Below are 57,671 nucleotides of genomic sequence, written 5' to 3'. Positions count from 1 at the left end.
TCTTGCCCGCCTCGGCGGCGGGCATCTTCCGGTCCAACCTGGACCGCGACAGCGCGGCCGCTGACGGCGCCGACGATTCCGGTTACGACGTGCAGTGGCTGGCCGGGGCGATCGGCCGCGATATTTATGACCCGTACGCACTTTACGAAGCGCTTTCCCAGGAGGCACCGCAGTGAACCTGCCCGCGCCGGCGACAATGCAGAGCGACGCGATGAGGAGGAGCGGCGCATGACGACGACGCCGGCGACGATGCAGAGCGACGCGATGAGGAGGAGCGGCGCATGACGAGCACCGACGCGTTGCGTGCTCGGGCACGTCGCGCCCTAGAGGCAATCGGAGCCGACGTCAGCCGCGGCGAGCCGGGCGAGAAGGGGCTGCCCGCCAGCACACCGATCACCGGCGACGTGCTGTTCACCGTCGCGCATACAAGGCCCGAGCAGGCCGATCGGACCATTGCCGACGCCGATCGAGCGTTTTCGGCATGGCGGAGCATGCCGGCACCGGCGCGTGGCGCACTGGCGGCCCGGCTCGGCGAGCTGCTCACCGAACACAAGGACCACCTCGCGACGCTGGTGACGCTCGAGGTGGGCAAGATCACCTCGGAAGCGCTGGGCGAGGTGCAGGAAATGATCGACGTCTGCCAGTTCGCCGTCGGCCTGTCGCGGCAGCTCTACGGCCGAACGATCGCGTCGGAACGCCCGGGGCATCGGCTCCTCGAAACCTGGCATCCACTCGGTGTGGTCGGCGTGATCACCGCGTTCAACTTCCCGGTTGCGGTCTGGGCATGGAACGCCGCGGTGGCGCTGGTGTGCGGGGACACGGTGGTGTGGAAGCCTTCGGAGCTGACGCCGTTGACGGCTCTGGCCTGCCAGGCGCTGATCGGCCGGGCCGCCGCCGACGTCGGTGCCCCGCCCGCGGTGAGCGGTCTGATCCTGGGCGACCGCGACCTTGGTGAGCGGCTGGTTGACAATCCCCGGATCGCGCTAGTGTCCGCGACCGGCTCGGTGCGGATGGGGCAGGCGGTCGGCCCACGGGTGGCCGGGCGCTTCGGGCGGGCGCTGCTGGAATTGGGTGGCAACAACGCGGCCATCGTGACGCGGGCGGCCGACCTGGACCTGGCGGTGCGCGCCATCGTGTTCGCCGCCGCCGGCACGGCCGGTCAGCGCTGCACCAGCCTGCGCCGGCTGATCGTCCACCGCTCGGTCGCCGACGACGTGGCGGCGCGCGTCGTCGCCGCCTTCCGGCAGCTGCCCGTCGGCGACCCGTCGGCCGCGGGCACGCTCGTCGGGCCACTCATTCACGAGAGGGCCTACCGCGACATGGTGGGAGCCTTGGAACAGGCACGCGCCGATGGCGGCGAGGTCGTCGGTGGCGACCGCGTTCACTTCGACGGCTCGGACCATCCGGGCGCGTACTACGTCGCGCCCGCCGTGGTGCGAATGCCCGCACAGACCGCCATCGTGGCGACCGAAACCTTCGCGCCGATCCTCTACGTGCTGACCTACGACGACCTCGATGACGCGATAGCGCTCAATAACGGTGTGCCGCAAGGACTTTCGTCGGCGATCTTCACCACGGACCTGCGGGAGGCCGAATTTTTCCTGGACGGATCCGACTGCGGTATCGCCAACGTCAATATCGGCACCTCCGGCGCCGAGATCGGCGGCGCGTTCGGCGGTGAGAAGCAGACGGGCGGCGGGCGGGAATCTGGTTCGGATTCGTGGAAGGCCTACATGCGGCGCGCCACCAACACCGTCAACTACTCGACCGAGTTGCCGCTGGCCCAGGGCGTGCAGTTCGGCTGAAAGCGGCATGCTTAGATCTCACGTTTGGTGGGTACTATTTGACGCATGCCGACAGCCAGAAGGCGGCTATCCCCTGAGGATCGCCGTGCCGAGCTGCTCGCGCTGGGGGCAGAAGTCTTTGGGAAGCGACCCTATGACGAGGTCCGCATCGACGAGATAGCCGAACGCGCCGGAGTATCTCGCGCGCTGATGTATCACTATTTCCCGGACAAACGGGCGTTTTTCGCCGCGGTGGTCCGGGACGAAGCCGACCGGCTGTATGAGAGCACCAAGCGCCCGCCACCCAACGGAATCACGTTTTTCGAAGAGATCCGGGTCGGCGTGCTGGCCTACATGGCCTACCAAGAGCAGAATCCGGAGTCCGCGTGGGCCGCGTATGTCGGTCTCGGCCGGTCCGACCCGGTTCTGCTCGGCATCGACGAAGAAGCCAAGAACCGCCAGATGGAACACATCATGGGCCGCGTCGGCGAGTTCGTGAGTGCGACCCCGGGACAGACGCTGGCACCGGAGGTGGAGCGGGACCTGCGGGTGATCCTGCACGGCTGGCTGGCATTTACCTTCGAGATTTGCCGCCAGCGGATCATGGACCCCACGACCGACGCCGAGCGGCTCGCCAGCGCCTGTGCGCACACGCTGCTGGACACGATCGCTCGGGTACCGGAAATTCCTTCCGAAATGGCCGAAGCGGCGATGCTCACCGCCAGAATGTGAGAAAACCAGGCAGTTGCTGTCGGTACCGGTTGGCACCATGGTCAGGTGAGCACTAACGCTGGTTCCAGGCCGGCTGAGCCCCGGCCCCCCGACCGCGGGAGCCCCGACCCGTTGGGCCGGTTCAGCGCGATCACCCGCGAGTGGTTCAACACCACTTTCGCCGCGCCGACCACCGCACAGGCCAACGCCTGGGACGCCATCGCCAATGGCGATAACACCCTGGTGATCGCGCCGACCGGATCCGGCAAGACGCTGGCCGCGTTCCTGTGGGCCCTCGACACCCTGGCCAATCCTGCGACTCCTCCCGACCGGCGTGCAGGCACGCGCGTGCTGTACGTGTCACCCCTCAAGGCGCTGGCGGTCGACGTCGAGCGCAACCTGCGCACCCCGCTGGCGGGGCTCACCAGGATCGCCCATCGCCATGGTCTGCCGGCGCCCGACATCAGCGTCGGGGTCCGCTCCGGAGACACCCCGCCAGAGCGCCGCCGCCAGCTCATCGCCCGCCCGCCCGACGTGCTGATCACCACCCCGGAGTCACTGTTTTTGATGCTGACCTCGGCCGCGCGCGAAACCCTGGCCGGCGTGCAGACGGTGATCGTCGACGAGATCCACGCCATCGCCGGCGGTAAACGCGGCGCACACCTGGCCGTTTCCCTGGAGCGACTCCAGGATTTGTCACAAGACCTACGTCAGGGCCGGCCCGCGCAGCGCATCGGGTTGTCGGCGACCGTGCGTCCGCCCGAGGAGCTGGCGAGGTTCCTGTCCGGACAATCCCGCACGACCATCGTGGCTCCGCCGTCGCCCAAAACCCTCGAGCTCACGGTCCAGGTCCCGGTGCCCGACATGGCGAACTTGGCCAACAACACCATCTGGCCCGATGTCGAGGCGCGCCTGGTGGATCTGATCGAATCGCACAATTCGACCATCGTATTCGCCAATTCGCGGCGCCTGGCCGAGCGACTCACCGCACGGCTCAACGAGATTCACGCCGAACGCAGTGGCATCGAGCTCTCGGCCCCGGCTAATCTGAAGGCCAACCCGAAGGTGCCGGGTGGGGCGCCGGCGCACATCTTGGGGAGCGGCCAGACCTTCGGTGCGGCCCCGCTGCTGGCGCGCGCCCACCACGGCTCGGTCAGCAAGGAGCAGCGCGCCCTGGTCGAAGAGGACCTCAAACGCGGACTGCTCAAAGCGGTGGTGGCGACCTCCAGCCTTGAGCTCGGCATCGACATGGGTGCGGTCGACCTGGTGATCCAGGTGGAGGCACCGCCGTCGGTGGCCAGCGGCCTGCAACGCATCGGGCGGGCCGGACATCAGGTCGGCGAGGTCTCCCGGGGTGTGCTGTTCCCCAAGCACCGCACCGACCTGATCGGTTGCGCGGTGAGCGTGCAGCGGATGCTCGCCGGTCAGATCGAGACGATGCGGGTGCCCACCAACCCGCTGGACATCCTGGCTCAGCAGACCGTGGCGGCGGCCGCGCTGGAGCCGCTGGACGCCGACCGGTGGTTCGACACGGTGCGCCGCAGCGCTCCGTTCGCGACCCTGCCGCGCAGCGTGTACGAGGCCACCCTGGATTTGCTGTCCGGGAAGTATCCGTCCACCGAGTTCGCCGAGCTGCGACCGCGATTGGTTTACGACCGGGACACCGGCACGCTGACCGCGCGGCCCGGTGCGCAGCGGCTGGCCGTCACCTCCGGCGGCGCCATCCCCGATCGCGGGCTGTTCACGGTCTACCTTGCTACCGAGTCGGAGAAGCCTTCGCGGGTGGGCGAACTCGACGAGGAAATGGTCTACGAGTCCCGTCCTGGTGATGTCATCTCGCTGGGCGCCACCAGCTGGCGGATCACCGAGATCACCCATGACCGCGTGCTGGTGATCCCCGCGCCCGGCCAGCCGGCCCGGTTGCCGTTCTGGCGCGGCGACGACGTGGGCCGCCCGGCCGAGCTGGGCGCCGCACTCGGCGCGTTCACCGGCGAACTGGCCGGACTGAACCGCGAGCCGTTCGACAAACTTTGTGCGGATTTGGGTTTCGACGCCTACGCGACCGACAACCTGTGGGGGCTGCTGGACGAGCAGCGGACCGCGGCCGGGGTGGTACCCACCGACACCACCCTGCTGGTCGAGCGGTTCCGTGACGAACTGGGCGACTGGCGGGTGATCCTGCACTCGCCGTACGGGCTGCGGGTGCACGGACCGCTCGCGCTGGCCGTGGGCCGGCGGCTGCGCGAACGCTATGGGATCGACGAGAAGCCCACCGCCTCCGACGACGGCATCGTAGTGCGATTGCCCGACAGCATGGAGGAAACCCCGCCGGGTGCAGAGCTTTTCGTCTTCGACGCCGACGAGATCGACCCGATCGTCACTGCCGAAGTGGGTGGCTCGGCGTTGTTCGCGTCACGGTTCCGGGAGTGCGCGGCCCGCGCTCTGCTGCTACCCCGCCGACACCCCGGCCGCCGCTCGCCGCTGTGGCACCAACGTCAGCGGGCGGCCCAGCTGCTCGACGTGGCCCGCAAATACCCCGACTTCCCGATCGTGCTGGAGACCGTGCGCGAATGCCTGCAGGACGTCTACGACGTCCCGGCCCTGGTCGGGCTGATGACTGGCATCGCGCAGCGCCGGGTGCGGGTGCTCGAAGCGGAGACCGCCAAACCCTCGCCGTTCGCGGCGTCGCTCTTGTTCGGTTACGTCGGCGCGTTCGTCTACGAGGGCGATACCCCGCTCGCCGAACGCCGCGCCGCGGCGCTCTCGCTGGATACCACGCTGCTGGCCGAGTTGCTCGGCCGGGTAGAGCTGCGCGAGTTGCTCGATCCCGAGGTCATCGCCGCGACCGGCCGGCAGTTACAACACCTGTCCGCTGACCGTGCCGCCCGCGACGCCGAAGCGGTCGCGGACCTGCTGCGACTGCTGGGTCCGCTCACCGAGGACGAGGTCGCCGCCCGGGCCAGCGTCGCCGACGGCACCGACATCAGGGGCTGGCTGGAGGGTTTGCGCGCCACCAGGCGCGCGCTGACCGTGTCGTTCGCCGGCCGCAGCTGGTGGGTGGCCGTCGAAGACATCGGCCGGCTGCGCGACGGAGTCGGGGTGGCGGTTCCGCCGGGCGTGCCGGCGACGTTCACCGGGGAGGTGGCCGACCCGCTCGGCGAGCTGCTGAGCCGCTACGCGCGCACGCACACCCCGTTCACCACGGCCGAGGCCGCGGCCAGATTCGGCCTGGGACTGCGGGTGACGGCCGACGTGTTGGGCCGGCTGGCTAGCCCGGGGACTCTTGGAGGCCGGCTGGTGCGCGGCGACTTCGTCGCCGCCCCCGAGATGCCCGGGGTATCCGCCGGCGGCGCCGAGCAATGGTGCGACGCCGACGTGTTGCGGATTCTGCGGCGGCGTTCGCTGGCGGCGCTGCGCGCCCAGGTCGAGCCGGTGAGCACCGCCGCCTACGGGCGGTTCCTGCCGGCCTGGCACCGGGTGTCGTCGGGCCAGTCAGGTATCGACGGCCTGGCGTCCGTGATCGATCAGCTGGCCGGTGTTCGGATGCCGGCCTCGGCGATCGAACCACTAGTATTGGCGCCGCGCGTGCGTGACTACTCCCCCGCGATGCTCGACGAACTGCTCGCGACCGGCGAGATCACTTGGTCGGGGGCGGGGTCGATCTCGGGCAGTGACGGCTGGATCGCCCTACACGCAAGCGATTCGGCGCCCATGACGCTCGCCGTGCCCGCCGACATCGACCTCACCGACGCCCACCGCGCGATCCTGGACACGCTGGCCGGGGGTGGCGCGTACTTCTTCCGCCAGCTCGCCCGGGACGAGATCGGCGGAACGACACTGAAAGCCGCTCTCTGGGAACTGATCTGGGCCGGCCGGGTCACCGGCGACACCTTTGCCCCAGTCCGCGCCATGCTCGGTGGCGCGGGAACACGCAAGCGCTCCGCGCCGGCGCACCGGGCACATCGCCCGCCCCGTCTGAGCCGCTACAGCGTCGCGCATGCCCAGTCCCGCACCATCGACCCGGCGGTTTCCGGCCGATGGTCGGCGCTGCCGCCTCCCGAGCCGGATTCCACGCTGCGCGCCCACTACCAGGCCGAGCTGCTGCTGAACCGCCACGGCGTGCTGACCCGAGGCGCGGTGGCGGCCGAGGGCGTACCGGGCGGGTTCGCCACTCTCTACAAGGTGCTGAGCACATTCGAGGAGGCCGGCAGGTGCCAGCGTGGCTATTTCGTCGAGTCGTTGGGCGGCGCCCAGTTCGCCGTCGCATCGACCGTCGACCGGCTGCGCAGCTACACCGACGGCCCCGGCTCTTTCAAAGACCCGGAACGACCGGACTACCGCGCCGTCGCGCTGGCCGCCACCGACCCGGCCAACCCCTACGGTGCCGCCCTGCCCTGGCCGGCCTGCAACGGCGAGGGCCCCGGGGCACGACCGGGCCGCAAGGCGGGCGCACTCGTCGTGCTGGTGGACGGCGAGCTGGCTTGGTTCCTCGAGCGGGGCGGACGATCGTTGCTGGCATTCACCGACGATCCCACGGCCGATCACGCGGCGGCAGCGGCTCTGGCCGACCTGGTCGCCGCCCGGCGCGTCGCGTCGATCCTGGTCGAACGCGTCGATGGAGTTCCGGCCTTACAGCCGCGCGACGGGGGGCCGAATCCGGTCATCGAGGCTTTGTCGGACGCCGGCTTCGCCCGCACCCCACGCGGAATGCGGCTGCGGTAACCAATGCCCGAGGGTGACACCGTCTGGCATACCGCGGCGATGCTGCGACAGCACCTGGCCGGACAGACACTGACGCGCTGCGATGTCCGGGTACCGCGGTTCGCCACCGTCGACCTCACCGGGCAGGTGGTGGACGAAGTGCTGAGTCGAGGGAAACACCTGTTCATCCGAGTCGGGCGGGCCAGCATTCACTCGCATCTAAAGATGGACGGCAGCTGGCGGGTCGGCGACCGGCCGGTGCGGGTGGATCACCGGGCACGAATCATTCTGGAAGCAAACGGCATTCGCGCTGTCGGCGTCGACCTGGGCGTGCTGGAGATCCTGGAGCGCGACCACGACGGCGACGCGGTCGCCCATCTTGGGCCCGATCTGCTGGGCCAAGACTGGGACCCCGCGCGTGCGGCCGCCAACCTGACTGTGCGCCCGGACCGGCCGCTCGCCGAGGCGTTGCTGGACCAGCGAGTGCTGGCCGGGGTGGGCAATGTGTACTGCAACGAACTGTGTTTCGTCAGCGGACATCTGCCCACCGCTCCGGTGAGCGCGGTCGCCGACCCACACCGCTTGGCGTCGCGAGCCCGGGACATGCTGTGGGTTAACCGCTTTCGCTGGAACCGCTGCACCACGGGCGACACCCGGGCGGGCCGGCAACTGTGGGTCTACGGGCGAGCCGGGCAGCCTTGCCGTCGCTGCGGCACCCACATCGAATACGACGACACCGGTGAGCGGGTGGCGTATTGGTGCCCGTCCTGCCAGCGCTGAATCGGCCAGGGCCTCGTCCGCGCCGTGGACTTTCGCCCATCCGATCGTGGCGTGGGATGATCGCAATGTCAGCGGCTTGGCTTGCCGCCAGGACTGATCAGCAGGGAGGTTCCAGCAATGGCGACCAGCCAGGTGCGCTCGCCCCGACCCGTGCGATCCCTGTTGGCCGGCCTTGCTCTCGTGGTCGTGCTGGTCAGCCTGGCGGGAATGACGGGCCCGACCGCGCGTGCCGACGCGGTCGACAACGTGTTCGTGGACGCGGTGAAGGCCAAGGGCATCAACTTCCCGTCGCCGCAAGCCGCGATCGTTGCCGGCCATGAGGTCTGCGATGAACTTGACCTCGGTAGGCAGAAGACCGACGTCGTGACTGCGGTGATGGCAAACAGCAACCTGGACGGCTATCACGCCGCGTTCTTTGTCGGCGCGAGCGTAGCCGCGTACTGCCCGAGGTATCGGGGCGGTTAGCGGTCTTCGGGCCAAACCGCCTCAGCTCATGAGATGGCGTTGACCGCGGTCGACAATCGCGACTTGAACTCGCTCGGAATGGGGACATACCCGTTGTCCGCCAGACCATTCTGGCCGGCGCCGATCGTGCTTTGCAGGAACGCCTTCACGGCCGTTCCGACCTTCGAATCGGGATACTTCGAGCAGACAATCTCATACGTCGCCAGCACGATCGGGTAGGAGTTAGGCTGGTTTGGCCGGTAGAACGAGATCGTGTCGAGGGCGAGGTCGTTGCCATCCTTGATGAACCAGGCAGAAGAAATCGTCTTGCCCACCGAGTCCGCGCTGATCGCCACCGGGTCCGGACCGGCCGACGTGATGATCCCGGCCATGTTCAGGTGCTGCGCCTGGGCAAACGACCATTCGTTGTAGGTGATCGACCCTTCGGTGCTCTTGGCGGCCGCGGCGGCGCCGTCGTTGCCCTTGGCACCCTCGCCGACTCCACCGTTGAACTTCTTTCCGGCGCCCTTTCCCCACGCGCCGTTGGAAGCGGAATCGAGATATCTCTGGAAGTTATCCGTGGTGCCGGACTCGTCGTTGCGGAACACGACACGAATCGGCTCAGCGGGCAAGGTGGCACCTGGGTTGAGGGCCTGGATTGCAGGATCGTTCCAGGCGGTAGTGGCGCCGTTGAAGATCCTGGCCGCAGTCGGACCGTCGAGATTCAGCGAAGTCACGCCGTTGACGTTGTAGGCGATGGCGATGGGGCCGAATACCACCGGCAGGTTCCACGCCGGCGAGCCGCATCGCTGCTCCGCCCTGGTGGACTCGTCCTTGCTCAGCGGCGAGTCCGAGCCACCGAAATCGGTTTGGTCGCCGACGAATTCGCCGATTCCGGCGCCGGAACCGTTGGGCGTGTAGTTCAAGGACTGCCCCGAGCAGGCTTCTTCGAAAGCCTTGACAAAACGGGTCATTGCGTTTGCCTGGGCCGTGGAACCACTGGCCCGCAAAGTCGGCTCGCCGCCGCAGGTCACCTTCACCGACGACGTGCCCGTCGTCGCACTTCCTCCGGTAGCCTTGTTGTCACCGCCACACGCCGACAACATCAGTGCGCCAGTGGCCAGAATACTCAGTGCGGCGCCAAATCGATTGATTTCCAATCGAATTCCTTTGAACGGTACAGACGGGACGGTCGCCGCCGGCTCCTCATCCCCAGTCCGGGCACGCCGAACTGCCGTCTTCCTCGCAGCCATGAGGCATAGTAACAAGATCGCGCTTCAGCCACAGTTTCCGACCGTGTACGCGGTCCCACAGGCCGCGCAAGCTAGCTACGGGCGTGCGCTAGGAAGAACTGTGCGATGACTTCCGAGGCGTCGAGCGCACGCGAGGTACGCCCGATGATCGCCTGGGGCAGATATTGCTTGCCGCCCGGCCAAGTGTGCCCGCCGTTGTCGATCCGGTAGAAAACCACCTCGGTGGACGCCGCGCATGCCGTGGAATCAAAGCGGTGAACGACGGTGGCGTCCCCGACGTCGGGCAACACCTGCGCCGACGGATCGCCTTGGCACCCATCGGCCGAACGCCACTTGTCCACCATGCTATTAACCGAGATGGCGTGGCTGACCCCGCCGCGACCGCGCACGGCCCCACCGTTGAACGGCACCAGCGGATCGGCGGTCCCATGCGCCTCCAGCACCGACACCGGCCGCGACGGATTGCAGGGCAGGCCGGCGCCCAACGTGCCCGCCACCGGCGCGATCGCGGCGAAGACATCGGCGCGGTCACAAGCCAGTTTGTTGGACATGAAGCCCCCATTGGACATTCCGGTGGCGAAGACATGGCCGGGGGCGATGTTGTACTCGTTTTGCAGCTTGCCTGCCAACGCAACCAGGAACCCGACATCGTCGACGTGGCGGCGATCCGCCGGCGAAGCCCCCCGCCCGTCGGCCCAGCTTTTCTCATAACCGTCGGGATAGACCACCAGGAGGTTGTTGGCGTCGGCAACGCTGTCGAAGTCGGTCAGAACCTGCTGTCCGGTTCCGGTACCGCCGCCACCGTGCAGGCTGACCACCAAGCCGACGGGGTCGCCGGGCGGCACATGCAATGTGTAAGTTCGGTCCATGCCGCCGGAACGGAACGTACCGGGCAGATCTCGAGCGCTGGCCGCCGAAACGTGTCGCACGCCGCAACCGACCACGCATGCCGCCAGAAGAGTGAGCGACAACCAGCGCGCGTACGGCATGCCGACAAGTTACCGATGGAACTCGAGGATCGACGAGGGCGGGCGGTCCCGGTTGGTGACCCAGCAGGGGGCAGGGCGGAACCGGACCCAATGTTGCCACGTTCGCAACGTCGGCGATAATTGGATAATGCCATTCGGTAACGTGTTGGCAACCTTCGCGGCCAGACTTAGTGTCATCAACAATCACACCTGTGTTTAAGGGGAGTAACTGAAATGACGAGTAACCGCGCCCGCTATCCTGGCTGGCTGCTGTCGGCTGCAGGCCTGGTACTGGCGGCCGCGCTGCTGGGCCCGCTGGGAGCAGCCCCGACCGCTCACGCCGACGCTACCGATGATGCGTTCATAGCGGCGCTGAGGAACGACGGCATCGAACACGAGTCAAAGCAGTCCGCCATCGCGGCCGGTCATCTGGTTTGCCATCAACTTGATATGGGCAAAACGCAGGAGCAGATCGCAACTGACGTGATGAGCAGCAGCAGCATGGACGGCGAGCATGCCGGGTACTTTGTCGCGATCGCCGAGCGTGCGTACTGCCCGCAATATGCGGACATATCAACACCATGATGGTATGCGTCAAATTCGCGGGCCGGCGGCGCGCAGAATCGCATACCACGAACTGACGACGAACGTATTGGTCAGCATTGCAATCGGGCTCGGCGCCGCAGTTTCGGTTGCAGCGCCGGCGGGCGCCAACCCCAGTTCGTTCGGCGCCCTCAGCTGTAGCTGTCGGCAGACAGCCACCAGCACCAGCCGCGCCGCTACGGACCCGGTAAATCTGGGAATCCAGCAGGCGCTCAGCGATTTGCGTCCCTCTCGAGGCGGCACTCATCTGAGTCCGGTCCCCAGCTAATCACCGCGCTCGTGGAATGCCTTTCCGGCTTCCTGATGAACAATTGGTGGCCGGCGGCGGAAGGGGCTTGCGTGTTGCAATGATCGCAATCCGCGGCCATTGGATCATCCAACGCTGTAATGTGGCTGTAATGTGCAGTTTTCGCGGCTTGACTTGCTGCCAGCAACCAATGGCAATTCCGCTCCGTGGGAGTATATGAAATCGTGGGGATATCCGAAATGACGAGCATCCGAATTCGGCTGCTCAGCCCCTCGCTACTCCTGGCGGCCACCCGGCTGGTCCTGCTGGCCGCGCTTGGCTCGGTCGGACTAGCAGTACCGACCGCTCACGCCGACGCCACCGATGACGCGTTCCTGTCGGCACTGAACGCCAAGGGCATCAACTTCGGGTCACCGGGTAAGGCGCTCATCGCCGCTCACGAGGTCTGCGATGAGCTCGATAACGGCAAGACACCGCCGCAGGTCGCCTCGACCGTACAGAGCAACAGCAACCTGGACGGCTATCACGCCGGATACTTCGTCGGCGCCAGCATAAGGGCGTACTGCCCGAAATATGCTTCTTAACGAAATCGCAACGCCTCGGTGACAGGTATCCGACTTTCCGCGTCGTAGATTTTTGATACCAACTAGCGCGGAGAACACACGTGGTATCGAAAATCTTGGTCAGCGTCGCTCTTGCGGTCGGTGCCGCGGTGGGGGTTGCCGCACCTGCCGGCGCTGACCCCAGCGTGTTCAGCACCCTCAGCTGTAGCTGCGCTGAGACGGTTTCGGACGGCAAAGCTCCTGCCACCGACCAGGTGAAGCAGGGATTGCAGGCCGGGCTTTCTGATCTGCCGACCGGCCAACCCCCACAGTAACGTTCAGCTTCTTCAGCCCGCGGCACCCTGTCCGACGGCTTGGACTGCCGCGTGCCCGTGCGACGCCTTCTCGGCCTCATGATGAACGGGCATGAACGCCTGTCAGACGGATAGCGTCGCCGGTCGCAGAATCTAGGCCTCGGCGGGCTTGCAGGCGATCGTTTACCGCTGATTCACCCTGCGTACCACAACCGGCGCACGGGTGGTGAAAAGCCGTTGATTGCGCCAACATTGGCCCTGGCTCCACCGGAGTCGTCAGTTCCTCAACTTCGCTTCAGTATCGGGCGGTGCGCGAATGACCGTGGTTCACACTTTTCCCGGCCGCGGTGTGGCGGTGGCGGCGCGCCCGACACGTAACTGGGCCGCCGACGTCGCCGTGTTCGTTGGTGCCGCGGTGCTGCTGTGGTTGGTGGTGCGCGTCGGCCGCGGGACGGCCGTGCCGTGGACGGTACCCAGCGCACCCTCATCGGTGTCCACCGACCCCAGCCACCTTCCGTATTACGCTGCCCGGTCGCTGCTGCGCATGTTCATCGCGCTGGGCCTGTCGCTGGTGTTCACGTTCCTCTATGCCACCGCGGCGGCGCGCTCGCGCCGCGCCGAAAAGGTGCTCATCCCGCTGCTGGACTTCTTGCAATCCGTGCCGGTCCTGGGCTTCCTCGCCATCACCATCACCGGCTTCATCGCCTTGTTTCCCGGTTCGATGCTGGGCTTGGAATGCGCGTCGATCTTCGCGATTTTCACGTCGCAGGCGTGGAACATGACATTCGCGTTCTATCAATCGCTGATCACCCAACCCCACGATCTCGACGAGGCCTCCCGCCTGTTGCGGCTGTCACGATGGCAACGGTTCTGGCGGGTCGACCTGCCCAGCGGGGTGATTCCGCTGGTCTGGAACGGCATGATGAGTTTCGGCGGGGGCTGGTTTTTCCTCACCGCGTCGGAAGCCTTGAGCGTCAACAACCATAAGTTCGCCCTGCCCGGGATCGGCGCCTATGTCGCATCCGCCAGCGACCAGGGAAATCTGACGAGGGTGCTGCTGGCCATCGCGACCATGATCGTGGTGATCATCGGGGTGAACGCGCTGTTCTGGCGGCCGCTGACAGCATGGGCCGAACGATTCCGCATCGAGGAATCCGCGGCCATCGAAGCGCCGCGCAGTGTGACGCTGGACGTCCTGCGGCGCTCACGCGTTCCTGGCATCGTCGGCCGTCCGCTCGGGCGGCTGGTCTATCCGGTCGACCGGGTGACGGCGGTGTTCGGGACGACCGGGCCTCCGCTGAAAACGTCAACCGCGCGCCGCCGCACCGGCGACGTCGTATTCGTTCTCAGCGTGATGGTCGCGCTCGGCTACGGCGCGTTCCGGGTGATCGAGTACATCGCCGGCAGCGTTGGCTTCGCCGAAGTCGGCCACGCGGCGCTGCTCGGCCTGGCCACCTTCGCCCGTGTCGTGGTGGTGGTCGTGGTCTCGACGTTGATCTGGGTGCCGATCGGAGTATGGATTGGCATGAATCCCAAGGTGACTCGGCTGGCTCAGCCGGTGGTGCAGGTGCTGGCGTCGTTCCCGGCGAACTTTTTGTTCCCGTTGTTCACCGCCGTGCTGCTTGCCACCGGGATCAGCATCAACTGGGGCGGCATCCTGCTGATGGCCCTCGGTACGCAGTGGTACATCCTGTTCAACGTCATCGCCGGGGCCAGTGAGATCCCCACTGAGCTTCGCGACGCCGCCGCCAGCCTGCGGCTGCCCACGGTGCTGAGGTGGCGCACCCTGATACTGCCCGGAATCTTCGGCAGTTACGTCACCGGCGGCATCACCGCGGCCGGGGGGGCGTGGAACGCTTCCATCGTCGCCGAGGTCGTCCAGTACCACCACACCACGTTGTCCGCTGTCGGGCTGGGCGCATACATCACGCATGCCACCGCGGTCGGCGACGCGCCGCGCCTGCTCATCGGCGTGATCGCGATGAGCTTCTATGTCGTGACGACGAACATCGTGCTGTGGCAGCGCCTCTACCGCCTGTCCGAGCGGCGCTTCTCCCTATCCTGATCCTGAGCTTGACGGAGGTTCCCATGACTGAAGACGACGTGATCATCCATCTCGACCATGTCAGCAAAAGCTTCGGCAAGCCCGACGGTGGCACGTTGCTGGTCCTCGACGACATCAACCTCGACATTCGCGCGGGCGAAGTCGTCGCCGTGCTCGGTCGCTCCGGGTGCGGCAAGTCGACGCTGCTGCGCATCATCGCCGGACTGATCGCCCCCACCAGCGGTGCGGCGCGCAACCACGGCGCCGAACTCGATGCCGCCAACCCTGGTACCGCGATGGTGTTCCAGAACTTCGCCCTGATGCCCTGGCTGACCGTGCAAAAGAACGTCGAACTCGGGCTGGCAGCGCGCAAAATCGCCCCGGCCGAGCGGAGTAACCGTGCGGTGGACGCCATCGATTTGATTGGCCTCGACGGTTTCGAATCCGCCTACCCCAAAGAATTGTCCGGCGGGATGCGCCAGCGCGTCGGGTTCGCCCGGGCCCTGGTGCTGCAACCCGATCTGCTGCTGATGGACGAACCGTTCTCCGCCCTCGACGTCCTCACCGCCGAAAACCTGCGTAGCGAGCTGATGAGTCTGTGGACCGGCCAAGAATTTCCAACCAAGGCCATCTGCCTGGTCACCCACAACATTGAAGAAGCGATCACGCTGGCCGACCGTGTCATCGTGCTGAGCAGCAATCCCGGCCGCGTCCTGGCCGAATTCCCCATCGAACTCGAGCGTCCCCGCGACCGCCGTTCGCCATCCTTTGAGGCGCTGGTCGACAAACTGTATGGACTGCTGACCGGCACCGGACCGGCAACCACGCTGGTCGAACCCGGCGCCGCCACCCCCACCAGCCACCCGCTACCCAGAGCCACCGTCGGCGGGCTGGCCGGGCTGGTCGAAATCGTCTACGGCAAAGGTGGGCGCGCCGACATCCCCGACATCGCCACCGACTTGGGCATCGATGCCGAAGACCTGCTGCCCCTCGTGGACGCCGCAGCGCTGCTCGACTTCGTGCGCGTCAACGGCGCCGATCTCGAATTGTCCCCCACCGGCAAGGATTTCACCGTCGCCGATATCCAGGCCAGCAAGCAGATCTTCGCCCAGCAAGCACGCACGCGCGCGCCGCTGGTGCGCACCATCTGCCACGCTCTGCACGACTGCCCGGACGGCAACCTGCGCGCCGGATTCTTCCTCGACATCCTGCAACAGGGATTCAACCCCCAAGACGCCCAACGACAACTCGACACCGCCATCGGCTGGGGCCGCTACGCCGAACTCTTCGACTACAACACCAGCACCGACCAAATAACAGCGGACCCCAACGCCACGCTGGTGGCGACCACGCCTAGCCAGAAGCCGCCACGCCCTCAGTAGGTGGAGATCTCATCCTCGGCAGGTAGCGCGCCGCTACTCATGAAGATGACACGACGGCCGATCTCCACGGCGTGGTCGGCGAAGCGCTCAAAGAAGCGGCCCAACAACGCCACTTCCACACCGACGGAGACGCTGTGCTCCCATTCCGGATCTAGCAGCACAACGAACAAGTGCCTGTATAGATCGTCCATCGCCTTGTCTTGGTCGCGAAGTTGAGCGGCTTGCTGCGGGTCACGGGACACCAGCACCTGTTTCGCACTGTCGCCCAACGCGATTGCCACCCTTGCCATGTCAGTGAAGCACCCGCGGACGTCCTCGGGAAGTACGTGCTTCGGATGCTCCCGACGGGCGATCTTGGCTATATGCACGGCCAACGCGCCCATTCGTTCCGTGTCGGCGATGATCTGAATCGAGCTGAAGATCGCCCGCAGATCGCCGGCCACCGGTTGCTGTAACGCCAGCAGCGCGAGCGCTTCTTTTTCGACTCGCGCTCGCAGTGCCACGATCCGCTCATGGTCGCGGATCACCTGCTCGGCGGCGCTGAGGTCGGCCTCCAGCAGAGCCTGGGTCGCGCCCTTCATCGCCACCCCGGCCATCCCGCACATCTCTCCTAATTGCGTGGCCAGGTCGTCCAGCTGCTTGTGATAGGCGGTCCGCATGGGTGAAGCCTCCCTGAACCCGAGTTGTCGCGCGGAGCTGCCGCGAGTCCGCACGGCAATCATTGACCATGACGGTGCCGATGCGACAGAGCTTTGAATACCAAAGTGCGCGTCGCAGGCAAACAACAGGGAAATTTTCGCCTTCAAGGACATCTTTCTCGTCGAAGCCAGGCGAGTTCACGCCCCGCCGGCAAGTGACGAAAGGCACGAGAAATTGTGTCTAAATGGCTCCCCGCAGTGACGCCGCTGCCGGTTAGTCTGCGTCCATTACGGCGGCGCCGAGAGCACTCGGGCGATCACAACTGGGAACGGCTGTATGGATCAGGGCGTTACATGGCCACCGAGGCGGAGGTGCGTGAACCAGTGACCGCCCAGGAGGTTGCTGCCGCTTCGGCGGAGCAGGTGCTGCGCCGGTTGGAGAGCTCGGTCGATGGACTGTCCAGTGCCCAGGCCTGCGAACGCCTGGTCCGGTACGGCCCCAATGCAATCCGCACCCATCGCGTCAGCGCTTGGGCGGTGCTCGCCCGCCAGCTGAACAGCGCCGTGCTGATCCTGCTGGCGTTCACCGCCGTGCTGTCGTATTTCCTCGGCGACCACAACCAGGCGCTGATCATCGGCGTGATCCTGACCGCCAGCATCGGATTGGGTTTTTTCAACGAGTACCGCGCCGAGCGGACCGCGGCCGCATTGCACTCCCGAGTCCGCCACACCGCAATCGTGAAACGCGACGGGAGATTCACCGATGTCGGCGTCCGCGAGCTGGTACCCGGTGATGTGATCCGGCTGTCGCTCGGGCAGGCCGTGCCCGCGGACGTGCGATTGATCCAGACCGCGGCGCTGGAATGCGACGAGAGCATCCTGTCCGGAGAATCGGCCGGCTCGGAGAAGTCAGCGACAGCGGTGCCGGCTGGTGTCGCGCTGACTGATATGGCCGACCTGGCGTTCATGGGCACGATCGTGAGCGCGGGTGAGGGCCTGGCCGTCGTCTATGCCACCGGCAACGACGCCGAGTTCGGCCGGATCGCGGCCGGTTTGAGTGAGCGGCAACCCGAGACCGAGTTTCAGGCCGGTCTGCGCCGGTTTTCCTATCTGCTGCTGCGAGTCGCGATCGCGCTCACCGCGATGATTTTGGTCACCAACTTGATGCTGCACCGGCCACTGATCACTTCGGCGCTGTTTGCGCTGGCCATCGCCGTCAGCATCACACCGCAGCTGCTGCCCGCGGTGGTGAGCACCGCCCTGGCGACCGGTTCGCGGCAACTGGCCAAGGCCAAGGTGCTGGTCAAGCGTCTGGTGTGCATCGAAGACTTCGGCGATATCGACATCCTGATCACCGATAAAACCGGAACCTTGACCGAGGGCCGCATCAGCCTGGTCGATACCGTCGACCCGGCCGGAGTGCACACCGACTCGGTGCTGCGTTTGGCATTGCTGGCCTGCGACATCGATTCCGCCGCAGACGGCACGGTGACCAACGGGTTGGACGGCGCGCTCTGGGCGCACCCAGGTGCGCAGCAGCTCGTCGGCGACGACGTTGCGCGGGTGGCCTTTTTGCCGTTCGACCACACCCGCCGGGCGACCTCGGCCCTGGTCGATGACCAGGGGAAGCGGCTCCTCGTGGTCAAGGGCGCACCCGAGCAGGTGCTGACTCGCTGCTCGGGCACACCGCAGCACGCTCAACAAACGCTGACGGCGTTGTTCGAGGCCGGGCGCCGGGTGGTTGCCGTGGCGGTCAGGCCGGCGCCACAACTGGCAGCCATCACCGCCGATGACGAGTCCGAGCTGATGCTGGTTGGGTTCTGCGTTTTCGCCGACGAACCGAAGGCCGCCGCCCGACAATCCCTCGCCGAGCTCGCCGCGATGGGTATCGAAGTGAAAATCGCCACTGGCGACAACCCCCGGGTTGCGGAAACGGTCTGTGCCGCATTGGGTTTGGCCTCCAGGGGAACGATCACCGGCGCGGAGATGGAGCATTTCGGCGATGAGGAGTTCGCGCACGCCGCCCAGAACTACAGCATCTTTGCCCGAATTTCGCCCGAGCAGAAGGCACGGCTTGTCACCGCGGCGCGGCGCACCGGACGATCGGTCGGGTTTCTCGGCGACGGGGTCAACGACGCGCTGGCCCTGCACGCCGCCGACGTCGGCATCTCCGTCGACACCGCCACCGATGTCGCCAAGGACGCCGCCGACGTGGTGCTGCTGGAAAAGGATCTGGGCGTGCTGGCCACCGGCGTGGCCACGGGCAGGCGGATTTTCGCCAACACGATCAAGTACGTGTTCATGGGCACATCGAGCAACTTCGGCAACACGTTCAGCGCCGCGGCGGCCTCGGCGTTTTTGCCATTCCTGCCGATGTTGGCGAGCCAGATCTTGCTGGGCAACTTGCTCTACGACGCCTCCCAGCTGGCGATCCCCACCGACTTGGTCGATGAGGAGCAACGCGATGCGCCGTCGCACTGGAACGTCGCGTTCATCCGCAGGTTCATGCTTACGTTCGGCCCGATCAACTCGCTGTTCGACTTCTTGACCTTCGGGTTCATGCTCGGCGTGCTGCACGCCGGGGAGGTGGCGTTTCACACCGGGTGGTTCCTGGAAAACGTGCTCACGCAAACGTTTATCGTTTTCGCGATCCGTACCCGCAGAGTGCCGTTTCTGCGCAGCAGGCCGGGCACGTTGCTGACCGTGACGCTGATGACGGTGGACGTGGTCGGCATTGTGCTCACCATTACGCCGCTGGGCCGCAAACTGGGTTTCGTTCCGCTGCCGTGGCAGTTCTACGCGGCGCTGGCCGTGTTTATCGTCACCTACCTGGTCCTCGTGGACGCGACCAAGAAAGTGTTCTACAGCGAGCCGATGCGAGTTTTCGGCCAGCCTGTCCGAACTCGCGGCCACGGACATCTGATTCAGCGCCGCGCCGCGCGTTTCATCCATGTCGGCCGGCCCGCCCCGGCGGTGGCCCGCACCGCTCAACGACGCCCGTCCAATCAGCTCTGAGTCGAGCAGAGAATTCGGTGCTGGGTACCGTGAATGGCGTGATCACCCCGCGGGGTCTACCGGGTTTCGGGCTGCTGGCGGCACCATTGCGGGCCGCCGCGGCGGGCACCCGGATGGCGGTTACCGCGAGCGCCGTCGTCACGAGCACCGCCGCAAGCACCGCGCTGCTGGGCGGCGGGGTCGCGGCGAGCATGGGCAGGTCATTGGCCCGTGCCGCGCCGGACGTCCCGGCGTTGACCCGCGCGACGGCGGGCGCGGCGATCGAGGCGATAGGCGGTCCCCCGGCACGGCGTAACAGCACCAATGGTCCGCGGCGCTGGATCGAGGTGCGGGGCCTCGGCGGTAAGCACGCCTCGGCGATTGCCACGGACGTGCTGGCGGCGGTCCGCGCAACGCCCGGCGTGCGCCGGGCCTTCTTGAACCGCACCCTTGCGCGGCTGGTGGTCACCGTGGACACCGAAGCCGCCGACGCGCCCTCGGCGGCGCAGCTCTGCCGGATCGTCGCCGAGGCCGAACGGCGCGACCGAACGCGCGGCTCGCGAGGCCACCCGGCCAGCCTGCCGGGCGACGACGCGCTGCTGATGGGCCGGATGGTGGCGGCTGCGGCGGCCACGGTGGGCCTTGGCCTCTCACTGACCGGCAGCCTGCTGCGGCTGCCGAGGCTGCCCGACTTGGTGGCCGTGCCGCCGACGCTGGCCGACCACCTGCCGCGGCTGCGCCAAGAGCTGGAGCGCCGCATCGGGCCGGAGGGCACGGATGTTTTGTTCGGTTTCGTCAACGCCGCGACGGCCGCGTTGACGCTGTCGCCGACGGCGGCGGTCGCGGAGGCCGCTACGCGCTCGATGCTGGCGGCCGAGGCATGGAACGGTCGGCGGACGTGGTGTCGGCATGAACCCGGGCTGGCCAGCCAGCCGGTGCCCGACGATGCGGCTTGGACGCCCCGCAGCATGCCAAGTCCGCCCGGCGGGCCCGCGGAACGCTACGCCAACCGCATCGGTTTGGCCGGCATCGGCGCCGCCGCCGTGGTCGGGCTGCTGTCACGCAACCCGGACACGGCCGGTGCCGCCGCACTGGCCGCCGTCCCAAAGCCGTTGCGCACCGTCCGGGAGGCCTTCGGCTGCGCGATGGGCCGCGGCCTGACGGACCAGCACGACACGCTGGTGCTGCGTCCCCGCGCCCTTCGGACGCTCGACCGGATCGACGCGATCATGATCGACCCGCGCGTGCTCTACACCGACGAATTGATGGTCAGTCGCATTCGTGGCGCGAAGGATTCGCTGCGCGCCGATGCCTGGGAAGCGGTTCGAGCCGCGCTCGAAGATGACGGGCTGAGCCCGGGCTGGCACAACCTGGCCGATATCCCCGGAGCCGGCGGCTCCGGCGAGGCGCTGATCAGCCCGGTTCGCGATCCGTTGGCCGCCGCGGTGGTTACCGAAGCGCGGCGCTCGCACCCGCGGGTCTTCTCGCTCGACGACGACTCATTGCGTTCCCTGGCGCAAGGATTCGACCAACTGTATCCCTCGGGCGAGTCGACCGACTCGATCGACAACGCGGTCGCAGCGGCTGTCGCCGAACTGAAGGCCGGCGGCGCCACCGTGGCGCTGCTGACCGCTTCGGAGATGCGGGCCGCGCATCGGTCCGACGTCACGATCGGCGTACTCCGAGACGATCGTCCTCCGGCCTGGGACGCCGACGTGTTGGTGTCAGACCTGACCGGCGCCTGGCGTTTGCTGCACGCGCTGCCCGCCGCGCGCGCCGCCACCGACAACGCCGTTCGGCTATCGGCTTCGGCCTCGCTGATCGGCGCGCTGATGCTGATTCCCGGTGTGCCCGGGCGCAGTTCGACATCGATCAACGTCGGCATGGCCGTCAGCCTGTGGTTCGGATTCCGGGCCGGTACAAAGGTTTTCCAGGACCCGCCGCCGGAGCCCGAAACAGCTCACGACTGGCACGGTCTGCCGATCACCGAGGTGCAGCGGCTGCTGCCCTGTCCCTCCCACGAACACCCCGAGGAATCATCGGTCTGGTGGCAGCAGCTGCCACCGGTTCGTGTGCTGCACGGCGCCGCCGCGGCGTCATGGGGACTGGTCCGTGATTTCGCGGACGAGATGCGCGCCAACCTGTCGGACCCGATTACCCCGCTGCTGGCCACCGGTGCGTTGGCCAGCGCGCTGCTCGGCTCGCCGCTGGACGCGGTCCTGGTGGGCAATGTGATGTTGGTCAACGCCGCGTTGTCGGCCGAGCAGCAGCTGCACGCCGAACGCATTCTGAATCGCCTGCTGGCCGTGCAGGAGCCGCCCGCGCGACGGCGGGTGGGCTCGCTGGATAAGCACCGCAACGAGAAGGTGCCCGCCAAACGGCTGCGCCCCGGCGACATCATCGAAGTCCACGCCCACGAGGTAGTCCCCGCCGATGCCCGGCTCCTGCACGCTTCGAACGTCGAAGTCGACGAATCCACCCTGACAGGCGAGTCGCTGCCGGTGTCCAAGCAGACCGAACCCACACCGGGCGCTCCGCTGGCCGAACGGACCTGCATGCTTTATGCGGGCACCACCGTGGTTGCCGGCACGGCGGTGGCCGTGGTGACCACGGTCGGTTCACGCACCGAGATGCGCAGGGCGTTGGCGATGGCCCCGAGAAAGTCTCGGGAGATCGGCCTGCAGCGGCAGCTGAGGCACATCACCCGGCGGGCGCTGCCGTTCAGTGTGGCCAGCGGGGGTCTGGTCGGGTTGCTCAGCGTGTCGCGGGGCACCCCGTTGCATGAGGCGGTGTCGAGCGCGGTCACGCTGGTCGTCGCCGCCATTCCCGAAGGATTGCCGCTCGTTGCGACACTGGCCCAGCAGGCCGCCGCCCGCCGGCTCACCGGCGAATCGGTGCTGATCCGCAACCCCCACTCGGTCGAGGCTCTCGCCCGGTTGAACGTGGTGTGCTTCGACAAGACCGGCACGCTCAGCGAGAACCGGCTGAAGGTCAAAGCGGTGCGCCCGACGACGGGCTTCAGCCCCGGACAGGTGCTGGATGCGGCGCTGACCACGAGCTACACGCGCCACACCCACCGCGTCGACCATGCCACCGACGACGCGATCCACCGCGCCGTCGACGATCCCTCGGTTCGGGGTGACGGTTCGCGGCCGCAGCCGCAGCTCAGACGTGATGCGTTCCTGCCGTTCCAGTCCGGTCGTCCCTTCGCGGCCGCGCTCGTCGGCACCCGGCTGACCATCAAGGGCTCACCCGAGGTGCTCTCGTCGGCGCTCCGCCACCACCCCGGCACCAGAAAAGAGCCCAGCAAAGAACCTTTGGCCCGTCAGGTCGATGAGATGGCGGCCGACGGTTTACGGGTGCTGGCGGTGGCCGAGCGCCAGCTCAGCCCGGAACAGGCCGCGGCGGCCGCGGCCGATCCCGACGTTCTGGAAAACCTGTGCACATCGGGGCTCACCTGGGTCGGTCTGCTCGGATTGGCGGACACCCCCCGACCCATGGCCCGGCCCGTGCTGAAGGCGCTCGCCGACCGTGGTATCGGGGTCCGATTGATCACCGGCGACCATCCCGCCACCGCGGCCGTGATCGCCCGGGAGTTGGGCATCGAAGTGAGCACCGAACAGGTGATCACGGGCGGCGACTGGGAAGCGCTGTCGGCCGACCAGCGGGCTGAGGTGGTCGCATCGCGACTGGTCTTCGCACGGATGACGCCGGAGCACAAGATTGACGTGGTCCAGACCCTGGAACGGGCCGGGCTGGTCACGGCGATGGTCGGCGACGGGGTCAACGACGCCGCGGCGATCCGGGCGGCCAGCGTGGGCATCGGGGTCGCGGCGCGGGGTAGCGACGCGGCCCGCTCGGCCGCGGACGTGGTGCTGCTCGATGAGCGGATCGAGGCGCTGCTCGACGCCCTCGACGAGGGCCAGCAGCTGTGGCGGCGGGTTCAGTCGGCGGTGTCGATGTTGCTGGGCGGCAACCTCGGCGAGGTGTGCTTCGCGCTGATCACGACGATCCTGACCGGCCGATCGGTGCTCAACACCCGCCAAATGCTGTTGGTCAACATGCTGACCGACGCGCTGCCGGCCGCCGCACTGGCGGTCAGCCCGCAGACGAGCAGCGACGAGGTCGAGCGGGACGAGGCGGCGATGTGGCGCGCGATCGGGATTCGCGGCGCGGCCACCACGGTCGGCGCCACGCTGGGGTGGTCGATGGCCGCCGCGACCGGCACCCCAAGCCGTGCGGCGACGGTCGCGCTGATCGCGTTGGTCAGCACGCAACTCGCCCAGACACTGGTCGACTCGCACGGCCCGCTGGTGGTGACGACGACGATCGGCTCCCTCGGGGCGCTCGCGGTGGTGGTGACCACCCCGGGGCTCAGCCACGTGTTTGGCTGTACCCCCGTGGGCCCGCTCGCCTGGGGTCAGGCCTTGCTGGCCGCCGGGGTGGCGAGTTCGGCGTCGGCGCTGGCTCCCGACCTGATGGTCCGAGCGTCCGAGACCCTGCGGCGGCGGATCGTCGGCGACGAGTGGAGCGGCGCGCCAGTGCCGTCCCGGTGATGCCGGCGCTGTCGTTCGTTGGAATTGACCGAAAGTAGTTGCCGCTACCCATTGTTCACATTCGGTACACACTTTGGATACCGGGTGGCGCGCGGTGGCGGCTTTTTCGGCCCGGCTTCGGCACTCGAGTCGCGCGCGGGTCCAGACGCCCGTACCGTTGGATCGGGGGGTTCGGCGGGTTGCAGGCAATCCGCATCCTCAACGGGCAGGTGGTCGAGAATGGAGCGCGAAAACCGGTTGCAGCTCAAGCCTTATCGGTCTGCATCGGAGCATATTGACGGGGCCTGGTGGCCGCGGTCGCCGGAGTTGGTCGACGAGCTACCGGACTTGGTGGCGTCGGTGTCCGACCGGCTGGGGCAGGTCGTGATGGTGGGCTACCGCCGCAATGGCTGGGCCCCGACGCCGCAACTGGCCGAGATCGGCGGCCAAACCATCGAATTGCTGGGCTTCAGCAGTGACGAGCCAACCAGTGTCATCCTGATCGGGGAGGACGGTCGCCACCTCACACTGCATGTCGTCCGGCCGGACGCCAGCGAAGAGGTCGCCCGAAAAGCGCTGGACGAGGCCCGAGCAAACGATGCGGCCGCCGCCGCTCCACCCAGCGGTACGCCGATTGCGAAGTCTGTCGCCGACGTCGCGGAAAAGAAGTCTGTCGCCGACGTCGCGGAAAAGTTGGTTGCCCACGAGGGGCTCGGCGACGCCGAGCGAACCGCGCAGATCAGGCGCTGGTGTGAGGAAGCCGCTCGCCAATTCGTCGACGCACCGATCCAGGCCTTCGTCCCAATCCTGGTCGAACACGTCGTCCGCAACCGCATGATCAAGTCCCGCGCGGCGGCGCAGGCAACCGGTTAGGCGCACACGACCGGTTAGTGGCGGGCGGGGTGCAAGGTTTCGCCCGCCATCACGGTCGTGATCGCGTCGATGTCGGCCGGGCCGGGCAGGCCCAATGCCGGCGGGTAGTCGAGCAACTCGTCGGCCCGAACGCTCTTGAGGTCGACGTCGAGAAGCTCGATCGCGTCGAGGGGCACGAGGGCCGGGTGCACGTAGCCACAGGCGCGGGCCAGGCATAGCAGTTCAAAGCGCAGGGTGGCGAGATAGTTTGCGCAGCGCACCGATTTCAGCGCCGGGTCGAGCCCATGCTGCAGCCATGGTGACTGGGTCGCGACACCGGACGGGCAGCGGCCGGTGTGGCAGCGCTGGGCCTGAATGCAGCCGATGGAGAACATGGCGGTGCGGCCGACGTTGATCATGTCGCAGCCCATGGCCAGCGCCAGCAGGGCGTTCTCGGGGATGCCCAGCTTGCCGGAGCCGATGAACACCACGTCCTGTTGCAGGCTCTGTTCGGCGAAGGCCCGGTAGACACGGGGCAGGGCCCACTTGAAGGGCAGCGCGACATGATCGCTGAAAACCAGTGGGGCGGCGCCGGTGCCCCCCTCGCCACCGTCGACGGTCACGAAGTCGACGCCCCTTCCGGTGCGGGCCATGCGCTCCGCCAACTCGGCCCAGAACGGTGCCTCTCCGACCGCCGACTTGATGCCTACCGGTAAACCCGTCTCGGCGGCAATGGTCTCCACCAGCTCGAGCAGCCCGTCCACGTCCCGGAATGCGGAGTGTCCGGCGGGGCTCTTGCAGTCCACCCCGACCGGGATGCCGCGGATCGCGGCGATTTCGGGGGTGACCTTGGCGCCGGGCAGCATGCCGCCCAGGCCGGGCTTGGCTCCCTGGCTGAGCTTGATCTCGATGGCCCGGATCGACGGGGCCGCCGCCACCTGGTCGATCAGACGGGGAAGGCTGAAGGTGCCGTCGTCGTTGCGGCAGCCGAAGTATCCGGTACCGATCTGCCAGACCAGGTCGCCGCCGTTGAGATGGTACGACGACACCCCGCCCTCACCGGTGGTGTGCAGGGCGCCGGCCATGGCCGCACCCTTGTTGAGCGCGGTGATGGCCGCGCCGGACAGCGACCCGAAGCTCATCGCCGAGACGTTGACCAACGACGGGGGCCGGAATGCCTTGGCCCGGCCCCGCGCGCCGCCGAGCACCTTTGCCGCCGGTAACGGCACGGCGGGGTCGGGATGGGCAGGTTCGTCGGCCGGGGCCGACACGGGGAACGCGGCGTGCTTGATGATCGGGTAGTTGTGGACCCGTTCCAGATCGTTGTCGGTGCCGAACCCGAAGTACCGGTTGGCCAGCTTCGATGATGTGTACACCCAGCGACGCTGGTCGCGGCTGAAGGGCCGTTCGGCGTCATTGTCGGTGACGATGTACTGGCGCAGCTCCGGGCCGACCGCTTCGAGGATGAACCGCAGGTGGCCGACGATCGGGTAGTTGCGCAAGATCGTGTGGCGGCGCTGCAATAGGTCCCAGCCGGCAACGGCGGTCAGGCTTCCGCCGACCAGGGCGGTGATGCGCCCTTTCACGCCGAATCGAGATCCGGGTCGGCGCCATAGGCGCTGTAAACGCCGAGCAGGTCACGCGCCGAGACGATGCCGGCCAGCGCGCCATCGCGCTCCACCAGGACGTGGCGGATGTAGTGGTCCATCATCCGGTTCGCCACCTGGCTGACCGTGGACTCGGCGTCGCACCACACCAGCTTGGTGGTGGCCACTTCGGTGGCCGGGACGGCAGCCGGATCTTTACCCGCGGCCACCACCCGAACGACGTCGCGCTCGCTCACCAGCGCGGCGGGCAGCTCGTCGTCGCCGACCACAATGGCTCCCACGTCGCCGGCCACGAGGGCCTTCGCGACGTCGGCAACGGTGGCGTCGGCGGCGATGCGCGCCACCGAGTCGCCGGTAATGGTTGAAATCGAAATCGCCCCAGGCGAAGAGATACCAGTCACGCGACCAATGGTCACCAGAACTTGCCGGACCTTTCTAGTGACCTGAGTCCTCAATTCAGGTTGCACTGGTAACCGCGGTCCACGAATGTGACACCTGGCCCTAGTCAACTTGAAAGAGCCGGGTCAGCTGGCGACTGACCGTATTCCGAAGGGAATGCTGTGGGCGGTAAGGGATCTGCGGCACGTGAATTGCTCGTGCGGCTGTCCCGGTTGGTCGAGCCGGTTTTGGTCGCGGTGACCGTCGGTGGCCTGACGGTCGGCGGGATCGCCTGGCTGGCTGGTTCGCATCGGGTTGCCAATGACTGCCGGATGGCAGACACTGTGGTGGCGGTCGTCCTCGCGGTGGTGTGGGTGCTGGCCGCCCTCCGTCATGAACGGTCAGTTCAATTCCCCGTGGACGGCCACTTGCTTTTTGCTTTCCACGATGGCGGCCAGTCGGAATCCCCACTCCTCTGCACACCACGATGCACAGGCGGTGATTTCAGGTGGAAACTGAGGGAATGCCCGGCCGAAGTGGTCGTCGGCTTAGTCCCTCTTCGGATGCAACCCATCGGCCACGCCCGTCGGAGTTGCGACGCTGGCGCCAGCATTTGGCCAACGAACGCGCCGAAGCCGCCATTTATCGCCAGCTAGCCCAGCGCCGCACCGGCGAGGAACGCGCGATCCTGCTGGAGCTGGCTGACGCCGAGGCTCGCCACGAGCAACATTGGTTGAAGCTGCTCGGCGATCAGCTCGGGGCGGCGGGCCGCGTCCCCCTGCGCACGCGCCTGCTCGCCTTCCTGGCACATCACTTTGGATTTGTGTTCGTGCTGGCGCTGATACAGCGATCCGAAACCCGGTCATCCTATGACGAGGACCGCGACGCCACACCCACGATGGCCGCCGATGAACACATCCACGCCGAGGTTGTCCGCGCGCTGGCGACCAGGGGACGCGACCGGTTGTCAGGTAGCTTCCGCGCCGCGGTGTTCGGCGCCAACGACGGACTCACCACCAACCTCGCCCTCGTTCTGGGCATCAGCGCCACCGGTGTGTCCAGCCACACCGTGCTGGCCACCGGTCTGGCCGGGCTGCTGGCCGGAGCACTGTCGATGGGAGCCGGCGAATACGTGTCGGTTAACTCCCAGCTGGAACTGCTCGAGGCCTCCACGCCCAGCCCTGAGGCCGGTACTGCGCTGCCGCAGCTTGATCTGGACGCCAACGAGCTGGCGCTGGTCTACCGGGCGCGCGGTATGGGTGCCGATGAGGCTGACCGCCGAGCCGCCGAGGTTCTGCGCGACCTGGGTGCCGAAGGTGACAGACATCGCGGCATGGCGAGACCTGACCCCGACAGGCGCGAGACCGTGGGCACGGGTCTGCGCGCCGGTGTTTCGAGCTTCATTTGCTTCGGCTGCGGAGCGTTCATACCGGTGTTGCCCTACCTACTGGGAGTTGGCGGTGTCACCGCGCTAGTGGTGGCCGCCGTACTGGTCGGGGCCGCTTTGTTGGCTACAGGAGCCATCGTGGGGCTCATCTCCGGGGGATCCCCACTGCGCCCGGCGCTGCGCCAGCTGCTCATTGGTTACGGTGCGGCGACCATCACCTACCTGTTGGGTTTGCTCTTCCACACCAGCGTCGGCTAGCGCGCGTTGCGCGGCAATCCGGCCCGCCGACGCAGGGGGGCGATGGTTAAGCCGTTGCGATGAACGCTATCCCCCTGATGGCGGTCTTTGCATCACCGTCCCCAAAAGCTCCGACCCGTATTCAAGGTCGTCGTAGTCTCGCCCGTCGCGCCGACGATTGCCTGCCGCGGCCGACGGCGCCCTAATCGGGGTCATCGGGATCAAAGGCCCCCCGGGCACTCCCGAAGAAAGCGGGGACACCGCCGCTGCGAGTTGCACCGGCGATTGCGGCGCCGGCAACATCCCCAACACAGCAGGCGGCGCGGCCAGCTTGCCGACCATGACTCCAACACCCACCGCCGCCGTAGGTGCCTGTGCCGATCCAGCGGCACTGAGGGCGCTGGCCAATTCCGCCTCCGCTGCACTCAAAGCCGCCCCACCCTCCGATAGGCCCTGGCCAACTTCGCCGCCCAAAGACTGAAACCCCTTGGCGGTCGCCAATTGCGCCAGGACGCCGAGGATGTTGACCGGATATCCGCCGGCGGCGATTGTCTGGTTTGCCCAGGTGTCGGCCCATCCGAACCAACCTGTATTGGGGTTGAACGCGGCGAGCTGATCCAGGATCGTCGCCGCCGAGGGCAGGTTGACGGCGGCGGACACCGCATTGGCCTGGGGTGCCAGCCCGGTCGGATCGACGATCACAGGAGGCAGCGAAAATTGCTGCTGCACGACGGCGCTCGCCGAGGACGCCGCGTAGCGATACATCGCCGCCGAGTTGTTCACCCACATGGCTACGTACTCGGCCTCGGTTTCGGCGATCGCCGGCAGGTTGATCCCGAAGAAGTTGGTGGCCAGCAACCATGCCAGCCGCGTCCGGTTGGCGCTGACCAGTGCCGGTTGCACGACCGTGAAATGAGTCAGCTCGAACGCCGCTATGACCGCCCGCACCGACGAACCGACCTGCTCGCACTGCTGCGCGGTGGTACGCAACCAGGCGAGGTAGGGCTCGATAGCCTTGGCCATCGCCGTCGACGACGGACCGCGCCAGGACGCGGCCAGTGACGACAACACCGAGACGTAGCTGCCGACGGAGTCCTCAAGCTCGACGCTCAGTTGCTGCCAAACAGCCGAAGCCTCGATCAGCGACCCCGCACCGGGCCCCGAGTGAATCAGCGCCGAGGTGATCTCGGGCGGCAGCATGCCAAAATCCATCACGGCTTACCCTGAAGAACGGCCCAGTTGGGATGAACGCGGCGCGTCGGACCATTCGGGAGTTCTCGGTGTCCTGCTGCCGGTCGCTGTTGACCTACCGGGCGGCGGCATGTGGCGTCCGCAGTTGTGGGGCACCATCGTCGGCTCTCATCCCCCGCTTGGGGGCCTTTGCACCACCCTTTTCGGGAGCTCCGTGCCGTACTCGAGGTCTTCGAACTTCTGCTGCTTTCTCTTGCGCCAGCCACTGCCCGCCGAGATCGGCGGCGGCACCATCATCGGCATCAACGGCATCCCGGAAAACCCGGAATCCCCCGCAGCCAGCGGCGACACCGCAGATGCGAGTTGGACCGGCGACTGCGACGCCGGCAACAGCCCCACCACAGCGGGCGGCGCGGTCAGCTTGCCCACCGTGACTCCCACCCCCAGCGCCGCCGTAGGTGCTGCTGATGCAGGTCCAACGGCCTTGAGCGCACTGGCGAACTGCACCTCCGATGCGCCCAGCGCCGCCTCCCCCTCCGACAGACCCAGGCCAACATCGGAGCCCACAGACTGAACCCCCTGGGCGGTCGCCACCTGCGCCTCCACACCGAGGAGGTTGATAGGAAACCCGGACGAGAGGAACTGGTTGCCCCAGGTGCTCGCAAATCCGAACCAACCGGTGTTGGGGTCGAAGGAGGTAATCGCCGACGTGATCGAGGACAGTACGGAGGCGGAGTTAGAAGAGGTGGCCGTGGGCACCACGCTGGCTTGAGCGGCCGCCCCGGCCGGATTGGCAATCGTCAGTGGCGACGAGAACTGCGGCAGCGCGGTGGCTTGCGCCGAGGCCGCCTGATAGCGAGTCATCGCCGCCGCGTTGTTCGTCCACATCGTCTGATACTCGGCCTCGGTTTCGGCGATCGCCGCCGTGTTGCTCCCGAACCGGTTGGTTGCCAGCAACTGCGCCAGCCGCGTCCGGTTGGCGGTGACCTGTGCGGGCGTGACCACCGCCGCACGGACGGATGCGAATGCCGACGCCGCGGCCTCTGCCGAGGCGGCCAGCTGCTGAGACTGCTGCGCGGTGGTGCGCAACCAGATGAGATAGGGCTGGACCGCCTGGACCATGGCCATCGCGGACGGGCCGTTCCAGGTTTCGATCAGTCCCGACAACGTCGACGCGTAGACGGCGACGGAGTTCTCCAACTCGACACCCAGCTGCTGCCACGCGCCGGAGGCCTCGATCATCGAGCCCGCGCCGGGCCCGGTATGGATAAGCGCCGAAACGATCTCGGGAGGCGCCGACAAGTCCATGATTTCTTACCCTCCCTGCGCGGGTAACGCCAATGGAAAATTGCGTCGACTAAGCCGCGACAAGCCCTGAAACACTGCGCATCGACGCCTCCCGTGCGGCGCGTATCCTTCCCTGTCAAGGTACCGGATGTGACGAACGATATACCTGTGATTGCTAGCCAACCAGCGGTTAGCCGGTCAAGGGGGCATCCCGACGGGCTAGCCATAGGGCATTTCCAGCAGCCGGCTGACGCGGGTCAGGATTCACACGGTTACTGAGGCGCCGCCGCAGTGGCCGATTCGTTCACGGGCCCCGCCGGCGGCTGACGAACTCGCGGCGCACCCCGGTTACCGGATCGGTGAACTCGATGCGCCGCGCGAGCAACCGCAGCGGCGTACTGAAGTCGTCGGCCGCAACGTCAACAACGTCGGGATACAACGGATCGCCCTCGATCGGCAGCCCCAGCGAGGCCATCTGCACCCGCAGCTGGTGGGTGCGTCCGGTGCGTGGCGTCAGCCGGTAGGAGCCGTCCGAAATCCTTTCGATCAGCGTCTCCGCGTTAGGCACACCGGGCTCGCAGACCGCCTGCAGGTGGCCTCGGCGTTTGACGATGCGGCTACGGACAACGCGCGGGAACACCAGGTCCGGATCGTGAGCCGCCCGCGCCAGATATGTCTTGGCCACCAAACCGCGGGCGAACAGCGTCTGGTACGCGCCGCGCACCTCCCGCCGGGTGGTGAACAGCAGCACCCCGGCGGTGAGCCGGTCGAGCCGATGCGCCGGGCTCAGCTCGGGTAATCCCAGTTCCCGGCGCAGCCGCACCAGCGCGGTCTGCGCGACGTGTCGCCCCCTGGGCATGGTGGCCAAGAAGTGCGGCTTGTCGACGACCACGATGTCCGCGTCTCGATGCAGCACCGGGATGTCGAAGGGCACCGGTACTTCGTCGGGGAGCTCGCGATAGAGGTAGACGCAGGACCCGTTGGGCAGCACCGTGGTCTCATCGACAACCGCGCCGTCGGCGTCGACGACCTCCCCGGCCAGCACCTTGGCGCGGGCCGGCGGCCCGAACCGGGCGGTCAGCTCGGCCAGTACCGCCCCGCCGTGCAGGCGCACCCGGGCGGGTCCCAATCCGTCGCGAACCGGAAGCGGCGCGGGCTTCACCGTAGGCTCAATTGAGGGGCACCGGCTCGAGGATTTCGGCGCGCGCCTCCGGGGCGCTGGCGCGCAACTCGTCCGCCGACACGTCGTCGGGTTGGGCCTGCGACAGTATCTCCGCCTCCACGCGCGCGGTGTAGTTCGCGACCTCGCGGTCGATGTCCTCGGCGGTCCACCCCAGCACCGGCGCGACCACATCGGCCACCTCGCGCGCGCAGTCGACGCCGCGGTGCGCATATTCGATGGAGATCCGCATCCGACGGGCCAGGATGTCCTCCAGATGCAGCGCCCCCTCGGCGACGGCGGCGTAGACGGCCTCCACCTTCAAATAGCCCGGCGCCTCTTTGATCGGGCTCAACAGCTCGGGAGCTCCGGACGCCAACGCCAGGACCTCGCCGATCAGCGAACCGTAGCGGTCCAGCAGATGGCGCACCCGGTATGGGTGCAGACCTTGCAGCGCGCCGACGTTTTCGGTTTGGTTGACCAGGGCGAAGTAGCCCTCAGCGCCCATCAGCGGCACCTTCTCGGTAATCGACGGCGCGACCCGGGCCGGTATGAACTCGGCCGCGGCATCGACGGCGTCGGCCGCCATCACCCGGTAGGTGGTGTACTTGCCCCCGGCGATGGCGACCAGCCCGGCCGCCGGCACCGCCACGGCGTGTTCCCGGGACAGCTTGGAGGTTTCCTCGCTTTCCCCGGCCAGCAGCGGCCGCAGTCCGGCATACACCCCGTCGATGTCGGCGTGCGTCAGCGGGGTGGCCAGCACGGTGTTGACGGTCCCGAGGATGTAGTCGATGTCGGCCTTGGTGGCTGCGGGGTGCGCAAGGTCGAGATCCCAGTCGGTATCGGTGGTTCCGATGATCCAGTGGCTCCCCCACGGTATGACGAACATCACCGACTTTTCGGTGCGCAGGATGATCGCGACGTCGCTGACGATTCGGTCCCGCGGCACCACGACGTGCACGCCCTTGGATGCGCGCACCTGGAACCGCCCGCGCTGCTTGGACAGCGCCTGAATCTCGTCGGTCCAAACCCCGGTCGCGTTGACCACGACGTGGCCGCGGACCTCGGTGATGGCGCCGTCCTCTGAGTCGCGGACCCGCACGCCAGTCACCCGATCGCCCTCGCGCAGCAACGCGACCACCTGGGTGGAGGAACGCACCACCGCGCCGTAATGCGCGGCGGTGCGCGCCACGGTCATAGTGTGCCGGGCGTCGTCGACGACGGTGTCGTAGTAGCGAATCCCGCCGATCAACGAGGTGCGCTTCAGGCCGGGGCTCAATCGCAAAGCACCGGCGCGGGTCAAATGCTTTTGCGGCGGAACCGATTTCGCGCCGCCGAGGCGGTCGTAAAGGAAGATGCCCGCGGCGATGTAAGGACGTTCCCACCCGCGCTTGGTCAGCGGAAACAAGAACGGCATCGGCTTGACCAGATGTGGCGCCAGCGTGGTCAGCGACAGCTCACGCTCGTAGAGCGCCTCACGCACCAGCCCGAATTCCAGTTGCTCGAGGTATCGCAACCCGCCGTGGAACATCTTCGACGAGCGGCTCGACGTGCCGGAGGCGAAGTCGCGAGCCTCGACCAGCGCCACCTTGAGCCCGCGGGTGGCCGCATCCAGCGCGCACCCGGTGCCCACCACGCCACCGCCGATGACCACCACGTCGAACTGCTCGGCACCGAGTCGTTCCCAGGCCAACGCACGTTGCCGAGGTCCCAGCGAGGACGCCGCCCAGGTCTGTGCGCTCTGCGGTGCCTGAATCGGGTTGCTCACTGCGGAGGCTCCTGTCCGGTTACTCGTCGGTAGCTGCTTCACCCAGGCTAGTTCGTCCGGCCCCCGAGAGTCGGCTCAGTCCAGATCGTCGTGGGCCATCAGCCGCCTGGCAGCCTCGGTGATCGAACCGGACAACGACGGGTAAACGGCCAGCGTTTGCGCCAGCTCGTTGACGGTGATGCGGTTCTGCACGGCCACGGCGATCGGCAGGATCAGTTCGGAGGCGATCGGCGCCACCACCACGCCGCCGATCACCACGCCGGTGGATCGCCGGCAGAAGATCTTGACGAAGCCCTGTCGCAGCCCCGACATCTTTGCCCGCGCGTTGGTGCGCAGCGGCAGCATGATGGTCCGCGCCGTCACCGAACCGTCGTCGATCACCGATTGCGGCACACCGACAACGGCGATCTCGGGCCTGGTGAACACCGTCGCCGCGACCGTGCGCAGCCGGATCGGGCTCACCCCCTCACCCAGCGCGTGATACATCGCGATCCGGCCCTGCATGGCGGCGACCGACGCCAGCGGGAGCAGACCGGTGCAGTCGCCCGCGGCATAAATACCGATCACCGAGGTCCGCGACACGCGGTCCACGGTGATGTAGTTGCCCCGCCCGAGCTCGATGCCGACCCGTTCCAAGCCGAGACCGCCCGTGTTGGGCACCGACCCAATGGTCATCAGGGCGTGGCTGCCCTCGACCGTGCGGCCGTCCGTCATCGTGACCAGGACCCCGGAGTCGGTGCGGGTGACCGACGCTGCGCGGGCGTTCTTGACCAGCCGGACGCCCCGTTCGGCCAACGACTCTTCCAAAACCAGCGCTGCGTCGGCGTCCTCATAGGGCAACACCCGGTCCTGGCTGGCGACGACCGTCACCTGCACGCCCAATTCGGTGTAGGCGTTGACGAACTCGGCGCCGGTCACCCCCGAGCCCACCACGATGAGGTGGTCGGGCAACGCCTGCAGGTCGTAGAGCTGCCGCCAGGTCAGGATGCGCTCGCCGTCCGGCTGGGCCGACGGCAGGATCCGCGGGCTGGCGCCGGTGGCGATCAGCACCACGTCCGCGTCGTGCTCGCTGGTGGAGCCGTCGGCGGCGGTGGCCTTGATGCGGTGGCGGGCCAGCCCCGGCGTGGGGTCGATCAGCTCGCCGCGCCCGGCGACCAGGTGCACGCCCGTGCTGAGCAGCTGGGCGGTGATGTCGGCCGACTGCTCCGAAGCGAGCCTCTTGACCCGTTCATGAATTTGCGGCAGCGAGATCTTGGCGTCCTCGATGTCGATGTCGAAGCCCAGCCGCGGCGCCCGGCGCAGTTCGGTGCGCAACCACGTCGAGGCGATGAACGTCTTTGACGGCACGCAGTCATCCAGGACGGCCGCCCCGCCGATCCCATCGGAGTCGATCACCGTGACGTGGGTTGTCTCGGGGTGGGAGGTGGCGGCCACCAGTGCGGCTTCGTAACCGGCGGGGCCACCACCGAGGATCACGATGCGGGTCACCACAGCCCTAACCTATCCGGACGGCCAGGCACCCGCACCCGGCGACGATGCAACACCGCGGCACGGGAAACCTTGCGAAACGATCGGGTGAATAGCGCGAGCGTGTGCCGTTTAAGCTTTCCCCGTGCCGCTTTACGCCGCGTACGGGTCGAACATGCATCCCGAGCAGATGCTGAAGCGCGCACCCCACTCGCCGATGGCCGGAACCGGCTGGCTACACGGATGGCGGTTGACGTTCGGCGGCGAGGACATCAGCTGGGAAGGGGCACTGGCCACAGTCGTCGAGGATCCGGATTCGAAGGTGTTCGTCGTCCTTTACGACATGACGCCGGCGGACGAGACGAACCTCGATCGGTGGGAGGGCTCCGAGTTCGGTGTGCACAAGAAGATCCGATGCCGGGTCGAGCGCCTGTCGTCGGACACCACCACCGATCCCGTGCTGGCATGGCTGTATGTGCTGGACGCCTGGGAGGGCGGCCTACCGTCGGCGCGATACCTGGGCGTGATGGCTGACGCCGCCGAAATCGCCGGCGCCCCAGAGGATTACGTGCACAACCTGCGGACTCGCCCGGCGGACAACATCGGCCCCGGGACAGCCTAGTTTCTCCGCGAGCGTGCGTGTCTGTACACCGACACGCCGTTGCGGCTGGCATTTTGCGCACCTTCGCGACACGCTCAAGCGGCCGGTCGTAGCTGCGACTCGAGCCGGCGGACAAGTTCGACGGGCCGATACCTGACATCCTCGGCGACGATGGGCACTATCAACCACCCCAGCTCTTGGAGTGCAGACGAGCGCCGGCGGTCCCGGAGAAATGCGTCCGGCCCGCTGTGCCAGTCGACGCCGTCGTACTCGGCCGCCACCCGAAGATCGGGCCAGGCAAAGTCCAGCCGCCAGATGTGCCCCTGCAGGTCCACGACCTCGTGTTGCAAAACCGGCGGCCGCAACCCTGCGTCGATCATGACCAGGCGCGCCTCGCTCTCCATCGGGGACTCCGCCAGAGGCGAAGCCAAACCGATCAATCCGCGCACGGTTACGATGCCGCGACGCCCGGACTGAAGGGCGACGGCTCCGTCCAAGTCGTCGCGGCTGCAGACGCCGCTGCGCAGGGCGGCGTCCAGCGTCGCGAGCGCTCTGGGCCGACGCACGCCGCGGGCCACCTCGATCGCCGTCCATGCGGGCGCGGTGGCAGGCCGCCCGCCGACCACGCTCAATGGCGCTCCCTCGCGTCGGTGCACGACAAGGCCTTCGGTCGATCGCAATTGTCGGCCGCTGGGATTCAGCACGTGCACATCGGTGGTGCGTTCGGTGCCGAAGCCGTACGCAGCCGCGGCGGTGCCCATGCATGCCGCGACCGTCGTGCCGGCGGCCAAGTCCAACCCACGCAGTTGCAATGCGGCGGTCACCTCACCGCGGCCGTATACGCCGTACCAGATTCGCTGCAGCGCACCGTTATTCACGTGTGCCTCCAGCCCGCGACGGGTCAGGAATGTCAGGGCCTGCGCGGACGTGACCACTCCGCCTTGAGCGTCGAGCAACCGGCTGAGCTGCGAATCCATGCCGGCTATCGTCGGGGCGCCGCGGATTGGCGACAATTCACCTTGCCGAGCGTGCGCAGAATGCCGCGCAACCCGGCGCGTCGTCGTACAAACACGCACGCTCGCGCCAAAGGCAACTAGAACAGGGCCGACTGCCCGACGATGTTGACCATCACGCGCAGTCCGATCGCCAGGGCCCGTTCGTCGAGGTCGAACGTCGGCTGGTGCAGGTCCAACTGCGGTCCCTCGCCCGACCAGACGCCCAATCGCCCCATTGCGCCGGGGATCTCCTCCAAATACCAGGAGAAGTCCTCACCGCCGCCGGACTGTCGGGTATCGGCCAGCACATCCGGACCGAGGGCGTCGATCGCGTGGGTGAGGATGTGGGTCGAGACCTCCTCGTTGACCACCGGTGGCACGCCGCGGTGGTAGCGCAGCGTGTGCTCGATCGCCAACGGCGACAGCAGCGCGGTCACGGCCTCCCGGATGATCTCCTCGAGGGAGACCCAGGTCTGCCGGCTGGCGGTGCGCACGGTGCCGGACAGCACGCCGGTCTGCGGAATGGCGTTGGCGGCCACGCCCGCATTGACCGCGCCCCACACCAACACGGTGCTGTTGCGCGGGTCGATGCGGCGCGACAGCACCCCCGGCACCCCGGTGATCAGCGTGCCGAGCCCGTAGACCAGGTCGGCGGTCAGGTGCGGCCGCGACGTATGCCCACCCGGCGAATAGAGCGTGATCTCTATCGAGTCGGCCGCCGAGGTGATGGGGCCCTGCCTCACCGCGACCCTGCCGACCGCAAGGTGAGGATCGCAGTGCAGGGCGAAGATCCGCGACACCCCGGTTATCGCGCCGGCGGCGACGGCGTCGATCGCGCCGCCCGGCATCAGCTCCTCGGCGGCCTGGAAGATCAGCCGCACCCCGACGGGCAGCTCCGGCACCGACGCCAGCGCCAGCGCCGTGCCCAGCAGGATTGCGGTGTGCGCGTCGTGCCCGCAGGCGTGCGCGACGTTCGGCATGGTGGAGGCATAGGGGGCGCCGGTTCGCTCGGCCATGGGCAGCGCGTCCATGTCGGCCCGCAGCGCGATCCTCGGCTCGTGGTCGGGGCCCATATCGCAGATCAGCCCGGTTCCGCCGGGTAACACCTTTGGGTTCAGCCCCGCGTCGGCCAACCGCTCGGCGACGAACTGGGTGGTGGCGTACTCCTGCCGGCCCAACTCCGGATAGCGGTGGATGTGGCGCCGCCATTCGACCAGGTCCTCGTGGTGTGTGGCCAACCATGATTCGGCGGTGTCGACGAGGCTCATGCTTGTGCTCCGCTGTGCCTGCGCTGCTGCGCAGCAACGACTCGGTCGCGTTGGTCGGGGGTCTGGGCCAGCTGAACAACCGTGCGCGCCAGCATGATCGCGCCGTCGACGACCGCGCGGTCGGCGCTGGGGCCGGCGGCGGCAGCGGCGAAGGCGCGCTGGTGCACGGTGGCGCCGCCAGCGTCGACCGCGATCACCGGATGGATCCCCGGCAGCACTTGCGTCACGTTGCCCATATCGGTGCTACCCATGGGATGCCTCGCCTCAACCTCGGGCGCCACCGGCTCGCGTCCGAGTCGGCGCATCTCCTCCCGAAAAACGTCGGCCAGCCACTGGTCGGGTTTGAGTTCCGCGTATGCCGGCGCGGGGGTGTTGATTTCGTATTCGCAGCCGGCGGCCAGTGCGCCTGCGGCAAAGCAGGCAAACATCCTGCCCTCCAGCTCTCGCAGCGAATCCGACTCGACCGCCCTCATCGCGTACTGCAGCGTCGCGTGGCCGGGGATGACGTTGACCGCCTGTCCCCCGTTGGTGACGATCCCGTGGACCAATTGACCCGGCGCCAGCTGCTGCCGCAGCACCCCGATGGCCACCTGCGCGACGGTCACCGCGTCGGCGGCGTTGATCCCCAGATGCGGCGCGACGGCGGCGTGCGATTCCTTGCCGCGGTAGTCCACGGTCACTTCGGACAATGCCAGCGAGCGGGCCGCGGCGATGTCGGTCGGCCCAGGATGGACCATCACCGCAACGGCGACGTCGTCGAACGTCCCGGCCTGCAGCAGCAGCGCTTTGCCACCGCCGGCCTCCTCGGCGGGAGTTCCCAGCAGCGCCACCGTTAGCCCCAAGTCGTCGGCGACCTCGGCCAGCGCCAGCGCGGCGCCCACCGCCGACGCCGCAATGATGTTGTGTCCGCACGCGTGCCCGATCTCGGGCAGCGCGTCGTATTCGGCGCATACCCCGACGACCAGCGGTCCGCTGCCGAAGTCGCCGCGGAAGGCGGTGTCCAAACCCCCGGCCCGCGCAGTGATCTCAAATCCGCGTTCGGCGAGCAACGCCTGAGTCTTGGCGCAGCTGAGATGCTCCGCGAACGCCAGTTCGGGCTCGGCGTGGATGGCGTGGGACAACCCGACAAGGTCGGCGCCGCGTCGCCGCACAACGTCCTCGACGCTGTCTAACAGGGCTGTGGGCACTCTCGCAGTATGTCACCGAAGCGCGGCGGCGATGGCTACACCAGTCCGGCGACGAATCCGGCCGCCTGGCCGGGGTAGGGCGGTGCCTCGTAGTCGTGGTGCGCATCCCGATCGCGACCGCCGACGACGCAGATCGGATCACCGGGGCTGCACAGGTCGATGGCTCGGCCGGCGAACAGACCTGTCGACGACAGGGGCGTGTTGAAGCGGTTCCCGGGATTGCCGAACACCGCAACCGCGGCAACCTTGCCGGCCAGACCGGGATCCAGCGCGGGAGCCGATCCGAAGTTGCCGATGGTGTTGCCGAGGGGCGGCACCCCCGCGAGCATCGAGACCGCGGCGGCGCCCTGCGAGAAGCCACCGAGCACCAGCCGCGTCGCCGGGCACTGGTCGGCCATCTGCGCGATGTGATCGCGCGCGTCGTTGGCTCCGTCGCCGGTGGTCAGGAAGTTATAGCTGGCCGGATAGTTCACCGGATAAGCCTCGATGGTGCGCGAGCCGAGGGCGGGCTGCAGCGCGGCGAACAGCGCATTGCCCACGGCGCCCAGGCCGGGCGGCTCGGCGGTACCGCGGGCGAAGACGAGTTGGACATCGGGACACCCATCGGCTCGCGCCGTCGCTGCCCGCCCGCTCGTGATCGTGACCGCAGACACCACGACAGCTACGGCCACGCCAACAGCCGGCCACCAACGAAGACTCATACGGCAGATCCTCACATATCCCTGCGCTCACCTCCGCGGCGCTAAGCCGTCCCGGCTAAGCTCGCCGACTGTGAGCGACCCGGCGCCCGACCCCGCCGACGGACTCGCGCGCCGCGCCGCGCGGGCCATCGCCGAGCTCACCGGGATCGGCGAGCACGACGTCGCCCTCGTTCTCGGCTCGGGATGGTCGCCGGCGGTCGAAGCGTTCGGCCCCCCCACCGTCGTGCTGCCCCAGGCCGAACTGCCAGGGTTTCGGCCGCCAAGCGCCGCGGGTCATGCCGGTGAGCTGCTGTCGGTGCGCATCGGGCAGCATCGGGTGCTGGTGCTGGTCGGGCGCGTGCATGCCTACGAGGGGCATGACCTGGCCCACGTCGTGCACCCGGTACGGGCGGCGTGCGCGGCGGGGGCGCGCATCGTCGTGCTCACCAATGCGGCGGGCGGACTGCGCCCGGACATGGCGGTCGGCCAGCCGGTGCTGATCAGCGACCACCTGAACCTGACCGCGCGCTCGCCCTTGGTCGGCGCGCGGTTCGTGGACCTTACCGACGCCTACGCACCGCGGTTGCGCGAACTCGCCCGCCGGGCCGACCCCGAGCTGACCGAAGGCGTCTACGCCGGCCTGCCGGGACCGCACTACGAGACGCCCGCGGAGATCCGGATGCTGCGGATGTTGGGCGCCGACATGGTGGGCATGTCGACGGTGCACGAGACCATCGCGGCCCGGGCGGCCGGCGCCGAGGTGCTGGGTGTGTCGCTGGTAACGAACCTGGCCGCCGGGATCACCGGCCAGCCGCTCAGCCACGCCGAGGTGCTTGCCACCGGGGCCGCCTCGGCAAACCGGATGGGCGCCCTGCTGGCCGACGTCGTAGCCCGGCTCTGAACGACGTGACGCCCGAGCAGTGGATCGCCCACGATCCCGACCCGAAGACGGCCGCCGAACTCGCCGCTTGTGGTCCCGACGAGCTTGCGGCGCGGTTCTCTCGCCCGCTCACCTTCGGCACCGCGGGCTTGCGCGGTCCGGTGCGCGGCGGCCCGGACGCGATGAACGTCGCCGTGGTGTCGCGCGCGACGTGGGCGGTGGCACGCGTGTTGACCGATCGCGGACTGGCCGGCTCGTGGGTGATCGTCGGGCGCGATGCGCGGCACGGCTCGGCGGTCTTCGCGACTGTGACGGCTGAAGTTCTTGCCGCCGAAGGCTTTTCGGTGCTGTTGCTGCCGGGCCCGGTGCCCACGCCGGTGGTCGCATTTGCGGTACGCCACACCGGTGCCGCCGCCGGGATCCAGATCACGGCGTCACACAACCCGCCTGGCGACAACGGCTACAAGGTCTACCTCGACGGCGGCATCCAGATCGTTTCACCCACCGACCGCGAGATCGAAACCGCGATGGCCGGCGCTCCCTTCGCCGACCAGATCACCAGGAAACCCGTCGAACCCACCGACGCCGGCCTGGTCGAGCGCTACATCGAGCGTGCGGCCGGGGTACGCCGCTCCGCCGGTTCGGTGCGGGTGGCCGTGACGCCGCTGCACGGGGTGGGCGGCGCGGTGGCCGTCGAGACGCTGCGCCGCGCCGGTTTCGTCTGCCACACGGTCGGGGCCCAGTTCGCGCCGGACCCCGACTTCCCCACCGTCGCCTTCCCAAACCCCGAGGAGCCCGGCGCCACCGACGCGCTGCTCGCCCTGGCCGAAGATGTCGGGGCGGACGTGGCGATCGCGCTGGATCCCGACGCCGACCGGTGCGCGGTCGGGATACCCACCGGAGCGGGGTGGCGGATGCTGTCCGGTGACGAAACCGGTTGGCTGCTAGGCGATTATATTTTGTCTCACGGGCAACACGGCGCGACCGAAGTGGTGGCGAGCACCGTGGTGTCGTCGCGGATGCTGGCGGCAATCGCCGCGCACCACGGCGCAACCCACGTCGAGACCCGCACCGGCTTCAAGTGGCTGGCGCGCGCCGATTCGAGCGTGCCCGGCGGCACCCTGGCGTACGCCTACGAGGAAGCGATCGGGCACTGCGTCGACCCGGACGCCGTGCGCGACAAGGACGGCATCAGCGCCGCGGTACTGGTGTGCGATCTGGTGGCCACGCTGAAGAAGCAGGGTCGTTCGGTGCCTGACGCGCTCGACGACCTGGCCCGGCGATATGGCGTGCACGACGTCGCCGCGGTGTCGCGTCGGGTCGCCGGCGCCCACGAGGCTGCCGAGCTGATGCGGCGGCTACGGGCGGCCCCGCCGAGTCGGCTGGCCGGGTTCGCCGCGGCCACCACCGATATCACTGACGCACTGATCTTCACCGGCGGTGACGATGAAACGTCGGTCAGGGTGGTCGTTCGGCCCTCGGGAACCGAGCCGAAATTGAAGTGCTACTTGGAAGTTCGCTGCGCGACGACCGAGAACCTGCGGTCCGCCCGGCGGCGGGCCGGCGCGCTGCGCGACGAGCTGATCTCGGCGGTGCGAAGCTGGTAAGCCGGCTAGCGGGGCCCGAACTGGCGGTCGCCCGCGTCGCCGAGACCCGGCACGATATAGGCGATCTCGTTGAGCCCGTCGTCGACGGCCACGGTGAACAGCCGCGCGTTTGGCGCCGCCTTCTCAAGCGCCGCAATGCCTTCCGGCGCAGCCACCGCACACAACACTGTGATGTCCACCGCGCCCCGGCGGTGCAGTAGACCGATCGTGTGCTTCATCGACCCACCGGTGGCCAGCATGGGATCGAGGACCACCACCGGCAGGTCAGCCAAGTCGTCGGGCAGCGACTCGAGATACCCGCTCGCCTGGTGGGTTTCCTCGTCGCGCGCGACGCCGACGAATCCGACTCTGGCCTCCGGCAACAGCGTGAGCGCCTGGTCGACCATGCCCAGTCCGGCGCGCAGCACCGGCACCAAAAGTGGTGGGTTGGCCAGTCGCACTCCGAGCGTCTTCGCCAGCGGCGTGTGAATCGGAAAAGTCTCGCGGGCGGCGTCGCGGGTGGCCTCGTAAACCAGCATCAGGGTCAGGTCGCACAACGCGGCACGGAAGGCGGCCTTGTCGGTGCGCTCGTCGCGCAGCGTAGTCAGCCGGGCGACCGCAAGCGGGTGATCAACGACGTGCACCTCCACGGGGTTTGACCCTATATAACAATTCGGCTCCGTTTACCTAAAGCCCTGTTGACACGCCCGCGTCGGCGCCGTCGGCGTGCCGAATCCGCCCATACACTCCTCGAGTGCTGAGCCGAACCAACGGTCGAACAACGCTGATACGCATGGCCTGTCGAACCCTCCGGCTGGCGGGCGCGGCGGCGTTGACGGGACTGCTGGCCACCCCGTTGGTCCCTCGGGTGAGCCTTGCGGCGGCCGCGATTCCGCAGCCCGCGCACGTCGTAATCGTGGTGGAAGAGAACCGTTCTGAGGGCAACATCATCGGCAACAAGTCGGCTCCCTTCATCACGGCGTTGGCCACCCACGGCGCAAACATGGTCCAGTCGTTCGCCGAAACACATCCCAGCGAGCCCAACTATTTGGCGCTGTTTTCCGGCAGCACACTGGGAGTAACCAAGGACTTGTGCCCGGTCAACGGCGGCGCCACGCCCAACCTGGCTTCCGAATTGCTGGCCGCCGGTTACACGTTCGTCGGTTACGCCGAAGGCCTGCCCGCGGTCGGCTCAACGGTTTGCAGTGCGGGCAAGTACGCACGCAAGCACGTGCCCTGGGCCAACTTCAGCAATGTGCCGCCGACGAGCTCGGTTCCGTTCTCCGCATTCCCGTCAGTCAACGGGGGCAGCTTTGCCGACCTGCCGACCGTGTCGTTCGTCATTCCCAACAACGACGACAACATGCACGACGGGTCGATCGCGCAGGGCGACGCCTGGCTCAGCCGCGAGCTGTCGGGATACGCCAACTGGGCGGTCACCAACAACAGCCTGCTCATCGTGACCTGGGACGAGGACGACGGCGGCCCCCGCAACCAGATCCCGACGGTGATCTACGGCGCGCATGTGCAACCGGGCAGCTACAGCGAGCCGATCAGCCACTACAACGTGCTTTCCACGTGTGAGCAGATGTACGGGTTACCCAAGACGGGGAACGCGGTGAACGCTGCCCCTATCGCAACGATTTGGGCCGGATAGCCGCTACCGGGGCCGGGCACCTTCGCCGTCCGTCGCTATTGTGTGCCGCATGGTTGCTGACCTCGTGCCCATCCGCCTGAGCCTGTCCGCCGGTGATCGCTACACCGTATGGGCACCCCGCTGGCGCGACGCCGGAGACGAGTGGGAGGCGTTTCTGGGCAAGGACGAGGACCTCTACGTCTTCGACACCGTCGCCGACCTGGTCGCGTTCGTGCGTTCGGACGCCGACAACGATCTGGTCGACCACCCGGCGTGGACGGACCTGACCTCGGCGCACGCGCACGACCTCGAGCCCGCCGAGGACAGGCGGTTCGATCTGGTCACTGTCGAGGAGCTGGTGTCGGAGAAGCCGACCGAGGAGTCGGTGCAGGCGCTGGCGGCCGCGCTGGCGATCGTGTCGTCCATCGGATCGGTGTGCGAACTGGCGGCGGTGTCGAAGTTCTTCAACGGCAACCCCAATCTGGGCACGGTATCCGGCGGCATCGACCACTTCACCGGGAAAGCCGGTCAGAAACGCTGGAATTCGATCGCGGAGGTCATCGGACGAACCTGGGACGACGTGCTCGGCGCAATCGAGCGGATCATCAGCACTCCCGAGGTCGATGAGGCGTTGTCGGCCAAGGCCGCCGACGAACTGGCCGAAGAGCCCCCCGAAGAGCCTGAGCAAGAAGACGCAGAAGACGAGCCGGACGGCGAGCAGGCCTCGGAAGAGGGCTCGGAAGAGGCCCCGGAAGAGTCCGCGGAGGACGAGGCCGACGAAGACACCGAAGAAGACGAAGGCACCGAAGAAGAGGAGGTCCACGCGGCCGGTGACACCGTTGTGCTCGGCAGCGACAAGGATTTCTGGGTTCAGGTGGGCATCGACCCGATTCGTATCATGACCAGCTCCGGCACGTTCTACACGCTGCGCTGCTACCTGGACGATCGCCCGATCTTCCTGGGCCGCAACGGGCGGATCAGCGTCTTCGGCTCCGAGCGTGCGCTGGCCCGCTACCTGGCCGACGAGCACGACCATGACCTGGCCGCTTTGAGCACCTACGACGACATCCGCACCGCCGCAACCGACGGCTCGCTGGCGGTCGAGGTCACCGACGACAACATCTACGTGCTCAGTGGGCTGGGCGACGACTTCGCCGACGGGCCGGACGCGGTGGATCGCGAGCAGCTCGAGTTGGCCGTCGAGCTGCTCCACGATATTGGCGACTACTCCGAGGAGAGCACGATAGACAAGGCGCTCGACACGGGCCGGCCCCTGGGCAAGCTGGTGGCCTACGTGCTGGAACCCGGCTCGGTCGGCAAGCCCACACCCCCGTACTCCGCGGTGGTACGGGAGTGGGAGAAATTGGAGCAATTCGTCGATGGGCGGCTCAGGCGCGAATAGCACGGCGTTTGACGCGCCATCGAGACTCCTCTTTACTGGCGGCAGCATCCGCCGTTGGTCAATGGGCGGGCGAACCGGAAGGTGAGGTAGGTGTCGCTTCCCGGGATCGGCCCATTACCCCTGTACGGGTTTCAACGGCCGGGCATGTTGCTGTTCGGCTTGATCCCGCTGGCTCTCCTCGCCATCTATGTCCTCGTCCAGATTCGACGCCGGCGCCGCCTGCGCCGGTTTACCGATGCGGACGTGCCGCAGTCGGTGTGGCGGCACGTTCCGATCGTCGTGTCGCTGCTCTGCCTGGTCCTGTTGACCATTGCGCTGGCCACCCCCACTCACGACATGCGCATACCGCGCAACCGCGCCGTCATCATGCTGGTCATCGACATGTCGCAGTCCATGCGGGCAACCGATGTCGACCCCAACCGGCTCAAGGCGGCCGAGCTGGCGGCCAGCCAGTTCGCCAGTCAGCTGACGCCGGGCATCAATCTCGGACTGGTCGGATTTGCCGGAACGCCCTACCTGTTGGTGCCGCCGACGCCGCAGCATCAGGCGACCCTTGATGCCCTCAAGAAGCTCGACTTTGCCGACGGCACGGCCACCGGTGAGGCCATCTTTACCGCCCTGCATGCGATCGGAGCCTCGGCCGTTGCCGGTGGGGACACTCCGCCTCCGGCCCGCATCGTGCTTCTTTCCGACGGCGGCGAAAACAAGCCGTCCGATCCCAGCGACCCGCACGATGGCGCCTATACCGCCTCCCGCCTGGCCAAGGATCAGGGAGTGCCCATCTCGACGATCTCGTTCGGCACGAAGACGGGCGAGATCGAGCTCGACGGGCAGCGAGTCGCCGTCCCGGTTTCGACGGACCAGATGAAGACGATCGCACGGCTATCGGGCGGGCAGTCGTATTCCGCCACCAACGTCGCCGAACTCAACAAGAGCTATAACGCCATCGAAAACGAGATCGGGTATCGCATCGTGCCCGGTCCGGGCAGCGCCGGGTGGCTGCGCCTCGGTGTCATCACGGCCCTGATCGCGACGGCGCTGGCGCTGTTGATCCACCGGCGACTCCCGACTTGATCGCTTAGGAAGGCAGCCTGCTGTTCAGCAACAGACCGGCCAATATGGCGCCGGCCAGCACGACGGCACCGAGCAGCATCCAGGCGAGGCTGGCGTCGCCCTTCACGGTTTCGTAGCCGATCTGGCGCTGCAGCGTCGAGTAGACGCTTTCCAGCGATTCCAGGCTGTCGGCGTGAAACGCCTGGCCGTCGGTGATTTCGCAGATTTTCTGCAGCGTTTGGTCGTCCACCGGAACCGGGATGTTGGCGCCCTCGTACTCAACGGTGCCGTAGGGCGTACCGAACGAGATCGTCGATATCTGCACGCCCTGATCCTTGGCGGCGCGAGCCGCGGTGAACGCCCCCTCCGGCGCGTTCGGGTCAAGCGGCACGTTCTCGGCCCCATCGGATTCCAGCACGATCCGAGCGGGTGGTGGACCGTCGCCGCCGCCCATCACCGAACCGACCGTGGCTATCGCCTGCAGCGCGGTGAAAATGCCTTCTCCCGTCGCGGTCTTCGGGGCCGGCTGCAAGCTGTCGATCGCCGCTTTGACGGCGTCGCGGTTGGTCGTCGGAGCGACCAACAGCGTCGCGTTAGCCGCGAATGCCACCAGCCCCAGGTTGATGGCCGGGGTGAGCTCGCCGGCGAATTTCTTGCCGGCATCCTTGGCCGCGGCCAGCCGCGTCGGGGGGACATCGTTGGAAGCCATGGATTCCGAGATATCGATGACCAGCATCACGACCGCGCGGTTGAGCGGGATCCGGATATCGGACGTCGGCCCCGCCATGGCGGTGGTCAGCAGCACCAGCGACGTGGCAAGCAGGATCGTGGGCACGTGCCGCCAGCGACGCGAGCGATTCGGCGCGACGCGCTCCAGCACTTCCATGTTGGCGAACCGCAACACCCGCCGACGCCGTGCGAATTGCAGCGCGACATAGATTCCTATCACCAGCAGCACGATCAGCAGGAATAGGAAAAACCAGGCGTTCTTAAAGCCCGCGAGCGACACGGGGCCCAGCAGGGGCAGCTTCATGTCCAGCCACAGTATTCGTCGAATGCGAACGCTGCAGGGCCCGGTGTCGCGGCGGGGTCAGCCGGCGACCAGATCGCGGCGCTGGGTGAACTTGATGTCGAGGCTGCGCAGGTAAGTCTGCAACCCCGCGTCCTGGACGGGAATCAGGTGTGCCGCCTGGTCGGTCTCGTTGAAGTGGGCGTGCCACATGCCTGGCGGCGTGGTGAACGCACCGCCTGCCTGCCAGTCCACCCTGATCGGGTCGACGATGTTGCCGCGCTCATCGAGACGAGTCCCCAGCAAGGTGTAACAGCCGCTGGGTGGCGCGTCGAGGATCAGATCCAGTGCGACCGACTGGTGCCGGTGCGGGCGCTGCTCCTGATTGGCAGGTAGCACACCGAACATGGCCCACAGGACGTGAGTGATGGTCAGCGTCTGCTCTTGGTTCTCGTTGGCCAGCAGCACGCTGACCCGGCTCTTCTCGTTGGCACCCGGACGGGAGGCGATCTCCTCCAGCTTGGAGACCACATCCGAGCGGCGGAACTTGGTCGCCCGGAACCGTGGCTCGCGCGCCTTGGCACCGAGATAGCGCAGCAGCGGCTCGTCATGCACCCAGTACATGGCCGCCTCGGAGTCGGCGTAGAACACCGAACGAGCGCCGGCCGGCAGGGTCAGGAAGTCGCCCTTTTCCCATTTGATCAGCCGACCGTTCACCGCCGCGAAGCCCCGCCCGTAGAGCACGTAGTACAGCTGCGAGGTGGCGTTCGGGCTGGTGTCGATCTGCTCGCCGGCGCGGATGCGCAGGAAGTTGGCCAGTAGCGCGGGGCTGGTCGCGGCCCCGGTCTTGATGCCGAGGTCTTTGGACAGATCCATCGGGACCACGCTGGTCGGCGCGTCCATGTAGACCTCGGGGCCGAACTGGGTGATCGGAACCTGCGGCGCGTATCCCGAGCCGATCGGGTTGGCGGCCTTCGAGTACTCGAAGTAGCGCGCGTCGTCGGCCCAGTCCGCAAAGCGGCCCTCGAACCCGAACTCTGCAACGTTGGTCATCGGCGCCGGAACCGTCGGATCCAGGTTCACGACCGCTGACTTTTCGGGGCTCACGGTGGACATTTCATATCTCCATTTCCGCTCAGGTGCGTCTTATATCTAAATCGTATCTATCTTGTATCTCAGTGACAACCGCGGCCGGATACGCCAACCGCGCGCAGCGCCGGGGTACCGTCATGAACACAGTTGGGATACGACTTAGCTACAAGGAAGGACGTTGTGGCCGCTGAGAGGACCGACCCACGACCGGGCACGGCCAAGGACCGCGCCCTGGAGTACGTCAAGGACCAAGTACTCACCGGCGCGTTTCCCGGCGGCGAACTGATCAGCGAGGGTGACGTCGCCGCCGCGCTGGGGATGTCGCGCACCCCGGTGCGTGAGGCGTTCCTGCGATTAGAGGCCGAAGGGCTGCTCCGGCTCTATCCGCAGCGCGGGGCTTTAGTCGTCCCGGTTTCTCCGGACGAGGCCCGCGCGGTCATCGAGGCCCGACTGCTCCTGGAACGGTTCGCGGCGACCAAGGTGGTGCAGCGCGGCCCCGCCGCCTGTGCCGCGGTGTTCGAGCGGCTGACGGGCGAGCTGAAACGACAGCGCGATGCCGCGGAGACAAGCGACTGGCGCGAATTCTTGGACGCCGACCGCGCGTTCCACTCCGTCACCCTCGAAGAGTCGGGCAACGTGATCCTGACCGGTTTCTACTCGTCACTGCGTGACCGGCAGATGCGGATGATCGGCGAATCGGCACTGCGCAATCCGGATCGGATGACGACGATCATGGACGAGCATCGCGATATCGCCGAAGCGCTGCGCGACGGCGATCTCGAACGCACGCTGCGGGCCGTGCAGACCCACCTCGCCGGCACGGTGCGCGCCATTGGCCTCGCCGTCGACCCGTTGTCTCTCGACCTCATGCCGCCTCCGCCGTCAGGTTGAAGTCGTTGACCCTGCGGAAGGCGGTGCGGTTGCCAGCGAAATCGGATATTTTGCAAGCAATTACGACGTCCGCGCCACTCAAATTCACATGCCTACCGTCTCGGCTGCCGGTGAACCTGGTCCATGCCGGCCAACCTATCTACCGGGCACACCGCGAATCCGTGAACCCCAAAATGCCAGTGCTGAAAACAGCACCGCCCTCGTCAACCTGCCACTCGCTGTGCTGTTGATCACCGGCGCAGTACAAATCCTGCGACTGACAGCGACACGGCTGTGGTTCCTCGACCCTGAGACGCCGGCTTAGCGCCTGCCGTTGGTGCCGTAGCCGGGCACGCGCAGCCCTGGGCGTTCTGAAACGTCTTTCGCGTATCCGGATTCACGACGCCGGCGCGATGACGAGTCGGCGCCGAGCTAGCCGATCAACACGGCAAACCGCGGCTTGATCACCTCATCGATGATCGCCAGGCGCTCGTCGAACGGGATGAAGGCCGACTTCATCGCGTTGATGGTGAAGCGCTCCAGGTCGCTCCACCCGTAGCCGAACGCCTCCACCAATCGGAACATTTCCAGGCTCATCGAGGTGTCGCTCATCAGCCGGTTGTCGGTGTTGACGGTTACCCGGAACCGCGTCCGGGCCAGCAGATCAAACGGGTGGTCGGCGATGCTTTTCACCGCGCCGGTCTGCACGTTCGAGCTGGGGCACAGCTCTAGCGGAATTCGCTTGTCCCGCAGGATAGAAGCCAACCTGCCCAGCCGGACGCCACCACCTTCCACCAGGTCGATGTCGTCGACGATCCGCACCCCATGGCCCAGCCGGTCGGCACCGCAGAAGGCGATCGCCTCGTGGATGGAGGGCAGCCCGAACGCCTCACCAGCGTGAATAGTGAAGCGCGCGTTGTGGTCTCGCATGTACTCGAAGGCGTCCAGGTGCCGCGTCGGTGGGTTGCCGGCCTCGGCGCCCGCGATGTCGAATCCGACCACTCCCTTGTCCCGGAATCGGATCGCCAGCTCGGCGATCTCGCGGGAAACCGCGGCATGCCGCATCGCGGTGACCAAGAGGCGCACCACTATGGGACGGCCCGCGGCCGCGCAGGCTTTCTCGCCGTCGGCGAAACCCGCCAGCACACTATCGACGATCTCGTCGAACGACAGCCCACGGTCGATGTGCAGCTCGGGGGCGAATCGCACCTCGGCATAGACCACCGAATCGGCGGCCAGGTCTTCCACGCACTCGTAGGCGACGCGGTGCAGTGAATCGGGCGTCTGCATCACCGACACGGTGTGCGAAAACGGCTCCAGGTAGCGCTCCAGCGAGCCGCTGTGCGACTGGGTGCGGAACCACTTCGCCAGCTCGTCGGCGTCGGTGGTGGGCAGCCCGTCGTAACCGGTCTGCCCGGCGATGTCGATCACGGTCGCCGGGCGCAGCCCACCGTCGAGGTGATCGTGCAGCAGGGCCTTCGGCGCTTTCTTGATCTGCGACAGATCCAGTGGTGTCGTCACTTGGCGATCCGATCGATGATCAGTGGCCTTGAAACCGGCGGTGTGTCGCCGACACTCCAGCCGCCGTCCAGCTCGGCCATCGCGGCGCCGAAGCGTTCGGGGGTATCGGTGTACAGGGTGAATAACGGCTCACCGGCCGCGACCGGCTCTCCGGGACGTCGGTGGATCCTGACACCGGCACCCAACTGCACCGCTACGCCCGGACGGGATCTACCCGCGCCGAGCCGCCAAGCTGCCAGCCCCACTGCCATCGCGTCGATATCGCCCATTGTGCCGCCCCGGCTGGCGGTCACGGTCTCGGTATGCGTACCGATCGGCAACGGTACCGACAAATCACCGCCCTGCGCCGCGATGAGCTGGCGAAACCGGTCCATCGCGGTGCCGTCGCGCAGCGTCTGGGCTGGATCGCGGTCGTCGATCCCGGCGAGCTCGAGCATCTCGGTGGCCAGCCGCAGAGTCAGTTCCACCACGTCGAACGGCCCGCCGCCGGCCAGCACCTCCAGGGACTCGGCAACCTCGAGCGCATTGCCGACGGTCATGCCCAGCGGGCAGTTCATATCCGTCAGGAGCGCGTGCGTGGGCACCCCGTGCGCTGCGCCCAACTCGACCATGGTGTGCGCAAGCTCGCGGCACTGCACCTCAGAGGCCATCAGCGCGCCGGAACCGACTTTCACGTCGAGCACCAGCGCGCCCGCCCCTTCGGCGAGCTTCTTGCTCATCACCGAGCTGGCGATCAGCGGCAGCGACTCGACGGTGCCGGTGACATCGCGCAGCGCGTAGAGCTTGGCGTCGGCCGGTGCGAGCTCGCCGGCGGCGAAGATCGCCGCGCCGACATCACGGAGTTGGTCGCGCACTCGCCGGTTGGACAGCTGCGCGGTGAACCCGGCAATGGATTCCAGCTTGTCCAGGGTGCCGCCGGTGTGCCCGAGCCCCCTGCCCGATGCCTGGGGCACCGCCGCGCCGCAGGCGACGACGACGGGCACCAACGGCAGGGTGATTTTGTCTCCGACCCCGCCGGTCGAGTGCTTGTCCACGGTGGCCAAGCGCAGATCGCTGAAATCCAACCGTTCACCGGACGCCAGCATCGCCGCCGTCCACCTGGCGATCTCGCCACGGTCCATGCCGCGCAACACAATCGCCATCAACAGTGCCGACATCTGTTCGTCGGCGACCCGGCCGTCGGTATACGCGTCGATGACCCAGTCGATGGCGGCATCGGACAACCGGCCGCCGTCGCGCTTGGTCTTGATCACCGTCGGCGCATCGAATGCGAAGCCCGTCAAGAACGCTCCCTCGGAAGGTCGGCGCTGAAAGCATCGGGCAGCAGGTCGTCGAGCCTGCGGGGCCCGGCCGGATGGTCGATCAGCAAATCGGGGCCACCATGCTCGAACAGCAGTTGACGACATCGCCCGCACGGCATCAGCAGGGATCCCTGCCCGTCCACACACACCAGCGCGACCAGCCGACCACCGCCGGTCGAATGTAGGGCGCACACCACACCACACTCGGCGCAGAGACCAAGACCATATGAGACGTTCTCCACATTGCATCCGGTGACCACGCGGCCGTCGTCGACCAACGCGGCCGCGCCCACCGGAAATCGCGAATACGGCGCATAGGCTCCCGCAGCCGCGCGGATTGCCTTGTCCCGCAGCATAGTCCAATCGACATCAGGCATATCGCAACCCCGCTTCCCGATGGGCCGAATTGAGGGACCCACCCTAACTCTGACACGACAGTTCGCCGCCGGACTGTTCGGCGCAAGCCGCAACCGGCCGAGATAGGCTGGACTGCCCGGCTCGAGTGTCGTTCTAAGTACGAGAAGGCGGTGAGGACTGGGGTGAGTACGACCGCGGATCCTGCAACAGCACCATCGCGCAAGCGGCGGCCACCGCGAACCCTGTATCGGGGAGACCCCGGCATGTGGTCGTGGGTGCTGCATCGCATCTCCGGCGCGACGATCTTTTTCTTCCTGTTCGTCCACGTCCTGGACGCCGCGATGCTGCGGGTGAGCCCGCAGACCTACAACGCGGTGGTAGGCGACTACAAAACCCCGATCGTCGGCCTCATGGAATTCGGTCTGGTCGCCGCCGTGCTCTTCCACGCGCTGAACGGGATCCGGGTCATCTTGATCGACTTCTGGTCGGACGGCCCCCGCTACCAGCGGCTGATGCTGTGGATTATCGGTGTGGTCTACCTGCTGCTCATGGTCCCGGTGGTGGTGGTACTCGGCATCCACATGATGGAGCACTTCCGATGAGCAGCCCCGACCTGCAACTCCACCGGGGCCAGCTGGCACCGGCCAAGCAGCGCAGCCACGACCGCCCCGCCAGCCTGGACAATCCCCGCTCCCCGCGGCGCCGCGCCGGCATGCCCAACTTCGAGAAGTTCGCCTGGCTGTTCATGCGATTTTCCGGGGTCGTGCTGGTGTTCCTGGCGATCGGACACCTGTTCGTGATGCTGATGTGGGACAACGGCGTCTACCGCATCGACTTCAACTACGTGGCGCAGCGCTGGACTTCGCCGTTCTGGCAGACCTGGGACCTGTCACTGTTGTGGCTTGCGGAATTGCATGGCGGCAACGGGTTGCGCACCATCATCGACGACTACAGCCGCAAAGACAGCACCCGATTCTGGCTGAACTCACTGCTGGCGTTGTCGATGCTGTTCACGCTGATGCTGGGGACCTACGTGGTGATGACATTCGACCCGAACATCTCGTGAAAGGCGACCCCGTGATCCAGCAACACCGATACGACGTGGTGATCGTCGGCGCGGGCGGTGCCGGGATGCGGGCGGCGGTGGAGGCGGGTCCGCGCGTCCGTACCGCAGTGTTGACCAAGCTGTATCCCACCCGCAGCCACACCGGCGCCGCCCAGGGCGGGATGTGCGCCGCGCTGGCCAATGTCGAAGACGACAACTGGGAATGGCACACGTTCGACACCGTCAAGGGCGGCGACTATCTCGCGGACCAAGACGCCGTGGAGATCATGTGCAAGGAAGCCATCGACGCGGTGCTCGACCTGGAGAAGATGGGGATGCCATTCAACCGCACCCCCGAGGGCCGCATCGACCAGCGCCGCTTCGGCGGACACACCCGCGACCACGGCAAGGCCCCGGTGCGCCGGGCCTGTTACGCTGCCGACCGCACCGGCCACATGATCCTGCAGACGCTCTACCAGAACTGCGTCAAGCACGACGTGCAGTTCTTCAACGAGTTCTACGCTCTCGACCTGGCTCTCACCCAGACCCCAGGCGGCCCGGTGGCCACCGGAGTGGTCGCCTACGAGCTGGCCACCGGTGACATCCACGTCTTCCACGCCAAGGCCGTCGTGATCGCGACCGGCGGTTCGGGCCGGATGTACAAGACGACCTCCAACGCGCACACGCTGACCGGCGACGGCATCGGCATCGTATTCCGCAAGGGGCTTCCGTTGGAGGACATGGAGTTTCACCAATTCCATCCGACCGGCCTGGCCGGCCTGGGCATCTTGATCTCCGAAGCTGTGCGTGGTGAGGGCGGCCGATTGCTCAACGGTGAGGGCGAGCGCTTCATGGAGCGCTACGCACCGACGATCGTCGACCTGGCACCGCGTGACATCGTCTCCCGCTCGATGGTGCTGGAGGTCTTGGAGGGCCGCGGCGCCGGCCCGCACAAGGACTACGTCTACATCGACGTGCGACACCTCGGCGAGGATGTGCTAGAGGCCAAGCTGCCCGACATCACCGAGTTCGCCCGCACCTACTTGGGCGTGGACCCGGTGCACGAGCTCGTCCCGGTTTACCCGACGTGTCATTACGTGATGGGGGGCATCCCGACGACCGTCACCGGACAGGTGTTGCGGGACAACACTTCGGTCGTCCCCGGCCTGTACGCGGCCGGCGAGTGCGCGTGCGTGTCAGTGCACGGCGCCAACCGACTGGGCACCAATTCGCTGTTGGATATCAACGTCTTCGGGCGGCGGGCCGGCATCGCCGCCGCCAACTACGGAAGAGGACACGACTTCGTCGACATGCCGCCAGACCCGGCGGCAATGGTCGTCGGCTGGGTGGGCGACATCCTCTCCGAGCACGGCGACGAGCGCGTCGCCGACATCCGCAACGCGCTGCAGCAGTCGATGGACAACAACGCCGCGGTGTTCCGCACCGAGGAGACGCTGAAGCAGGCGCTCACCGACATCCACGCTCTGAAGGAACGATATTCCCGAATCACCATGCACGACAAAGGAAAACGTTTCAACAGCGACCTGCTGGAAGCCATCGAGCTCGGCTTCTTGCTGGAGCTGGCCGAGGTCACAGTGGTCGGCGCTTTGAACCGCAAGGAGTCCCGCGGCGGCCACGCCCGCGAGGATTATCCGAACCGCGACGACACCAACTACATGCGCCACACCATGGCCTACAAGCAGGGCGCCGATCTGCTGAGCGACATCGCGCTGGACTTCAAGCCCGTCGTGCAGACCCGCTACGAACCCAAGGAACGGAAGTACTGATGGCCGAGGGCGAGACTCGCCAACCAGCGGGGGCGCCGGGGCCGGAGAGGCCCCTCCCGCCCATCCCCGAGGGCGCGGTGATGGTGACGGTGAAGATCGCGCGGTTCAATCCCGACCAGCCCGAGGCCTTCGCGAAAACCGGTGGCTGGCAGAGCTTCCGGGTACCCTGCTTGCCCAGCGACAGGATGCTGAACCTGTTGATCTACATCAAGAGCTATCTCGACGGGACGCTGACCTTCCGGCGGTCCTGCGCCCATGGCGTGTGCGGGTCGGACGCCATGCGCATCAACGGCGTCAACCGGCTGGCCTGCAAGGTGCTGATGCGCGACCTGCTGCCACAAAAGCCGAAAAAGCCCGGAAAAGGACTGACCATCACGGTCGAACCGATCCGCGGGCTGCCGGTGGAGAAGGACCTGGTGGTCGACATGGAGCCGTTCTTCGACGCCTACCGCGCGATCAAGCCCTACCTGATCACCAGCGGCAATCCCCCGACGCGAGAACGCATCCAGAGCCCGACCGACCGCGCCCGCTACGACGACACCACCAAGTGCATCCTGTGTGCGTGCTGCACCACCAGCTGCCCGGTGTTCTGGAGCGAGGGCAGCTACTACGGCCCGGCCGCGATCGTCAACGCGCACCGCTTCATCTTCGATAGCCGTGACGAGGGCGCCGGTGAGCGCCTCGACATCCTCAACGAGGTCGACGGGGTGTGGCGGTGCCGGACGACGTTCAACTGCACCGAGTCGTGCCCGCGTGGCATCGAGGTGACCAAGGCGATCCAAGAGGTCAAGCGCGCGATAATGTTCTCGCGCTAAGTGGGCTTGGGCTTGGCGGCCCCGGGCAACATCCGGCACAGGAGCACCGTGCCGCCATCACCACACGATCCGCGAATGCGATATTGCGTGTGATATCGCATTCGAAAGTCACTTATCGCCGCGAGCTACGCGCCGCTGCGCGGGATTTCTGGCTTCTTGGGATGGCCCGTCACACCTTCGGGGGCCGTCTCGTCTGATGGGTATGACACAGACAACCCGCATCGAGCCCCTGCCACCGAAGCGCGCCGGCCTGCTGACCCGCGTCATGTACCGGGTCGCCAAGCGGCGCTACGGCCAAGTTCCCGAACCCTTCACCGTCGCCGCGCATCACCGGAAGTTGATGGTCGCCGGCGCCGTGCACGAGACCATGATCGACCGCGCGTCGAAAACGCTGCCCCGCAACGTGCGTCAACTCGCGGTGTTCTGGACCGCGCGCGCGATCGGCTGCTCGTGGTGCGTCGACTTCGGGTCCATGCTGCAGCGCCTGGATGGCCTCGACATCAAGCGGCTCGCAGAGATCGACGACTACGCAACGTCTCCTGCGTTCACCGAGGACGAGCGCGCCGCGATCCGCTACGCCGACGCGATGACCACCGATCCGCACGCCGTCACCGACGAGCAGGTCGCCGACCTGCGGGCCCGCTTCGGCGACACCGGAGTGATCGAGCTGACCTATCAGATCGGCGTCGAGAACATGCGCGCGCGAATGAACACCGCGCTGGGCATCACCGAGCAGGGCTTCAATTCCGGTGATGCCTGCCGCGTTCCCTGGGGTTAGCGAACCAAGCGAGCCTTAAGCGCGGATCCAGTTGTGCCGGCAGTGTTTACGCGCATCGCAGTGTGGGCATTCGTGGACGAACACGTCGCGAAATTGTAGAGGTTCGAATTGAGCGCAATGCGACGCCGAGTTCGCCGAGCACGACCTGCAGGACGGTGCGTCCGCCGCGCCTGGGTGCGGCGGTGAAGATGGCCCCGTTGTCGGTGAATACGGCCGCGAATTTGCCTACTGGTTGAAGGCGTCGGTGAACACATCGACGACGTCGTGGCTTGAGACGGTGGGTCGGGAGCGGCTGGCGATGGCCAGCCGGGAGTGGTCGTCGATCAGGTTGAGGATCTCCACCGCTAGCTGCGCCACATCCCGAGACGTGAACTTCGCCCGCATGGTAACGTTCGCCAGCTAACGCTAGGCCCTACCGTGTAGCACCGCGACCCACCACTCCGTCCGAAGCAGGCGATTATGGCCAATATAGTGCTTCTCAATCCTCGCTTCGAGCTGTCTTACTGGGGCGTCCAACACGCACTTCCGCTGTTTG

46 protein-coding genes and 1 pseudogene (1 of these 47 running past the window's edge) are annotated in these 57,671 nt (G+C 67.2%); 26 read left to right on the top strand and 21 right to left on the bottom strand.

Going from position 1 to position 57,671, the window contains the following annotated elements:
- The 6 genes from hglS to ACLP4W_RS12855 form a co-directional block, all read left to right on the top strand.
- A protein-coding gene (gene hglS, locus ACLP4W_RS12880) for a 2-oxoadipate dioxygenase/decarboxylase (protein ID WP_442386508.1) crosses the window boundary here: on the top strand, positions 1 to 176 show its end. It extends 1,084 nt beyond the left edge of the window; only the last 176 of its 1,260 coding nucleotides appear in the window; the start codon falls outside the window, past its left edge; its stop codon occupies positions 174 to 176.
- Between the two features lie 105 nt (positions 177 to 281).
- Positions 282 to 1,805: an L-piperidine-6-carboxylate dehydrogenase gene (gene amaB, locus ACLP4W_RS12875; RefSeq protein ID WP_442386507.1), complete on the top strand. Its 1,524-nt coding sequence runs from the start codon at positions 282 to 284 to the stop codon at positions 1,803 to 1,805.
- A gap of 45 nt (positions 1,806 to 1,850) precedes the next feature.
- Positions 1,851 to 2,516: a TetR/AcrR family transcriptional regulator gene (locus tag ACLP4W_RS12870; RefSeq protein ID WP_442386506.1), complete on the top strand. Its 666-nt coding sequence runs from the start codon at positions 1,851 to 1,853 to the stop codon at positions 2,514 to 2,516.
- Between the two features lie 45 nt (positions 2,517 to 2,561).
- Complete coding sequence (locus ACLP4W_RS12865; RefSeq protein ID WP_442386505.1) at positions 2,562 to 7,217, top strand: ATP-dependent helicase; 4,656 nt, start codon at positions 2,562 to 2,564, stop codon at positions 7,215 to 7,217.
- A gap of 3 nt (positions 7,218 to 7,220) precedes the next feature.
- Positions 7,221 to 7,976: an endonuclease VIII Nei2 gene (nei2, locus tag ACLP4W_RS12860; RefSeq protein WP_442386504.1), complete on the top strand. Its 756-nt coding sequence runs from the start codon at positions 7,221 to 7,223 to the stop codon at positions 7,974 to 7,976.
- A 117-nt stretch (positions 7,977 to 8,093) separates the two neighbouring features.
- A complete protein-coding gene (locus ACLP4W_RS12855; RefSeq protein ID WP_442386503.1) occupies positions 8,094 to 8,441 on the top strand; it encodes a DUF732 domain-containing protein in 348 nt (115 codons plus the stop codon).
- A gap of 26 nt (positions 8,442 to 8,467) precedes the next feature.
- Here ACLP4W_RS12855 and pstS read toward each other — a convergent pair whose 3' ends face one another.
- Both pstS and ACLP4W_RS12845 read right to left on the bottom strand, forming a co-directional pair.
- On the bottom strand, positions 8,468 to 9,580 hold the full coding sequence (gene pstS, locus ACLP4W_RS12850; RefSeq protein WP_442386502.1) for a phosphate ABC transporter substrate-binding protein PstS: 1,113 nt from the start codon (positions 9,578 to 9,580) through the stop codon (positions 8,468 to 8,470).
- A gap of 164 nt (positions 9,581 to 9,744) precedes the next feature.
- Complete coding sequence (locus tag ACLP4W_RS12845) at positions 9,745 to 10,662, bottom strand: extracellular catalytic domain type 1 short-chain-length polyhydroxyalkanoate depolymerase (RefSeq protein ID WP_442386501.1); 918 nt, start codon at positions 10,660 to 10,662, stop codon at positions 9,745 to 9,747.
- A 213-nt stretch (positions 10,663 to 10,875) separates the two neighbouring features.
- On the opposite strand from ACLP4W_RS12845, the gene ACLP4W_RS12840 reads away from it, so the two are divergent.
- From ACLP4W_RS12840 to ACLP4W_RS12825, 4 genes are all read left to right on the top strand, one after another.
- A complete protein-coding gene (locus tag ACLP4W_RS12840) occupies positions 10,876 to 11,226 on the top strand; it encodes a DUF732 domain-containing protein (RefSeq protein ID WP_442386500.1) in 351 nt (116 codons plus the stop codon).
- A gap of 504 nt (positions 11,227 to 11,730) precedes the next feature.
- Positions 11,731 to 12,075: a DUF732 domain-containing protein gene (locus ACLP4W_RS12835; RefSeq protein WP_442386499.1), complete on the top strand. Its 345-nt coding sequence runs from the start codon at positions 11,731 to 11,733 to the stop codon at positions 12,073 to 12,075.
- Positions 12,076 to 12,663: 588 nt separating this feature from the next.
- Positions 12,664 to 14,412: an ABC transporter permease gene (locus ACLP4W_RS12830; RefSeq protein WP_442386498.1), complete on the top strand. Its 1,749-nt coding sequence runs from the start codon at positions 12,664 to 12,666 to the stop codon at positions 14,410 to 14,412.
- 23 nt (positions 14,413 to 14,435) lie between these two features.
- Entirely contained in the window at positions 14,436 to 15,773 is a 1,338-nt protein-coding gene (locus tag ACLP4W_RS12825; protein ID WP_442386497.1) for an ABC transporter ATP-binding protein, read from the top strand.
- Here ACLP4W_RS12825 and phoU read toward each other — a convergent pair.
- Positions 15,767 to 16,432 (bottom strand): phosphate signaling complex protein PhoU, encoded by a 666-nt coding sequence (gene phoU / locus ACLP4W_RS12820; RefSeq protein WP_442386496.1) that lies wholly within the window; start codon positions 16,430 to 16,432, stop codon positions 15,767 to 15,769. The genes ACLP4W_RS12825 and phoU overlap by 7 nt on opposite strands.
- 333 nt (positions 16,433 to 16,765) lie before the next feature.
- On the opposite strand from phoU, the gene mgtA reads away from it, so the two are divergent.
- The 3 genes from mgtA (at position 16,766) to ACLP4W_RS12805 (ending at position 24,813) form a co-directional block, all read left to right on the top strand.
- Positions 16,766 to 19,426, top strand: coding sequence for a magnesium-translocating P-type ATPase (mgtA, locus tag ACLP4W_RS12815; protein ID WP_442386495.1), 2,661 nt, complete (start codon positions 16,766 to 16,768; stop codon positions 19,424 to 19,426).
- A 29-nt stretch (positions 19,427 to 19,455) separates the two neighbouring features.
- Positions 19,456 to 23,961 (top strand): cation-translocating P-type ATPase, encoded by a 4,506-nt coding sequence (locus tag ACLP4W_RS12810; RefSeq protein ID WP_442386532.1) that lies wholly within the window; start codon positions 19,456 to 19,458, stop codon positions 23,959 to 23,961.
- A gap of 219 nt (positions 23,962 to 24,180) precedes the next feature.
- Positions 24,181 to 24,813: a DUF5994 family protein gene (locus ACLP4W_RS12805; RefSeq protein WP_442386494.1), complete on the top strand. Its 633-nt coding sequence runs from the start codon at positions 24,181 to 24,183 to the stop codon at positions 24,811 to 24,813.
- A gap of 14 nt (positions 24,814 to 24,827) precedes the next feature.
- Here the strand turns inward: ACLP4W_RS12805 and ACLP4W_RS12800 are convergent, their stop codons facing one another.
- Entirely contained in the window at positions 24,828 to 26,378 is a 1,551-nt protein-coding gene (locus tag ACLP4W_RS12800) for an FMN-binding glutamate synthase family protein (RefSeq protein WP_442386493.1), read from the bottom strand.
- Positions 26,375 to 26,800, bottom strand: a complete 426-nt coding sequence (locus tag ACLP4W_RS12795; protein WP_442386492.1) for a CBS domain-containing protein — start codon at positions 26,798 to 26,800, stop codon at positions 26,375 to 26,377. Before ACLP4W_RS12795 ends, ACLP4W_RS12800 begins: the two co-directional genes overlap by 4 nt.
- Positions 26,801 to 27,300: 500 nt before the next feature.
- On the opposite strand from ACLP4W_RS12795, the gene ACLP4W_RS12790 reads away from it, so the two are divergent.
- Positions 27,301 to 28,422 carry a VIT1/CCC1 transporter family protein gene (locus ACLP4W_RS12790; RefSeq protein ID WP_442386531.1) on the top strand — a complete coding sequence of 374 codons (1,122 nt, stop codon included), beginning with the start codon at positions 27,301 to 27,303 and terminating at the stop codon, positions 28,420 to 28,422.
- A gap of 66 nt (positions 28,423 to 28,488) precedes the next feature.
- Here the strand turns inward: ACLP4W_RS12790 and ACLP4W_RS12785 are convergent, their stop codons facing one another.
- The 5 genes from ACLP4W_RS12785 to ACLP4W_RS12765 all read right to left on the bottom strand — a co-directional run bounded on the left by ACLP4W_RS12785 (position 28,489) and on the right by ACLP4W_RS12765 (position 35,297).
- A complete protein-coding gene (locus tag ACLP4W_RS12785) occupies positions 28,489 to 29,613 on the bottom strand; it encodes a PPE family protein (protein WP_442386491.1) in 1,125 nt (374 codons plus the stop codon).
- A gap of 147 nt (positions 29,614 to 29,760) precedes the next feature.
- Positions 29,761 to 30,900 (bottom strand): PPE family protein, encoded by a 1,140-nt coding sequence (locus tag ACLP4W_RS12780; RefSeq protein ID WP_442386490.1) that lies wholly within the window; start codon positions 30,898 to 30,900, stop codon positions 29,761 to 29,763.
- A 283-nt stretch (positions 30,901 to 31,183) separates the two neighbouring features.
- Positions 31,184 to 32,041 (bottom strand): pseudouridine synthase, encoded by an 858-nt coding sequence (locus tag ACLP4W_RS12775; protein ID WP_442386489.1) that lies wholly within the window; start codon positions 32,039 to 32,041, stop codon positions 31,184 to 31,186.
- A 7-nt stretch (positions 32,042 to 32,048) separates the two neighbouring features.
- Positions 32,049 to 33,806, bottom strand: coding sequence for a glycerol-3-phosphate dehydrogenase/oxidase (locus tag ACLP4W_RS12770; protein ID WP_442386488.1), 1,758 nt, complete (start codon positions 33,804 to 33,806; stop codon positions 32,049 to 32,051).
- A gap of 75 nt (positions 33,807 to 33,881) precedes the next feature.
- Entirely contained in the window at positions 33,882 to 35,297 is a 1,416-nt protein-coding gene (locus tag ACLP4W_RS12765; RefSeq protein ID WP_442386487.1) for an NAD(P)H-quinone dehydrogenase, read from the bottom strand.
- Positions 35,298 to 35,418: 121 nt separating this feature from the next.
- Here ACLP4W_RS12765 and ACLP4W_RS12760 point away from each other — a divergent pair, with 121 nt between their 5' ends.
- Positions 35,419 to 35,895 carry a gamma-glutamylcyclotransferase gene (locus tag ACLP4W_RS12760; RefSeq protein WP_442386486.1) on the top strand — a complete coding sequence of 159 codons (477 nt, stop codon included), beginning with the start codon at positions 35,419 to 35,421 and terminating at the stop codon, positions 35,893 to 35,895.
- Between the two features lie 74 nt (positions 35,896 to 35,969).
- On the opposite strand, the gene ACLP4W_RS12755 is transcribed toward ACLP4W_RS12760, so the two are convergent.
- The 4 genes from ACLP4W_RS12755 to ACLP4W_RS12740 form a co-directional block, all read right to left on the bottom strand.
- Positions 35,970 to 36,851 carry an endonuclease domain-containing protein gene (locus ACLP4W_RS12755; RefSeq protein ID WP_442386485.1) on the bottom strand — a complete coding sequence of 294 codons (882 nt, stop codon included), beginning with the start codon at positions 36,849 to 36,851 and terminating at the stop codon, positions 35,970 to 35,972.
- Positions 36,852 to 36,967: 116 nt separating this feature from the next.
- Positions 36,968 to 38,137, bottom strand: a complete 1,170-nt coding sequence (locus ACLP4W_RS12750; protein WP_442386484.1) for a M20 family metallopeptidase — start codon at positions 38,135 to 38,137, stop codon at positions 36,968 to 36,970.
- Entirely contained in the window at positions 38,134 to 39,324 is a 1,191-nt protein-coding gene (locus tag ACLP4W_RS12745) for an amidohydrolase (protein ID WP_442386483.1), read from the bottom strand. Before ACLP4W_RS12745 ends, ACLP4W_RS12750 begins: the two co-directional genes overlap by 4 nt.
- Before the next feature lie 35 nt (positions 39,325 to 39,359).
- The gene (locus ACLP4W_RS12740; RefSeq protein WP_442386530.1) at positions 39,360 to 39,977 is read right to left on the bottom strand and encodes a cutinase family protein; all 618 of its coding nucleotides are present in this window, start codon (positions 39,975 to 39,977) and stop codon (positions 39,360 to 39,362) included.
- 118 nt (positions 39,978 to 40,095) lie between these two features.
- Between ACLP4W_RS12740 and ACLP4W_RS12735 the strand changes: the two genes are divergently transcribed.
- Together ACLP4W_RS12735 and ACLP4W_RS12730 are read left to right on the top strand one after the other, a co-directional pair.
- A complete protein-coding gene (locus ACLP4W_RS12735; RefSeq protein ID WP_442386482.1) occupies positions 40,096 to 40,905 on the top strand; it encodes a purine-nucleoside phosphorylase in 810 nt (269 codons plus the stop codon).
- A gap of 5 nt (positions 40,906 to 40,910) precedes the next feature.
- Positions 40,911 to 42,491 (top strand): phospho-sugar mutase, encoded by a 1,581-nt coding sequence (locus ACLP4W_RS12730; protein ID WP_442386481.1) that lies wholly within the window; start codon positions 40,911 to 40,913, stop codon positions 42,489 to 42,491.
- 5 nt (positions 42,492 to 42,496) lie between these two features.
- Here the strand turns inward: ACLP4W_RS12730 and upp are convergent, their stop codons facing one another.
- Positions 42,497 to 43,120: a uracil phosphoribosyltransferase gene (gene upp, locus ACLP4W_RS12725; protein ID WP_442386480.1), complete on the bottom strand. Its 624-nt coding sequence runs from the start codon at positions 43,118 to 43,120 to the stop codon at positions 42,497 to 42,499.
- Between the two features lie 143 nt (positions 43,121 to 43,263).
- Here upp and ACLP4W_RS12720 point away from each other — a divergent pair, with 143 nt between their 5' ends.
- The 3 genes from ACLP4W_RS12720 (at position 43,264) to ACLP4W_RS12710 (ending at position 46,582) form a co-directional block, all read left to right on the top strand.
- The gene (locus ACLP4W_RS12720) at positions 43,264 to 44,127 is read left to right on the top strand and encodes an alkaline phosphatase family protein (protein ID WP_442386479.1); all 864 of its coding nucleotides are present in this window, start codon (positions 43,264 to 43,266) and stop codon (positions 44,125 to 44,127) included.
- A 49-nt stretch (positions 44,128 to 44,176) separates the two neighbouring features.
- Positions 44,177 to 45,508, top strand: coding sequence for a protein export chaperone SatS (gene satS / locus ACLP4W_RS12715; protein ID WP_442386478.1), 1,332 nt, complete (start codon positions 44,177 to 44,179; stop codon positions 45,506 to 45,508).
- Positions 45,509 to 45,598: 90 nt separating this feature from the next.
- Entirely contained in the window at positions 45,599 to 46,582 is a 984-nt protein-coding gene (locus ACLP4W_RS12710) for a VWA domain-containing protein (protein WP_442386477.1), read from the top strand.
- A gap of 4 nt (positions 46,583 to 46,586) precedes the next feature.
- On the opposite strand, the gene ACLP4W_RS12705 is transcribed toward ACLP4W_RS12710, so the two are convergent.
- Both ACLP4W_RS12705 and ACLP4W_RS12700 read right to left on the bottom strand, forming a co-directional pair.
- Complete coding sequence (locus ACLP4W_RS12705; RefSeq protein WP_442386476.1) at positions 46,587 to 47,594, bottom strand: VWA domain-containing protein; 1,008 nt, start codon at positions 47,592 to 47,594, stop codon at positions 46,587 to 46,589.
- Between the two features lie 57 nt (positions 47,595 to 47,651).
- The gene (locus ACLP4W_RS12700) at positions 47,652 to 48,686 is read right to left on the bottom strand and encodes a cupin (protein WP_442386475.1); all 1,035 of its coding nucleotides are present in this window, start codon (positions 48,684 to 48,686) and stop codon (positions 47,652 to 47,654) included.
- 156 nt (positions 48,687 to 48,842) lie between these two features.
- Here ACLP4W_RS12700 and ACLP4W_RS12695 point away from each other — a divergent pair, with 156 nt between their 5' ends.
- Positions 48,843 to 49,553: a GntR family transcriptional regulator gene (locus ACLP4W_RS12695; RefSeq protein ID WP_442386474.1), complete on the top strand. Its 711-nt coding sequence runs from the start codon at positions 48,843 to 48,845 to the stop codon at positions 49,551 to 49,553.
- Between the two features lie 411 nt (positions 49,554 to 49,964).
- Here ACLP4W_RS12695 and ACLP4W_RS12690 read toward each other — a convergent pair whose 3' ends face one another.
- Genes ACLP4W_RS12690 through ACLP4W_RS12680 form a run of 3 tightly spaced genes read right to left on the bottom strand, consistent with a single transcriptional unit; the run spans position 49,965 to position 52,731 of the window.
- A complete protein-coding gene (locus ACLP4W_RS12690) occupies positions 49,965 to 51,053 on the bottom strand; it encodes an adenosine deaminase (RefSeq protein ID WP_442386473.1) in 1,089 nt (362 codons plus the stop codon).
- Positions 51,050 to 52,336, bottom strand: coding sequence for a thymidine phosphorylase (locus tag ACLP4W_RS12685; protein ID WP_442386472.1), 1,287 nt, complete (start codon positions 52,334 to 52,336; stop codon positions 51,050 to 51,052). Before ACLP4W_RS12685 ends, ACLP4W_RS12690 begins: the two co-directional genes overlap by 4 nt.
- Positions 52,333 to 52,731, bottom strand: coding sequence for a cytidine deaminase (locus ACLP4W_RS12680; protein WP_442386471.1), 399 nt, complete (start codon positions 52,729 to 52,731; stop codon positions 52,333 to 52,335). Before ACLP4W_RS12680 ends, ACLP4W_RS12685 begins: the two co-directional genes overlap by 4 nt.
- A 243-nt stretch (positions 52,732 to 52,974) precedes the next feature.
- On the opposite strand from ACLP4W_RS12680, the gene sdhC reads away from it, so the two are divergent.
- The 5 genes and pseudogenes from sdhC to ACLP4W_RS12655 all read left to right on the top strand — a co-directional run.
- Entirely contained in the window at positions 52,975 to 53,313 is a 339-nt protein-coding gene (sdhC, locus tag ACLP4W_RS12675; protein ID WP_442386529.1) for a succinate dehydrogenase, cytochrome b556 subunit, read from the top strand.
- Positions 53,310 to 53,777, top strand: coding sequence for a succinate dehydrogenase hydrophobic membrane anchor subunit (locus ACLP4W_RS12670; RefSeq protein ID WP_442386470.1), 468 nt, complete (start codon positions 53,310 to 53,312; stop codon positions 53,775 to 53,777). The genes sdhC and ACLP4W_RS12670 overlap by 4 nt, the downstream gene beginning before the upstream one ends.
- A gap of 11 nt (positions 53,778 to 53,788) precedes the next feature.
- Positions 53,789 to 55,543 (top strand): succinate dehydrogenase flavoprotein subunit, encoded by a 1,755-nt coding sequence (gene sdhA / locus ACLP4W_RS12665; RefSeq protein ID WP_442386469.1) that lies wholly within the window; start codon positions 53,789 to 53,791, stop codon positions 55,541 to 55,543.
- On the top strand, positions 55,543 to 56,358 hold the full coding sequence (locus ACLP4W_RS12660; RefSeq protein WP_442386468.1) for a succinate dehydrogenase iron-sulfur subunit: 816 nt from the start codon (positions 55,543 to 55,545) through the stop codon (positions 56,356 to 56,358). Before sdhA ends, ACLP4W_RS12660 begins: the two co-directional genes overlap by 1 nt.
- 169 nt (positions 56,359 to 56,527) lie before the next feature.
- Positions 56,528 to 57,136 (top strand): annotated as a pseudogene (locus ACLP4W_RS12655) (carboxymuconolactone decarboxylase family protein); the annotation flags it as partial.
- A gap of 225 nt (positions 57,137 to 57,361) precedes the next feature.
- Here ACLP4W_RS12655 and ACLP4W_RS12650 read toward each other — a convergent pair.
- Positions 57,362 to 57,520: a hypothetical protein gene (locus ACLP4W_RS12650; protein WP_442386467.1), complete on the bottom strand. Its 159-nt coding sequence runs from the start codon at positions 57,518 to 57,520 to the stop codon at positions 57,362 to 57,364.
- Between the last annotated feature and the right edge of the window lie 151 nt (positions 57,521 to 57,671).

It is taken from the genome of Mycobacterium sp. (assembly GCF_052145595.1).
GTDB lineage: Bacteria > Actinomycetota > Actinomycetes > Mycobacteriales > Mycobacteriaceae > Mycobacterium.
The sequence above is the reverse complement of the archived record's forward strand: the minus strand, read 5'-3'. Positions and strand labels throughout refer to the sequence as shown.

Bases quoted from the DNA above. Each gene is read 5' to 3' on its own strand.
- sdhC (WP_442386529.1), top strand. From the start codon at position 52,975: ATGTGGTCGTGGGTGCTGCATCGCATCTCCGGCGCGACGATCTTTTTC.
- ACLP4W_RS12805 (WP_442386494.1), top strand. From the start codon at position 24,181: ATGGAGCGCGAAAACCGGTTGCAGCTCAAGCCTTATCGGTCTGCATCG.
- mgtA (WP_442386495.1), top strand. From the start codon at position 16,766: ATGGCCACCGAGGCGGAGGTGCGTGAACCAGTGACCGCCCAGGAGGTT.
- ACLP4W_RS12650 (WP_442386467.1), bottom strand. From the start codon at position 57,520: ATGCGGGCGAAGTTCACGTCTCGGGATGTGGCGCAGCTAGCGGTGGAG.
- ACLP4W_RS12835 (WP_442386499.1), top strand. From the start codon at position 11,731: ATGACGAGCATCCGAATTCGGCTGCTCAGCCCCTCGCTACTCCTGGCG.
- ACLP4W_RS12785 (WP_442386491.1), bottom strand. From the start codon at position 29,613: ATGGATTTTGGCATGCTGCCGCCCGAGATCACCTCGGCGCTGATTCAC.
- ACLP4W_RS12720 (WP_442386479.1), top strand. From the start codon at position 43,264: ATGGCCTGTCGAACCCTCCGGCTGGCGGGCGCGGCGGCGTTGACGGGA.
- ACLP4W_RS12705 (WP_442386476.1), bottom strand. From the start codon at position 47,594: ATGAAGCTGCCCCTGCTGGGCCCCGTGTCGCTCGCGGGCTTTAAGAAC.
- ACLP4W_RS12680 (WP_442386471.1), bottom strand. From the start codon at position 52,731: ATGCCTGATGTCGATTGGACTATGCTGCGGGACAAGGCAATCCGCGCG.
- ACLP4W_RS12845 (WP_442386501.1), bottom strand. From the start codon at position 10,662: ATGCCGTACGCGCGCTGGTTGTCGCTCACTCTTCTGGCGGCATGCGTG.
- ACLP4W_RS12830 (WP_442386498.1), top strand. From the start codon at position 12,664: ATGACCGTGGTTCACACTTTTCCCGGCCGCGGTGTGGCGGTGGCGGCG.
- ACLP4W_RS12870 (WP_442386506.1), top strand. From the start codon at position 1,851: ATGCCGACAGCCAGAAGGCGGCTATCCCCTGAGGATCGCCGTGCCGAG.
- ACLP4W_RS12840 (WP_442386500.1), top strand. From the start codon at position 10,876: ATGACGAGTAACCGCGCCCGCTATCCTGGCTGGCTGCTGTCGGCTGCA.
- ACLP4W_RS12755 (WP_442386485.1), bottom strand. From the start codon at position 36,851: ATGGATTCGCAGCTCAGCCGGTTGCTCGACGCTCAAGGCGGAGTGGTC.
- ACLP4W_RS12790 (WP_442386531.1), top strand. From the start codon at position 27,301: ATGCCCGGCCGAAGTGGTCGTCGGCTTAGTCCCTCTTCGGATGCAACC.
- ACLP4W_RS12670 (WP_442386470.1), top strand. From the start codon at position 53,310: ATGAGCAGCCCCGACCTGCAACTCCACCGGGGCCAGCTGGCACCGGCC.
- ACLP4W_RS12780 (WP_442386490.1), bottom strand. From the start codon at position 30,900: ATGGACTTGTCGGCGCCTCCCGAGATCGTTTCGGCGCTTATCCATACC.
- phoU (WP_442386496.1), bottom strand. From the start codon at position 16,432: ATGCGGACCGCCTATCACAAGCAGCTGGACGACCTGGCCACGCAATTA.
- ACLP4W_RS12825 (WP_442386497.1), top strand. From the start codon at position 14,436: ATGACTGAAGACGACGTGATCATCCATCTCGACCATGTCAGCAAAAGC.
- ACLP4W_RS12750 (WP_442386484.1), bottom strand. From the start codon at position 38,137: ATGAGCCTCGTCGACACCGCCGAATCATGGTTGGCCACACACCACGAG.
- amaB (WP_442386507.1), top strand. From the start codon at position 282: ATGACGAGCACCGACGCGTTGCGTGCTCGGGCACGTCGCGCCCTAGAG.
- ACLP4W_RS12660 (WP_442386468.1), top strand. From the start codon at position 55,543: ATGGCCGAGGGCGAGACTCGCCAACCAGCGGGGGCGCCGGGGCCGGAG.
- satS (WP_442386478.1), top strand. From the start codon at position 44,177: ATGGTTGCTGACCTCGTGCCCATCCGCCTGAGCCTGTCCGCCGGTGAT.
- ACLP4W_RS12700 (WP_442386475.1), bottom strand. From the start codon at position 48,686: ATGTCCACCGTGAGCCCCGAAAAGTCAGCGGTCGTGAACCTGGATCCG.
- nei2 (WP_442386504.1), top strand. From the start codon at position 7,221: ATGCCCGAGGGTGACACCGTCTGGCATACCGCGGCGATGCTGCGACAG.
- ACLP4W_RS12855 (WP_442386503.1), top strand. From the start codon at position 8,094: ATGGCGACCAGCCAGGTGCGCTCGCCCCGACCCGTGCGATCCCTGTTG.